52 protein-coding genes and 1 tRNA gene (1 of these 53 running past the window's edge) are annotated in these 57671 nt (G+C 36.3%); 31 read left to right on the top strand and 22 right to left on the bottom strand.

Annotated elements, in window-relative coordinates:
* From bioB to ACB104_RS04795, 6 genes are all read right to left on the bottom strand, one after another.
* Window positions 1-185, bottom strand: the 5' end (the start) of a protein-coding gene (gene bioB / locus ACB104_RS04820; protein WP_370477152.1) for a biotin synthase BioB. Its footprint begins 910 nt before the window's first position; the window shows 185 of its 1095 coding nt (coding positions 1-185); it begins with the start codon at window positions 183-185; its stop codon lies off the left edge, out of view.
* Window positions 186-234: 49 nt separating this feature from the next.
* Window positions 235-1392: a beta-ketoacyl synthase N-terminal-like domain-containing protein gene (locus ACB104_RS04815; protein WP_370478054.1), complete on the bottom strand. Its 1158-nt coding sequence runs from the start codon at window positions 1390-1392 to the stop codon at window positions 235-237.
* A gap of 109 nt (window positions 1393-1501) precedes the next feature.
* Entirely contained in the window at window positions 1502-2767 is a 1266-nt protein-coding gene (gene bioA, locus ACB104_RS04810) for an adenosylmethionine--8-amino-7-oxononanoate transaminase (protein ID WP_370477151.1), read from the bottom strand.
* Window positions 2764-3372 (bottom strand): dethiobiotin synthase, encoded by a 609-nt coding sequence (gene bioD, locus ACB104_RS04805; protein WP_370477150.1) that lies wholly within the window; start codon window positions 3370-3372, stop codon window positions 2764-2766. Before bioD ends, bioA begins: the two co-directional genes overlap by 4 nt.
* Entirely contained in the window at window positions 3369-3749 is a 381-nt protein-coding gene (locus ACB104_RS04800; RefSeq protein ID WP_370477149.1) for a putative signal transducing protein, read from the bottom strand. The genes bioD and ACB104_RS04800 overlap by 4 nt, the downstream gene beginning before the upstream one ends.
* Window positions 3750-4904: an aminotransferase class I/II-fold pyridoxal phosphate-dependent enzyme gene (locus tag ACB104_RS04795; protein ID WP_370477148.1), complete on the bottom strand. Its 1155-nt coding sequence runs from the start codon at window positions 4902-4904 to the stop codon at window positions 3750-3752.
* A gap of 113 nt (window positions 4905-5017) precedes the next feature.
* Here ACB104_RS04795 and ACB104_RS04790 point away from each other — a divergent pair, with 113 nt between their 5' ends.
* Genes ACB104_RS04790 through ACB104_RS04780 form a run of 3 tightly spaced genes read left to right on the top strand, consistent with a single transcriptional unit; the run spans window position 5018 to window position 6240 of the window.
* The gene (locus tag ACB104_RS04790; protein ID WP_370477147.1) at window positions 5018-5545 is read left to right on the top strand and encodes a DUF2975 domain-containing protein; all 528 of its coding nucleotides are present in this window, start codon (window positions 5018-5020) and stop codon (window positions 5543-5545) included.
* Window positions 5546-5548: 3 nt separating this feature from the next.
* Window positions 5549-5755 (top strand): helix-turn-helix domain-containing protein, encoded by a 207-nt coding sequence (locus ACB104_RS04785; protein WP_370477146.1) that lies wholly within the window; start codon window positions 5549-5551, stop codon window positions 5753-5755.
* A gap of 35 nt (window positions 5756-5790) precedes the next feature.
* The gene (locus tag ACB104_RS04780; RefSeq protein WP_370477145.1) at window positions 5791-6240 is read left to right on the top strand and encodes a DUF3157 family protein; all 450 of its coding nucleotides are present in this window, start codon (window positions 5791-5793) and stop codon (window positions 6238-6240) included.
* Window positions 6241-6255: 15 nt separating this feature from the next.
* Here the strand turns inward: ACB104_RS04780 and dinB are convergent, their stop codons facing one another.
* Together dinB and ACB104_RS04770 are read right to left on the bottom strand one after the other, a co-directional pair.
* The gene (gene dinB / locus ACB104_RS04775) at window positions 6256-7473 is read right to left on the bottom strand and encodes a DNA polymerase IV (RefSeq protein WP_370477144.1); all 1218 of its coding nucleotides are present in this window, start codon (window positions 7471-7473) and stop codon (window positions 6256-6258) included.
* 17 nt (window positions 7474-7490) lie between these two features.
* Window positions 7491-10559, bottom strand: a complete 3069-nt coding sequence (locus tag ACB104_RS04770; protein WP_370477143.1) for a DNA polymerase III subunit alpha — start codon at window positions 10557-10559, stop codon at window positions 7491-7493.
* 77 nt (window positions 10560-10636) lie between these two features.
* On the opposite strand from ACB104_RS04770, the gene ACB104_RS04765 reads away from it, so the two are divergent.
* Entirely contained in the window at window positions 10637-11407 is a 771-nt protein-coding gene (locus ACB104_RS04765) for an XRE family transcriptional regulator (protein ID WP_370477142.1), read from the top strand.
* A 53-nt stretch (window positions 11408-11460) separates the two neighbouring features.
* On the opposite strand, the gene ACB104_RS04760 is transcribed toward ACB104_RS04765, so the two are convergent.
* The 6 genes from ACB104_RS04760 to ACB104_RS04735 form a co-directional block, all read right to left on the bottom strand.
* Window positions 11461-11739: a F0F1 ATP synthase subunit delta/epsilon gene (locus tag ACB104_RS04760; protein WP_370477141.1), complete on the bottom strand. Its 279-nt coding sequence runs from the start codon at window positions 11737-11739 to the stop codon at window positions 11461-11463.
* A gap of 42 nt (window positions 11740-11781) precedes the next feature.
* On the bottom strand, window positions 11782-13290 hold the full coding sequence (gene atpD, locus ACB104_RS04755) for a F0F1 ATP synthase subunit beta (protein WP_370477140.1): 1509 nt from the start codon (window positions 13288-13290) through the stop codon (window positions 11782-11784).
* Between the two features lie 166 nt (window positions 13291-13456).
* Window positions 13457-16336, bottom strand: coding sequence for a TonB-dependent receptor (locus ACB104_RS04750; protein ID WP_370477139.1), 2880 nt, complete (start codon window positions 16334-16336; stop codon window positions 13457-13459).
* Between the two features lie 216 nt (window positions 16337-16552).
* Window positions 16553-18406 carry a glutamine--fructose-6-phosphate transaminase (isomerizing) gene (gene glmS, locus ACB104_RS04745; RefSeq protein ID WP_370477138.1) on the bottom strand — a complete coding sequence of 618 codons (1854 nt, stop codon included), beginning with the start codon at window positions 18404-18406 and terminating at the stop codon, window positions 16553-16555.
* A 168-nt stretch (window positions 18407-18574) separates the two neighbouring features.
* Window positions 18575-20173, bottom strand: coding sequence for a BamH family beta-barrel-assembly machinery protein (bamH, locus tag ACB104_RS04740; RefSeq protein WP_370477137.1), 1599 nt, complete (start codon window positions 20171-20173; stop codon window positions 18575-18577).
* A 21-nt stretch (window positions 20174-20194) separates the two neighbouring features.
* Complete coding sequence (locus ACB104_RS04735; protein WP_370477136.1) at window positions 20195-21004, bottom strand: glycogen/starch synthase; 810 nt, start codon at window positions 21002-21004, stop codon at window positions 20195-20197.
* A 198-nt stretch (window positions 21005-21202) separates the two neighbouring features.
* Here ACB104_RS04735 and panC point away from each other — a divergent pair, with 198 nt between their 5' ends.
* From panC to ACB104_RS04690, 9 genes are all read left to right on the top strand, one after another.
* Window positions 21203-22054, top strand: coding sequence for a pantoate--beta-alanine ligase (panC, locus tag ACB104_RS04730; RefSeq protein ID WP_370477135.1), 852 nt, complete (start codon window positions 21203-21205; stop codon window positions 22052-22054).
* Window positions 22055-22067: 13 nt separating this feature from the next.
* Window positions 22068-22418, top strand: coding sequence for an aspartate 1-decarboxylase (gene panD, locus ACB104_RS04725; RefSeq protein ID WP_370477134.1), 351 nt, complete (start codon window positions 22068-22070; stop codon window positions 22416-22418).
* 3 nt (window positions 22419-22421) lie between these two features.
* Window positions 22422-23381: a lysylphosphatidylglycerol synthase transmembrane domain-containing protein gene (locus tag ACB104_RS04720; RefSeq protein WP_370477133.1), complete on the top strand. Its 960-nt coding sequence runs from the start codon at window positions 22422-22424 to the stop codon at window positions 23379-23381.
* Window positions 23382-23453: 72 nt separating this feature from the next.
* Window positions 23454-24605 carry an alpha/beta hydrolase gene (locus tag ACB104_RS04715; protein ID WP_370477132.1) on the top strand — a complete coding sequence of 384 codons (1152 nt, stop codon included), beginning with the start codon at window positions 23454-23456 and terminating at the stop codon, window positions 24603-24605.
* Window positions 24605-25963, top strand: a complete 1359-nt coding sequence (radA, locus tag ACB104_RS04710; RefSeq protein WP_370477131.1) for a DNA repair protein RadA — start codon at window positions 24605-24607, stop codon at window positions 25961-25963. Before ACB104_RS04715 ends, radA begins: the two co-directional genes overlap by 1 nt.
* Before the next feature lie 409 nt (window positions 25964-26372).
* Window positions 26373-29777: an isoleucine--tRNA ligase gene (gene ileS / locus ACB104_RS04705; RefSeq protein WP_370477130.1), complete on the top strand. Its 3405-nt coding sequence runs from the start codon at window positions 26373-26375 to the stop codon at window positions 29775-29777.
* Window positions 29778-29781: 4 nt separating this feature from the next.
* Window positions 29782-30159: a TraR/DksA family transcriptional regulator gene (locus tag ACB104_RS04700; protein ID WP_370477129.1), complete on the top strand. Its 378-nt coding sequence runs from the start codon at window positions 29782-29784 to the stop codon at window positions 30157-30159.
* A gap of 104 nt (window positions 30160-30263) precedes the next feature.
* Complete coding sequence (locus ACB104_RS04695; RefSeq protein ID WP_370477128.1) at window positions 30264-30890, top strand: lipoprotein signal peptidase; 627 nt, start codon at window positions 30264-30266, stop codon at window positions 30888-30890.
* 88 nt (window positions 30891-30978) lie between these two features.
* Window positions 30979-32865, top strand: coding sequence for a hypothetical protein (locus ACB104_RS04690; protein ID WP_370477127.1), 1887 nt, complete (start codon window positions 30979-30981; stop codon window positions 32863-32865).
* Here the strand turns inward: ACB104_RS04690 and ACB104_RS04685 are convergent.
* The 4 genes from ACB104_RS04685 to ACB104_RS04670 are packed head-to-tail and all read right to left on the bottom strand — an operon-like array spanning window position 32862 to window position 35698.
* The gene (locus tag ACB104_RS04685; RefSeq protein ID WP_370477126.1) at window positions 32862-33425 is read right to left on the bottom strand and encodes a 5-formyltetrahydrofolate cyclo-ligase; all 564 of its coding nucleotides are present in this window, start codon (window positions 33423-33425) and stop codon (window positions 32862-32864) included. The two genes, ACB104_RS04690 and ACB104_RS04685, sit on opposite strands and share 4 nt — an antisense overlap.
* A gap of 4 nt (window positions 33426-33429) precedes the next feature.
* Entirely contained in the window at window positions 33430-34404 is a 975-nt protein-coding gene (locus tag ACB104_RS04680) for a succinylglutamate desuccinylase/aspartoacylase family protein (RefSeq protein ID WP_370477125.1), read from the bottom strand.
* Window positions 34405-35280 carry a 30S ribosomal protein S6--L-glutamate ligase gene (gene rimK / locus ACB104_RS04675; RefSeq protein ID WP_370477124.1) on the bottom strand — a complete coding sequence of 292 codons (876 nt, stop codon included), beginning with the start codon at window positions 35278-35280 and terminating at the stop codon, window positions 34405-34407.
* Window positions 35258-35698 carry an ATP-dependent zinc protease family protein gene (locus tag ACB104_RS04670; protein WP_370477123.1) on the bottom strand — a complete coding sequence of 147 codons (441 nt, stop codon included), beginning with the start codon at window positions 35696-35698 and terminating at the stop codon, window positions 35258-35260. The genes rimK and ACB104_RS04670 overlap by 23 nt, the downstream gene beginning before the upstream one ends.
* A gap of 202 nt (window positions 35699-35900) precedes the next feature.
* Here ACB104_RS04670 and uvrC point away from each other — a divergent pair, with 202 nt between their 5' ends.
* The 13 genes from uvrC (at window position 35901) to ACB104_RS04605 (ending at window position 50116) form a co-directional block, all read left to right on the top strand.
* Entirely contained in the window at window positions 35901-37694 is a 1794-nt protein-coding gene (gene uvrC, locus ACB104_RS04665) for an excinuclease ABC subunit UvrC (RefSeq protein WP_370477122.1), read from the top strand.
* Window positions 37695-39935, top strand: a complete 2241-nt coding sequence (locus tag ACB104_RS04660; protein ID WP_370477121.1) for a patatin-like phospholipase family protein — start codon at window positions 37695-37697, stop codon at window positions 39933-39935. It abuts the gene before it with no gap.
* Between the two features lie 226 nt (window positions 39936-40161).
* Window positions 40162-41319, top strand: a complete 1158-nt coding sequence (locus ACB104_RS04655; RefSeq protein ID WP_370477120.1) for a homogentisate 1,2-dioxygenase — start codon at window positions 40162-40164, stop codon at window positions 41317-41319.
* 52 nt (window positions 41320-41371) lie between these two features.
* Window positions 41372-42532: a 4-hydroxyphenylpyruvate dioxygenase gene (hppD, locus tag ACB104_RS04650; protein ID WP_370477119.1), complete on the top strand. Its 1161-nt coding sequence runs from the start codon at window positions 41372-41374 to the stop codon at window positions 42530-42532.
* Between the two features lie 172 nt (window positions 42533-42704).
* Window positions 42705-43394: a hypothetical protein gene (locus ACB104_RS04645; protein ID WP_370477118.1), complete on the top strand. Its 690-nt coding sequence runs from the start codon at window positions 42705-42707 to the stop codon at window positions 43392-43394.
* Window positions 43395-43798: 404 nt separating this feature from the next.
* Window positions 43799-45247: a type III PLP-dependent enzyme domain-containing protein gene (locus ACB104_RS04640; protein WP_370477117.1), complete on the top strand. Its 1449-nt coding sequence runs from the start codon at window positions 43799-43801 to the stop codon at window positions 45245-45247.
* Window positions 45248-45264: 17 nt separating this feature from the next.
* Window positions 45265-46242 (top strand): deoxyhypusine synthase family protein, encoded by a 978-nt coding sequence (locus tag ACB104_RS04635; RefSeq protein ID WP_370477116.1) that lies wholly within the window; start codon window positions 45265-45267, stop codon window positions 46240-46242.
* A complete protein-coding gene (locus ACB104_RS04630) occupies window positions 46242-47777 on the top strand; it encodes a carbon-nitrogen hydrolase family protein (protein WP_370477115.1) in 1536 nt (511 codons plus the stop codon). Before ACB104_RS04635 ends, ACB104_RS04630 begins: the two co-directional genes overlap by 1 nt.
* A gap of 61 nt (window positions 47778-47838) precedes the next feature.
* Complete coding sequence (locus ACB104_RS04625) at window positions 47839-48168, top strand: hypothetical protein (RefSeq protein WP_370477114.1); 330 nt, start codon at window positions 47839-47841, stop codon at window positions 48166-48168.
* Between the two features lie 14 nt (window positions 48169-48182).
* Window positions 48183-48404, top strand: coding sequence for a hypothetical protein (locus ACB104_RS04620; protein ID WP_370477113.1), 222 nt, complete (start codon window positions 48183-48185; stop codon window positions 48402-48404).
* Between the two features lie 9 nt (window positions 48405-48413).
* Entirely contained in the window at window positions 48414-48824 is a 411-nt protein-coding gene (locus ACB104_RS04615; protein WP_370477112.1) for a VOC family protein, read from the top strand.
* Window positions 48824-49609 (top strand): RMD1 family protein, encoded by a 786-nt coding sequence (locus ACB104_RS04610; protein WP_370477111.1) that lies wholly within the window; start codon window positions 48824-48826, stop codon window positions 49607-49609. The genes ACB104_RS04615 and ACB104_RS04610 overlap by 1 nt, the downstream gene beginning before the upstream one ends.
* A 126-nt stretch (window positions 49610-49735) precedes the next feature.
* On the top strand, window positions 49736-50116 hold the full coding sequence (locus ACB104_RS04605; RefSeq protein WP_370477110.1) for a hypothetical protein: 381 nt from the start codon (window positions 49736-49738) through the stop codon (window positions 50114-50116).
* Window positions 50117-50154: 38 nt separating this feature from the next.
* On the opposite strand, the gene ACB104_RS04600 is transcribed toward ACB104_RS04605, so the two are convergent.
* The 3 genes from ACB104_RS04600 to ACB104_RS04590 form a co-directional block, all read right to left on the bottom strand.
* Entirely contained in the window at window positions 50155-51570 is a 1416-nt protein-coding gene (locus ACB104_RS04600; protein WP_370477109.1) for an MptA/MptB family glycosyltransferase, read from the bottom strand.
* Window positions 51571-51718: 148 nt separating this feature from the next.
* Entirely contained in the window at window positions 51719-53209 is a 1491-nt protein-coding gene (locus ACB104_RS04595) for a cellulose synthase family protein (RefSeq protein WP_370477108.1), read from the bottom strand.
* On the bottom strand, window positions 53206-53898 hold the full coding sequence (locus tag ACB104_RS04590; RefSeq protein ID WP_370477107.1) for a glycosyltransferase family 2 protein: 693 nt from the start codon (window positions 53896-53898) through the stop codon (window positions 53206-53208). The genes ACB104_RS04595 and ACB104_RS04590 overlap by 4 nt, the downstream gene beginning before the upstream one ends.
* A gap of 334 nt (window positions 53899-54232) precedes the next feature.
* Between ACB104_RS04590 and trxA the strand changes: the two genes are divergently transcribed.
* The 5 genes from trxA (at window position 54233) to ACB104_RS04565 (ending at window position 56870) form a co-directional block, all read left to right on the top strand.
* Window positions 54233-54550: a thioredoxin gene (gene trxA, locus ACB104_RS04585; RefSeq protein ID WP_370477106.1), complete on the top strand. Its 318-nt coding sequence runs from the start codon at window positions 54233-54235 to the stop codon at window positions 54548-54550.
* Between the two features lie 166 nt (window positions 54551-54716).
* Window positions 54717-55259, top strand: a complete 543-nt coding sequence (locus ACB104_RS04580; RefSeq protein ID WP_370477105.1) for a ClpP family protease — start codon at window positions 54717-54719, stop codon at window positions 55257-55259.
* Complete coding sequence (locus ACB104_RS04575) at window positions 55260-56189, top strand: DUF58 domain-containing protein (protein WP_370477104.1); 930 nt, start codon at window positions 55260-55262, stop codon at window positions 56187-56189.
* A gap of 77 nt (window positions 56190-56266) precedes the next feature.
* Window positions 56267-56343 (top strand) — tRNA-Asp (locus ACB104_RS04570).
* 197 nt (window positions 56344-56540) lie between these two features.
* On the top strand, window positions 56541-56870 hold the full coding sequence (locus ACB104_RS04565) for a hypothetical protein (protein WP_370477103.1): 330 nt from the start codon (window positions 56541-56543) through the stop codon (window positions 56868-56870).
* 64 nt (window positions 56871-56934) lie between these two features.
* Here ACB104_RS04565 and ACB104_RS04560 read toward each other — a convergent pair.
* On the bottom strand, window positions 56935-57671 hold a 737-nt coding region (locus ACB104_RS04560; protein WP_370477102.1), incomplete at its 5' end, for a serine hydrolase domain-containing protein.

Genomic DNA, 57671 nt, shown 5'->3' with positions numbered 1-57671 from the left:
GGGCAGTAGCCACAATCTTCTGGGCAGCCACCAGTTTTTATGGATAGCAACGTGCTAACTTGCACCGTATTAGGGTCGTGGTGCAAACGGTGTGCTGTTGCCGCTTCGTAAAGCAGTTCCATTAAAGGTTTGTTGTAAATATCAAGGATTTCCTCTTTAGTCCAATTGTGTTTGATTGCGCTCATTAATCTGCAGGTTAGTTAAAATCAAAAATACTAATTAAAATATTATTGGTCATGCTTTTGATAATAAAATGCTCACGGCATTACCGCCAAAGCCCACAGCATTTACCATGATTTTTTCGATTTTTTTTGGTGCTTTTTGATGTTTTAAATATGGAATACCAATAAATTCTTGGTATTGAAGCATTAAAACCGCAAGTTCGATACTTAAGGCACCCGATGCCCCAAAAGTATGGCCAATTTTCCATTTATTGGAGGTTAAAGCTGGAACATTGGTTTTAAAAACGGCCTCAATAGCTTTGTGTTCTGAAGTATCGCCTTTAATGGTTCCTGGCGCATGCATAACAATAATATCAACATCGTCTGGGTTCATATTGTCCAATGCCATACGCATCGATTTTTGAAAACACTTAGCATCACTCGAAATGGAAATATTGTGTTCTAAAATTTCCGTTGCAAAACCAAAACCATTGATTAAAGCAAGAGCGTTTCTTTGACTTCCCGATTCAAGGCATGCCATTGATGCCCCCTCACCTAAAACCATGGTGTTTTTGGTTTTATTGAAATCTAGTGCACGACAGGGAAATTTATGATTTTCTTTTGAGTAAATCTTTAAAGCCTGCATTTGCGCAATAGTGAAAGGTGTTATCGGTGCTTCACTGCCCCCAACCAAAAATTTGTTGCAAATACTAGAGTTTATCCATGCAATGCCGTTTAGCATGGCATGCAAGGCTGTAGAACAAGTTATGGAATGACTGATTTCTGGGCCTTCAGTTTGTAAATCGTGTGCCACCCAAGATGAAATATTACCCAGTGTTGTGGTCGGGGAGCTTAGGGTTTCGGCTTTATTGTTTTTTAGAAAGGATTCATGATAGGTTTCAAAAAGCTGCGTTGCGCCACGTGATGAACCAATGTTGATTCCAAAATTATCGGTTGCGGTCCAACCTGACTGCTTTACCGCTTGTCTTGATGCATAGATGGCATATAAAACGGTGTCATCCAGAGACCTGTATTTGTTGTCGGATTGTTTTAAATTTTCAATCTCTTTTTTTGCTTCTTCGAAAATTTCGGCAACCAGAACATTTTTGCCTGAAACCATTTTTTTAGTAATGCAATGGCTTTTATTTTGGTAGGTTTTCCAAATTTCATCTGTTGTTTTTCCAAGTGGAGAAATAGATGCAATGGCTGTTATCGAGATTGGGTTGTTCATGTTTTTTGTCATGCTGAATTTATTTCAGCATCTCATAAATTTTTATGTGAACCTGAAACATCTGCATGTCGCCAGACAGGAGTTCAGATTGAACGTTAAATTTGCAAATTTACACTATTGATAAAGATTCTTCAATAACCCGATAGACTTTTTCCAATTGTTCTTCAGTAATCAAATAGGGTGCCTGAATATAAATGGTGTTTCCTAATGGACGCAAGAACACACCGTTTTCCATAAAGAATTTAAAAAGCTGATCACGAAGGTTCCCATAGCGTTCCATTTCTACATTTAGATCAAGGGCAAAAATAACGCCCGTTTGTCTTGTCTCTTTTACCTTTGGATGTATTTTTATGCGTTTGTTGAAAGCTTCATGCGATTTTATAATTCTAGTTATATTTCTCTGTATGTTTTCAGATTGTAATAATTCAATACTTGCCAGTGCGGCTGTACAAGCCAATGGATTGGCTGAATAGGTGTGCCCGTGGAAGAGCCCTTTTCCAATATCATCACTGTAAAAAGCGGCATAAATTTTTTGGGAGCAGGTTGTAAGCGCCATGGGCAATAATCCGCCAGTTAAGGCTTTGCTTAAGCAAATAATATCGGGTTGGCTTTCTAGATGTAGTGATGCGAAATGTTTTCCTGTTTTACCAAAGCCTGTCATAACCTCGTCTGCCACGGTGATAATATTTTGATCCTTACAAAATTTCAATATCATGTTCAAGCCCTCTACATCATGCATTTTCATGGCTGCAGCCCCTTGTACCAAAGGCTCGTAAACAAAGCCAGCAACTTTGTTTTTTGAAGCCAAACTTTGAAGGTTTTTTAAAATGACATCATGATTTTTTCCATTCGGCACAGGAATCCGTTTTACGGTTAAAAAGAAATCTTCAAAAGGGCCATTGTAAACGGACAATCCTGAAACACTCATTGCCCCAAAGGTGTCACCATGAAATCCGTCTTCAAAAGCAATTAAGGTGTCCTTTTTATCATCACTGTTAAAGTGGTATTGCAGAGCCATTTTAATACCAATTTCAACTGCAGTTGAACCGTTGTCACTAAAGAATATTTTGTTTTGATTATCAGGTAGTATTTTTATTAGTTCTTCACTTAACTTAATGGCTGGCTCATGGGTGAACCCGCTAAAAACCACTTGATCCAGTTGTTGCATCTGCCCCATGACTTTGTTGGTGATATATGGGTTGCAATGCCCATACATGCAGGTGTACCATGAGGCTATCGCATCTATGTATTCGTTCCCGTTTTCATCAGTTAAGATGCATCCATTCGCTTTGGTAATGGCAATAGCATCTGGATGTAATTTATGCTGCGTCAGTGGGTGCCAAAGGTGTTTTTTATCTCTTTCGTTCAAACTCATAAGCGCTCTCTAAACATTTCAGCGTATTCTTTAATCACGTTTTTATCGAAATAAGGTTCTTCTTCAATTCGCCCTATGACGGGTACATTTGTCATTTTTTTGATGATGGACTCTGTTGATTCGTGCTCATTTCCGCTAAAGATAATTGAAACATCAAAACCTTTTTCTTTTAAGGCGTTTGTGGTCAGAAGGGTGTGGTTTATGCTTCCAAGATAATGCCGTGAAACAACTATAACTTTGTAGTCTGGTTTAACGAGATTGAACACTGTTTGTTTGTCATTTAAGGGAACAAGCAGGCCCCCGGCACCTTCAATGACCAAATGATTTTTTGTTTTCGGGGGTTTGATGTTTTTTAACTCAATGTTTACCACATCAATTTTTGCAGCTGCATGCGGACTCATTGGCGTTTGCATAGCATAAGCGTTAGGGTGGAATTTTGATTTGGTGTTCGAAACTAAAGCCTTTACTTTTTTTGTGTCGCAATTGTTCAAGTCGCCCGCTTGAACGGGTTTCCAATAATCTGCTTCTAAGGCCTCGGTTATAATGGCTGAGGCAATAGTTTTGCCAACATCGGTTGAGATTCCTGTGATGAAATAGGTTTTCATTTAAAAATCATTTTACAATTGTTGCACTGGTATTTAAGCTTTTCAAAAAAAGGAAAAAGCATGTAAAAAATATTTGTGTTGCTTGGTGGGGCTGTTAATATTTTTGTTGAATGGCAATTTGGGCAATGAATATCGTTATTATCCTTGTCTTTGCGATACAGTCTTATGTCATTGTAAATTTCTGTGGCTCTTTCAAGGTCACAATTGTGCACAAGAAGCTTAACACCACCTATGGCTTGACTGATTAAAGGGTCGGCATCAATGGTTTTTTCGTCCGCCAACATTGTCCGTATATTTTCCGATTCTAACTTCAATTTTGTTAATTGAGCCTCGGTTGAAAATTCATAAACAGCCAAAATGGTGTAATTATCAATCATCTATTCAAATTTAACAGCAAAGTTAGCTAAGAGTTGCAAGACTTCCGAAATTTCTTTTTTACTATTAAAGGCATGTAAACAAAAGCGCAATCGTTCTTGGCCTTTGGGGACGGTAGGCGATAAAATGGGTTTGACATCAAAACCTTTTTCTTGAATTTTTTTAGCTATGGTTTTTACATATTCATTACCCGAAATAATGCAGCAATGAATAGCAGAATTACTTTCGATAAACAGGTTTTTAAGATTTTTATGGGCTATTTCGACTTTAAAGAATATAATGTTTTCTTGAAGCTTACTGATTTTCTTTGTTTTTGACAATTCTTTGTACGCTGAATACATGGTTGCCAAGCTGTGTGGTGGTAGTGCCGTAGTGTAAATAAAACTACGTGAAAAATTCACCAAAAACTGTTTTAAACTTTCGTCTCCTAAAATAGCGGCACCATGGCATCCCAAGGCTTTTCCAAAAGTTATGATTCGTGCAAAAACATCATGTTCAAGTTTTAACTGTTGAATTAACCCTGCCCTATTATTATCAAAAACACCAACGGAATGGGCTTCATCAACTACCAAATAGGCTTGGTGTTTCTCGCATAGTTCAGAAAGTTTTGTAAGATTGGGGGAATCACCATCCATTGAAAATACTGATTCTGTAACGATATAGATATTGGTTTCCAATGGACTTCGATTGCGCTCAACCTGACATTTTCTCTCCAATTCTTCTAAATCATTATGCTTGAATTTATATGATTTTGCATGGCTCATTGAAATTCCATCGCGAATAGAAGCATGTATCAATTCATCATAAAAAATAATATCACCGCGTTGTGGTACACTTGAAAAAAAACCAATATTGGCATCATAGCCCGAATTAAAAATCAGGGCAGCTTTACTATTGTGAAACCTGCAGAGTTCGGTTTCGACCAAATGATACAAATTATGGTTGCCTGATAGCAATCGTGAACCTGTTGCCCCATTTTGTTTAATGTTGTTCTCAACTAAAAACAGATGTGCGATTTTAAAAATGTTTTCGGACTTTGAAAACCCTAAATAATCATTGGATGAAAAATCTACCAAATTAGAAGGTGTACCAAGCTCTCGAAAGGCGTTATCTACTTTACGGTTGTCTAGTTTTCGCTGAAGTTTTTTTGGAAACATATGGTAAAGGTACAAAGAGCTAACAGGTTTTAAAATATCTTTTTACGATAAAAAATTATTGTTATTCGATAATATTTACATATTTGTTATTGTTATTCGATAATTTTTTAAATATGAAAAAACTCAACCTACTTAAGTTGATTGCAGATATTGTTTATTATGTTAATATAGCCGTTGTTATTATTGTTCCTGTAGTTGCTATTGTTGTCTTGCTCAAGATAAATTCTGCTGGGTTTGAATATGATCGAAAACAATGCACTATACTAGGTGCAGGATTAATTATTTCCTCGTTATTGGAATTCGCTCTGTATTTGGCTTTAGTTTATTGCCTCTTTCTTTTCCGTAAAATCATTTTATTGTTCCAAGAATTGAAGGTTTTTGATAATGTTGTTATTAATTTGTTTCATAGAATTGGCAAGTATTTAATTTTAATTGGGGTCGGGTTCATTTTGGTCTCTTGTATTCCCATCAATTATTATTACACGACTTACCATCCTGGAGGTTTTACCCATCATCATGAATTTGAATACAATTTTCAATTTAGCATTGTTTGGATAGCCATTGGTTTGTTTTTCCAAGTATTAAGTGAAGTTTTTAGCAACGCAAGAAGGCTAAAAGAAGAAAATGATTTAACCAGTTAAGCCATGTCCATTATTGTAAATCTTGATGTTGTACTTGCCAAGCGGGATATGAAAAGTAAAGAGTTGGCTGAAATTATCGGAATTACCGAAGCTAACCTTTCCATATTAAAATCCGGTAAGGCCAAGGCTGTACGGTTTTCAACGCTTGAGGCTATTTTCAAAGCTTTGGATTGCCAACCAGCCGATATTTTGGAGTATGTTGAAGATTAAAGTTGTACTTTTGGGTTATTCAAAAAAATCTTGTTATGAAACTATGTTTTTTCCTTTTGCTTTTCTTTATATCATATACCAGTTTTGCGCAGAATAATTATATTGTTAAAACAGAAGACGGCAGGCGCGTGTTGCTTAAGGCCGATTACACTTGGGAGTATATTGATGCTGAGGTGCCTGTTGCCCAAGTGAAGAAAAATGAAATTCCCGAACCTAGTATTGAAAATGGTTGTAACTTAACGGATGATTTTGAAGAGCCTAAGTTGAACAAAAAAATTCAAGACCAGTTAAAAAGGGGTCGTGCTACCATTGATCATATTAAAGCTAAAGTGGCCAAAGATTATGATTGTACCGTAGAAGATGTGTTGCTTTTATCCGTCTCAGAAAAGAAATCGACTGGCAGTTATACGTTTTGTGCCAATGGCAAAAAGGTGTTTTATAAGCGTACAGGCTATGCTATTTTAGAAAAAGGCAAGTTGTTTTAATCTTTGTACTTAATTTTACTGCCGCCTATTGGCCAATAAAGGAGGCGGTTCCCCTGTAAACGGGTTCCATCTACTGATGCTCTTGGCTTCCATTCCTGCGGCGTTTATAACAGCTCTATCGCCATAGCGTTCACGCATTTTATCAATGGCCTGACTTAAATGTAGTTGTTTTTCGTTGTCTTCAAAAAGATTTATTTGATGCCCGCCTTCAACTAAGTGGCTAAATTTCACACCTATAAGTCGTACTAAAAGTCGGCGGTTATACAGTTTTCTGTATAAATCCAAAACCACGGGAATAATAGTGTGGTCCATAGCGCTATATGGAATACGTTGTTGTTGTGTGTACGTTTGAAAATCGGAATACCGAATTTTAAAAGTAATGCAAGCTGTTAATTTATTACCTCGACGCAATTGGTAGGCTAAATTTTCGGCCATGGCAATGATGATGCCTTTTAGTTTGTCAACATCGGTGGTGTCTTTGTTAAAAGTGCGTTCGGTTGAAATAGATTTACGCTCATGGTATTGAATTACAGGCGTGTTGTCTATGCCATTTGCTTTTTTCCAGATGCTCAATCCATTCTTTCCCAATACGCGGTGCATCAGTTCCATGGGCATATCTTGCACAGTTTTAATGCGTTTTACCCCTAAATCACACAACGCTTTGTAGGTAACATTACCAACCATGGGTATTTTTTTTACTGAAAGTGGTGCCAAAAATGGTTTCTCGGTGCCTGAAATAATGCGTATTTCATTGTTGGGTTTGGCTTCTCCAGTAGCAATCTTAGAAACTGTTTTGTTGATGGATAGCCCAAACGAAATGGGCAACCCGGTTTCTTTTATAATACGTTGGCGTAGTTCTGAAGCCAATTTATGGCAGCCAAAAAACTTATCCATGCCTGTGAGGTCGATGTAGAATTCATCAATGGATGTCTTCTCATATAAAGGCACGGTTTCTTTTATAACTTCAGTAACATTTTGTGAAAATTTAGTATAAATACCAGAATTCCCGCGAAGTATGATGGCTTCTGGGCACAGCATTTTAGCCATGCGCATGGGCATTGCCGAGTGTACGCCAAATTTTCGGGCCTCATAGCTACAAGAGGCCACAACACCTCTATCGGAAGTGCCACCAATAAGTACGGGTTTGCCAATTAATCGACTATCAAGCAGACGTTCGCAGGACACGAAGAATGTGTCTAAATCCATGTGCACTATAGAGCGGTCGTAACCCATAAAGAACAGCGTTAATCTTATTGATTATTATAAATTTGTTGGGCATGCCCCAATGTTTTCGGCAACATGGGCGATAGCTGGTTTGCTTTATGGTCGGCAAAACTTTTTTTATTCTGAAAGGTGTGATTCAAAGAATTTACGGCATAACGCGGGTCTTCAATAACGGCAGCACGTTCCATGCTTGAAACTTCAATAGTCACACAATCAAACTCCACCATTACTTTTCCGGTAACGGTATAAATGCCTTTTCCACGGAATGGATATTTTGCCGCTATTGGCGGAAAGTGTACCGTATCGATAAAATCGCCATCGTAGTCTAAAAACGTGCCGAAGTGCATGCTTTTTCCATTGGATGTTTTGGTGTTTTTTGTAGCTACCAAATAAACTTCAATAGTGATGGTTTTGTTTTGAAAATCGATTAAATTTTTCGCCCGCAAAGGGTTTGATGTGGGTGTTTGCAATAAATGAAACGGGTTGCATAACGGGAAACCCAAAAGCTCCATTTCATCAAAGGCATTCTCTAAATCGGTACTTGAAAGTTTTGGCGTTTTGTAGTTTATTCGTTCGGTTTTAAACAACTTTATAATATGCTCCTCAACTATGGTTTTGCTAATTTTTAAATGTGCTTCCCAAAGCAATTCTCGTTTATTGATTCCCGTAAAACGAAATGCATTGATTTTTATAAGTATAGAGATTTGTTCTACAGAAATAGGAATGCGTTCAATAAAATCATCCAAACTTTTAAAAACCCCATTTTTTTGACGTTCAGCAATAATTTTTTTTATGGTTTTTGTTTCTAAAGCATGCAGTAAAATAAAGCCCAAATAAATGGTTTTGTCTTTAATGATGGCTTCATTAAAGCTTATATTGACACAAGGCGCTTCAATAATGCCGCCATGCATTCTTGCCTCGTGTACATACAGTTCGGTTCGGTAAAAACCACCAAAATTATTAATGGTGGCTACCATATATTCCAACGGAAAATAAGCTTTTAAAAACAAACTTTGATAGCTTTCTACGGCATAAGAAGCTGAGTGCCCTTTTGCAAAAGCATAACCGGCAAAGCTTTCTATCTGGTTCCAAATTTCATTAATCACCGTTTCGGGTTCTCCTTTTTTTCTGCAGTTTTCAAAAAATAAGTCTTTTACGGCTAGAAATTCATCGCGCGAACGGAACTTGCCCGACATACCTCGGCGTAATTTGTCAGCTTCACCTAAAGATAATCCGCCAAAAATATGGGCAACTTTAATAACGTCTTCCTGATACACCATAACACCATAAGTTTCGGGCATGATTTTAAGTAAAACCGGATGGCCATTTTTACAGCGTTCGGGATACCGATAACGTAAAATATACTCGCGCATCATTCCTGATTTTGCAACACCTGGACGTATAATGGAACTGGCCGCAACCAAGCCCAAATAGGTGTCTACTTGCAGCTTTTTAAGCAACATGCGCATGGCGGGCGATTCTACATAAAAACAACCAATGGCTTTGGCGTTTCTGAGCATATATTTTATGCGTTCATCTTGTTTGAAACGTTTGATATTATGAATATCTATAGGTTTTTTTTCGGGATGGTTGTACTTTACAATTTCTACTGCATCTTTAATTTTTCCCAATCCACGCTGACTTAAAATATCAAATTTATAAAGTCCAATATCTTCCGCAACTATCATATCAAATTGTGTTGTGGCATAGCCTTTAGGGGGCAAAAAGGTAGCGGTGTAATAATGAATTGGTTTTTCTGAAATAATAATACCACTAGCATGAATGCCCAGATAGTTTGGAAATCCTTGAATATATTTACTATATATTAATACAAGTTGCGATAATTTATCCAAATCGTTTACGTTGTAATGCCCACGGGTAAGCACATCCATTTCGGTTTTGGGCAAACCGAACACTTTTCCTAATTCGCGTACCGACGCCTTAAACTTAAAAGTATTGTATACGGTTAAAAGCGCTGTGTTTTTAAAGGTTTTAAAAATAAAATTGGTAATATCGTCACGGTCGGTCCATGAAAAATCAATATCAAAATCAGGTGGATTTTTCCGGAATAAATTAATGAACCGTTCAAAATATAAATCGAGTTCTATGGGGTCTACATCAGTAATTCGGAGTAGATAAGCCACAATACTATTCGCGCCACTACCACGGCCAACATAAAAGTAACCTTTGCTTTGGGCGTACGTTATAATTTTCCAATTGATAAGGAAATAAGACACAAAGCCTTTTTCTTTAATGATTTTAAGCTCTTTTTCAATGCGGTTATAAATGATTTCCGTGGGGTTTTCATAGCGATAGGGCAATCCTTCATAAGTTAATTTCTCCAGCAATTGGTAATCAGACGCTTCACTTTCAGTAAATGATTTTTGATTGTTTGGTGTTTTCTGTGAAAAATCAAATGCAATGCTACAATCATTTAAAATAGTTGAGGTGTTATCAAGAAGCTCTGGAAATTCCTGATAGGTTTCATACAATTCATCATGCAGAAGCATTCTATCTGAGGGCTTACCTTCTTCACTTTTTGGAAGCTTGCTCAATAAGGTGTTATTGTCTATGGCGCGCAGCAAACGGTGTGTATTAAAATCTTTTTTTGTCTCAAAGGAAACCGTTTGGAGCACCACTAGCTTGCTTCGGAAGTTATTCCATTTAGAGAATTTGAGCTTGTTTAAATCCTTTGGTTTAATGCCCAGAAATTCATTCTCCCTTAATTCGAAATTTTTGTGATGTTGATAAGGGTAAATAACAAAGGTATGCTCTAATTGGGGTGCTCTTTCAGGGATTTTTAGATTATTGTTGTGTAAATATATAGATAGATAAGCATTTATGTTTTGAAACCCTTCATTGTTTTTTGCCAGTAAAATGAATTGTTGCTGTGCGCCATTTCTAAAATCGATGCCCAACACAGGTTTTATTTTATATTTTTCAGATAGCCTTACAAAATCCAAACAAGCCGATGTGTTGTTTATATCGGTTAAGGCTAATGTTTGCAAACCATTTTTACAGGCAATAGCAAGAAGTTTTTCTGGCTTAATTGTGCCATACCGCAAGCTGTAATATGTGTGACAGTTTAAATACATAGGATTACAAAATTAGCTACTAATTGTAGTTTTTATTGCTTATATTTGTAGCAAATAATGTTAAAGTTTATTTTTGAATGAAGTACATCCAGTCCAACATAAAACATTTACGAAAGCTTAAAAAGTTTTCACAAGAGCGTTTTGCCGAAGAGTTAAAATGGACACGTTCCATGGTTGGTTCTTATGAAGAAGGGCGCTCTGAACCGCCAATAGACCGTTTGATCGAGTTGTCGAACTATTTTAATATTCCCATAGATATTTTAGTGAAAAATGATTTGCGTTTGGCAAAGGACACTTCATTTATAGAAGTGGGAAATAAGCGTGTGTTATTCCCCGTAACCGTTAATGAAGCTAATGAAGATTTAATAGAAATTATACCGGCCAAGGCTTCGGCGGGTTACTTACAAGGTTATGCCGACCCCGAGTATATTGAGCAGCTTCAAAAAATAAAATTACCTTTTTTACCCACAGGAACACATCGAGCCTTTCCAATAAGTGGTGATTCTATGTTACCCGTAAAGGAAGGCTCGTTTGTCGTTGCCAAATTTGTTGATGACATCACTGATGTAAAAGATGGGAGGACTTATATTGTGCTTACCAAAAATGATGGACTGGTATATAAACGGTTGTACAATAAAATTAAAGAGAAAGGCTGTTTGGAGTTGCATTCAGATAATAAAGCATACCAGCCATTTGATGTTAAAATGGAGGATATTATTGAGATTTGGGAATTTACCTGCTGTATTAATACCCAAGAATATGATAAGGATGAACTAAAGTTAAGCAGTATTATGAATATGTTTCAGGAATTGAGGGTAGAGTTGGAATCGATAAAAAATAAGGCATAAAAAAAACGCAAAACTTAAGTTTTGCGTTTTTTTATATTCTAAAAGTAAAGTGCTTAATCAGCTAATACTATTACTTTGTTATCTTTCATTTCTATTGTTCCAGAATTTATATTTAATAAAGTAGTGCTTTTGTCTCCTTTGGTAAATTTATCCTGAACCTCTTCATCCAATTCAATGTTTCCAAAAATCTTTACAACACCTTCTTTTAATAAAGAAACAATAGGCGCGTGATTATTTAACATTTGAAACTCACCGTTTACTCCTGGTACAGCTACAGAATCTACTTCGCCGCTAAATAAGGTTGCTTCTGGTGATACAATTTCTAAGTACATAGTTTAATGCTTTAGGCTTTAAGCTTATAGCTTTAAGCTGTTTTACGCTTCAGCTAACATTTTATCTCCAGCTTCAATAGCTTCTTCAATAGTACCTTTAAGGTTAAACGCTGCTTCTGGAAGGTGGTCTAATTCACCATCCATAATCATGTTAAAACCTTTGATGGTTTCTTTAATGTCAACTAATACACCAGGGATACCTGTAAATTGCTCAGCCACGTGGAAAGGTTGAGAAAGGAAGCGTTGTACACGTCTTGCTCTACCTACGGCCAATTTATCCTCTTCAGATAGCTCTTCCATACCAAGGATAGCGATAATATCTTGTAATTCTTTATAACGTTGCAATAACTCTTTTACGCGTTGTGCACAGTTATAGTGATCTGCACCTAAAATTTCTTTGGTTAAAATACGAGAGGTAGAATCTAATGGATCCACCGCAGGGTAAATACCAAGCTCAGCAATTTTACGGGATAATACTGTTGTAGCATCTAAGTGGGCAAAAGTTGTAGCAGGCGCAGGGTCAGTTAAGTCATCCGCAGGAACATAAACCGCTTGTACAGATGTAATAGATCCTTTTTTAGTTGAAGTAATACGCTCTTGCATGGCACCCATCTCTGTTGCCAATGTTGGTTGGTAACCTACCGCAGAAGGCATACGACCAAGAAGTGCAGATACCTCAGAACCAGCTTGTGTAAAACGGAAGATGTTGTCTACGAAAAATAATACATCTTTTCCTTGTCCGTCGCCAGCACCATCACGGAAATATTCGGCAATAGTCAATCCAGAAAGTGCCACACGAGCACGAGCTCCAGGAGGTTCGTTCATCTGTCCGAATACGAAAGTTGCTTTAGATTCTTTCATTTTAGATTTGTCCACTTTAGATAAATCCCATCCACCAGCTTCCATAGAGTGCATAAAATCTTCACCGTAACGGATAATTCCAGATTCCAACATCTCTCTTAAAAGATCGTTTCCTTCACGAGTTCTTTCACCTACACCAGCAAATACTGATAAACCACCGTGACCTTTTGCAATATTATTAATCAATTCCTGAATCAATACTGTTTTACCTACACCGGCACCACCGAATAAACCAATTTTACCACCTTTAGCGTAAGGCTCAATTAAGTCGATTACTTTAATACCTGTAAATAAAACTTCGGTAGAAGTTGACAAGTCTTCAAATGCAGGTGCCTCACGGTGAATTGGTAAACCAGATTTTCCAGCTTTTGGTAAATCTCCTAAACCATCAATGGCATCGCCAATTACATTAAATAAACGTCCGTAAACATCATCGCCAATCGGCATTTGTATAGGAGCACCAGTAGCGATAACTTCAGTTCCTCTGCTTAAACCATCCGAAGAGTCCATTGCGATAGTACGTACAGTGTCTTCACCAATGTGAGATTGTACTTCTAATACTAAAATAGAACCGTCAGGTCTTTTAATTTCTAATGAATCATAAATTTTTGGAAGTTCTGAACCAGCACCAAACTCAACATCGATAACCGGACCTACTATTTGTGCAACTTTACCTGTAACTTTAGACATTACTTATGTGTTTAATATTATGCGATTTAATTGTTGGAAAACAATCTAAGTTTTCGGCTGCAAAGATATATCTTTTAATTTAAAATAAAAGTTGTTTTTTTAGGTTTTTTAGAATAAAAAAACACCTTCAATTTGAAGGTGTTTTAGTTAAATTTTCTAGAGGTATTTATAGATTGTTAATTATCCAAGAGACATAATACATGGAGCCTATAAATCCTGTTCCAAAGGCTTGTGTGTATTCATCTCCTAATAAATTTGTAGCTCCAGCTTTAAATGTTGATTTAAAGCTAGGGACTTTTAAATTAATTTGAGCATCTAAAACATGATATGCGGGTACTGCACCGTTGCCAAAAGATGATTCCCAGAAGTAATTGTCACTCCATCGCCATGATAAATTAAATCCAAAGTTTTTAAATAAATCGGTATTTCCAAAGGAAGTTTTAACGCGGTGCTCTGGGGTATTAAAGTTTGTTGTTAAATCTGGATTACTGCTTTGGTCGAAGTCTAGCTTAGCATAGGTGTAATTTCCACTTAAATCAAAGTTACCAAACACTTTAGTTGATAATCCTAATGATGCACCATATGAATTCACATTGGCTGGAGAATTAGTATAAGTACTATATATTTGGAAGTCTGCATTAGCAATGGCGATGGCTGAAAGCGGTAATCCTACACCAGGAACAGGAGTGGCGTCTGTAACATCACCATATAATGGAGATACTACTACAGGTTGCGTTAAGAAGTCTTTATAGGAGTTATAGTAAGCGCTAAAATCTATAGTAAAATTATCCAGTTTTCCCCGATATCCTACCTCATAAGAAGTTATTTGTTCGGGTTTAACAATATCAGGATTAGCAACCTCTAAAAGTGTTGGATTACCAGTATCTAACACTTGTAAAAAAGAAGCTAATGTATATGAGTTTTCGTAGGCAGCACGTCCGGTTTGGTTAACATTTGATGGTTGCCCCAACCCTCCTTGCGCGACTAAACTAACTGGGTAATCTCGAGAATATCTATCTAAATTATCTGGAGCAGAGCCTATTAATGTGGCTCTTCCAGAATTTAGTCCAATAAACAAATCTTGGGTTGTCGGGTTTCTAAATCCTGTTTGTACAGAAGCCCTAATATTATGGTTATCATTAACTGTTAAACCAGCAGAAAATCTTGGAGAAAAGAAGCCATCGAAAAACTCTGATTTATCATAACGAATAGATCCTGTGAGTTTTAAATCCATAGTCTCATTGAGCTCCATATTCTTTTGAATTTGGGTGTATAAACCAAATTCTGAATAGTCTATAGGGCCATCAGTATCAGTATAAATGGTTCCAGATGAATTTAAACTATATTTTCTATATGATCCACCAACTTGAACCTCAGCAACATCCCATAAATGACCAAAATTATAATTAGCATCGGCATGGTAATACTTTGATTGGTCTTGAAATTTAGACCCGGTTGATAAGTCTGGATCATTTATGCTTCTGTTGAATGCTGCTTCAAATTCAGGAGTTCCTGGTAAAAAACGTTCAATACCATCATCAGCAAAAGGGTTTGCCAGATTAGTTGGATCAAAATCTATTACTTCATCAGCAACTTGTCTTGCAAAAACATGGGCCGCATCATCATTTCCCATTGGGATATTGGGTATAAGCCCGGCAAATGCCAAGGCATAATTGGCAACATACTCACCATGCCAAACAGTATCATCTTTCCAAGCTCTATTAATATTTCTGCCCGTAAAGGTCATGTCGTAAGAGTCACCTGCCTTATCTGTTACTACGTAACCTCTAAGAAAGAAATTATTATTTCTAAATTCTAATTTATGTTGCTGTTGAAAAAAGCCTTTAATATAATACCTGTTGGCACCTTGATAGATGGTAGTACCGACGCCTACTTTTCCAACATACTGAATCTCAAAATCGTTTGCCCATGGTCTAAAATACAAGCCCCAATCTGCTTTTATACTTTCAGCATTATAATCGGTTAAATCACGTTCGTTATATCCAGTTCTACTTACACTTTGAGAAGGTACCAAGTCAGCTAATGCTTGAGGGAGTAAGCCAGCTTGGACAAGTCCATCTGCAACAAGGGTCATATTGAGGCTCTCATCATCCCCATATATGTTAATGCCATCGTAATTGGGGTTCGTTCTGTCAAACCCCCTGTTGAGTTTGTCTTCTTCACTGGTTGCCATCCAGTCGGTTCCCTGTAGATACCCAAAGTTAACCTTGCCAGCGAACTTATCGCTAAATTTCTGAGCGGCTCTAATCCCAAAATCTTTATAGTCGTTATCTCCCGCAGTTTCTTGTGATGTAATACCTTGTTTGTAATAAGCGCTAATGCCATGATGATCAAATGGGTTTTTACTGCGCATAAATAAAATTCCGTTAAATGCATTTGCACCGTACAATGCAGATGCAGCACCAGGAAGTATTTCCACGCTTTGCACATCTGTTTCAACCATTCCAACTAGATTTCCTATAGGAAAGTTAAGTGCGGGTGTAGAGTTATCCATACCATCAACCAATTGCATAAATCGGTTGTTCGCAAAGGTGGCAAAACCTCTAGTATTAACCGATTTAAATGTTAAACTATTGGTATTTATGTCAACACCTTTTAAGTTTTCTAATCCACCATAGAAATCTGCCGAAGCCGTGCTTTTAATTTCTTGAATACCAAAACGTTCAACAGTAACTGGTGATTCAAATATACGCTCTGGTGTTCTGGAAGCTGAGATAACAACTTCGTCTAATGATGTTCCTTCCTTAAGAACAAAGTTTAAGACTTGGTTGTTTGAAGTTACTTCCTTGGAATCAGTTTCAAAACCAACACTACTGGCCTGAATGTTGAAAGGAGGATTTTGACTGTAAGTTAGAGTAAATTTACCATCAAAATCCGTAACAGTACCTGTTGAGGTTCCTAAGATAATGATGTTTGCGCCAGGTAAGGGTTGACCAGTGTCATCAACAACAGAGCCAGAAATTGTTGTTTGGGAATAAATTGTACCACAAAAAAACAACAATAAAAAGGGTAGAATTGTTTTCATTTAAATTAGTTTAAATTTTATCGTGTTAAGATAAAGATATAATTTTTTATTGCGCTTAAAAAAATAAAAAATTATGCACGCATAGTATGTTTTTTATGAAAATCAGACGTTTTTTTTTGAATATTTTTGAAGCAAACATCTCTTAAAATGAAAATTGGCATGATTAGTACCATCCAATCATGCCAATTTTTAAATGTTTTATAAACGAAAGTTACGTTATTCTACCGTTACAGATTTTGCCAAATTACGCGGTTGGTCAACATTTTTACCCAACATGACAGCTATATGGTAAGACAATAACTGTAAAGGAATTGTGGTAAGTAATGGTGAAAGCGACTCTAAAGTCTCTGGTACTTCAATGACGTGGTCTGCAAGTGCCCTGACTTGAACATCTCCTTCTGTAACGATGCCTATAATTTTTCCTTTTCTTGATTTAATTTCTTGAATATTGCTAACAATCTTTTCGTAGTGGCCTTTTTTCGTTGCAATGACTACGATAGGCATGTTTTCATCAATTAACGCAATAGGACCATGTTTCATTTCGGCTGCTGGATATCCCTCAGCATGGATATATGAAATTTCCTTTAGTTTAAGTGCGCCTTCTAAAGCAACAGGGAAATTATAGCCTCTACCTAAATACAAGAAATTGTGGACATCTTTATATATTTCTGCAACTTCTTTAATATGGGCATCAGACACCAATGCTTTTTCTACTTTTTTCGGAATCATTTCCAATTCCAACAGGTGCTGACGAAAATCTGAGCTGCTAATCGTGCCTTTTGCTCTTGCCAACCTCAGTGCAATAAGTGTTAAAACGGTTATTTGAGTGGTAAATGCCTTTGTTGAAGCAACACCAATTTCTGGGCCAGCATGCGTGTATGCACCTGCGTGAGATTCTCTAGCTATAGATGATCCAACCACATTACAAACACCAAAAACAAACGCTCCTTTAGATTTTGCCAATTTTATGGCGGCCAAAGTATCTGCTGTTTCACCAGACTGTGAAATGGCTATAACAATATCGTTTTCTGTAATTATGGGGTTTCGATATCTGAACTCTGAAGCATACTCCACTTCAACCGGTATTCTAGCTAAATCTTCAAAAATGTATTCGGCCACTAAACCAGCATGCCACGACGTACCACATGCCACAATAATAATACGATTGGTATTGAGGAACTTCTTCATGTTGTCTTCAACTCCAGACATTTTAATGATGGCCTCGTTTCGTCGTAGCCTACCTCTGTAGGTGTCTTGTATGGCTTTAGGTTGTTCATGAATTTCTTTTAACATGAAATGCTCATAACCCCCTTTTTCAATTTGCTCTAAATTGATTTGCAGCTCTTGAACATAGGTATCAACCAAAGAATCATCTTTAATTTTTCGAATTTTAACACCTTTATGGAATCTAATAACAGCCATTTCCTCATCTTCTAAGTAAACAGCATTTTTAGTGTATTCCAAAAATGGAGAAGCATCACTGGCTATGAAAAACTCATCTTCATCTTTACCAATTCCAATGGCTAATGGGCTTCCTAATCTGGCAACTACAACTTCTTCAGGTTTATTTTTATCAAAAACGGCAATTGCGTAGGCTCCAAATACTTGGTTTAAAGCTACTTGTACGGCCTTGCCTAGTTTTACACCATCTTGTTTTTTTACGTCTTCAATTAAATTGATTAAGACTTCTGTGTCGGTATCCGATTTGAACGTGTACCCTCTAGAGATTAATTCCTGTTTTAGCGACTCGTAATTTTCAATAATTCCGTTGTGGATAATTACAAGATCACCCGAATTTGAGACGTGTGGATGGGAATTTATATCATTAGGTACGCCATGGGTTGCCCATCGTGTATGGCCAATACCCACGTTACCGTGTCTTGTTATTTCTTTTTCAGATCGGTTTTCTAAATCGGTAACTTTACCTTTCGTTTTACAAACTTTAAGATCTGTACCGTCAAATAACGCAATACCTGCGCTGTCGTAGCCTCTATACTCTAGCCTTTTAAGGCCTTCTATGATAATGGGATAAGCTTCTCTCTGGCCTAAATATCCTACAATTCCACACATGGTTCTACATTTTTAGCTTTTTGAGGGGATAAATTCAGAACAAATATGTTAAATAAATAATTAAAAAAGTTATTTATTATGTTAATTCCTAGTTCTAACGATGAAACTCATATCATTTAAATGAAAATGAATTTTAATCTATCAAAACTTGAATAAAGGGTCTATTTTTTATTTAGCTTCAGTATAAAATATCTTTAGCTTCAATCTTTTTGGTTCGTTTTGGGATTTATTTCCGTGCAAAATTGTACCTCTTGGACTTACAATTGTAGCTGCTGGAATTGCCATAACACTACCATTTGCATTTAGCAGTTCTGCGTTACTCGTATAATTAACGTTGTTGGACATCACCAAACCAATTTTTGTGTTGGTTGAATCCCTTAGTAAAATGTTTTTAATGTGCTCAGTAACACGAATTTTATATTTGCCCGTAATCGTATCTCGCACTCCTAAGCTGATGAATTTAGAGATAAATGGTGATTGCGGGTTATCTGATTGGTCATATGAATAATCAACCAACGGAATGTTATTTTTTACATCGTAAGCGTAAATTCGGTCGTATTTATGATAAGCATCCCCATTTTCGTCGTTAGGTTTTGTTGGCATGGTTTCATCTTCGTAAATGACCAAATGCGCTTCGTTTATAAGCCTTGTGGGATTTCCATTTCCATCAGTAAATTCATCTAAAAAATCTTGTATTCCATCAGGAAACAAATCTACAACAGCCATTGAGCCTTCCGAGCCCTTTAGGTAGAGGGTTTCGTCACCTTCGGTTGTATTTCCATCTTCCAAGGGAGTACTAAAATCGTTTATCAATGAATTCAATATATTTCCTGAAAAGTTCAACGTATACGTAGATTGCGTTCTGGCATCTGTTTCACCACTGCTGTAATGGATTTTGATATTGGCATTGGTTGAAGCTAAATTCAATAAAATCATATTGCCATCATCATTGACAGCTTCTGCCTTCAAGTAAAGCCCCCTAAAATAGCCTTTAAAATTATTGGCATTACTTAAAACGGCATCATCTTGCTTGTCTAAGATGGTAGATTTCCAAAAAGCCTTCGCGTCAGTGGTCGCTATTCTTGCGTGGAATGCAGGAGCAGAGCGCGTTGTGTCTGTAGCAGTACCGACAAAAGTAACAGCAGGACTAGGTAGAAAGTTATTTTCCTGATAAATCAGTTCGCCTGTATGGTCGTCAAAATTAACGGTAGTTTCGTTTGTTACTATAGAATTAACTGTGTTACTGGCATTAGAGAAATATTTTTGCGTTGCATTAGCACTACTACTAGGGTCAAAATCCCTTAAGAAATAGGTGTTTTGATAAACAGAAAGTTTAATTTCTGCATTAGGATTGCCATATAGTGAATCTAAAGCGTAAATAGAATATCCGTTATCGTCAGTGCCAATTACGGAACTGAAATATGGAATATGAACAACTATAGAGTCTATTACTGGATTAACGCCAAAATCTGGATTAAATGACAAAGGAACCATTTGGCTTACAATGCTGGCCGTAGTTTTTCCAAAGGCAGGGTCGTTAAAAAATCCCAATAGGTTTGAAGCCAAATTATTGATTTGTACGGCTTCCAATTTTTTATTGTACGCAGCTATTATTCGAGTTGAATCAACTTTACGGCTGAAATTGGAATTATCTTCTCCTAAAACATCGCTTTCTATAACGCTGAAGTCTTTATCGCAAGCAATGAAAGATGAGGTAATAAGTAAAAAAGCGAATAGTGACTTAAGGGCTTTATTGGGTCTTTTCATATGTAGTTATAATGAATTAGTTTAGCTTAAAACAGCTTCGTTGAAGAATGTTGTGTAAGCTTCACCAAATTCATCTTTGCTTTTGTATTCTAGAATAGGTTTTTCTGAGGCTTTAATATAGGAATCCAAATCTTCGGGGATGTTTTCAGAACCTATGATGAGCGCATCAGAATAATCCACGGCAATTTTCATTAAATTAATGTATGATGGTACTTCCAGTGCTTTTATAGCTTCCTCATCAATATTATCAAATTTAATTTTATTGGCCATATCTTTGTTTAACGTATTGTCGAAACTTTGATTGTAAATAGATGTTACAATTTTGCTTTCGTTAAAAAGAGGTTCGTCTTTGTAGTATTCTTTTAAATAAAGTGGCAATAAAGAAGCTAACCAACCGTGAACATGAATAATATCTGGCGACCAGTTTAATTTTTTTACAGTTTCAATAACACCTTTTGCAAAGAAAATGGCACGTTCATCATTGTCTGAAAACAAATTACCTTCTTCGTCGGTTAGTGTTGCTTTTCTCTTAAAATACTCGTCATTATCAATAAAATAAACCTGAATGCGCTCTTTAGGAATTGAGGCTACCTTTATGATAAGCGGCATATCCAAATCGTTCACCACCAAATTTATTCCTGATAATCTAATTACTTCGTGTAGTTGGTGTCTTCGTTCATTAATGTTCCCGTACCTGGGCATAAAGATTCTTATTTGCCCGCCTTGTTGATTGACCATACGTGGCGCTTCAAAAGACATTGATGAAATTTCGGTTTCTGGTAAATAAGGCACTACTTCAGATGATACGTACAATATCCTCTTATCTTTCATATGTTATGTTTTGTGTACTAGTGTTCGCTCAATACAAAGCAACAACTGATTCCATTTTAAATTTGAAATTTCAAAATGCCCACAAGAAATAAGGTTCTGCTTCTAAGATTTCGAAATAAAAAACACGCAAAAGTACAAAATTTTATGCTAATTGACTGTAAAATCTTAAGTTTGCACGCGTTAATTTTTTATTAAAAGGTGGAAGTTTACACGGAAAAACAACAATTACTTAAGGTTGTTGAAGATTTAAAAGCAAAAAACCTAAGTATTGGACTGGTGCCAACTATGGGTGCCTTGCATCAAGGGCATTTGCAATTGGTAAAGAGGGCTTTGGGAGAGAACTATAAAGTTGTTGTTAGCATTTTTGTAAACCCAACACAATTTGATAAAAAAGATGATTTGGAAAAATATCCCCGAACATTAGAAAATGACGTTAGCTTATTAAAAACTGTTAGCAAGGCCGATGTTTTGGTTTATGCACCAACAGTTGATGATATTTATGAAGGTCATGCAGTTTCAGAAAAATTTGATTTTGATGGCTTGGAGTTTGAAATGGAAGGCAAATTTCGTCATGGTCATTTTGATGGTGTTGGTACTGTTGTGAAGCGTTTTTTTGAAATTGTAAAACCCCACAAGGCATACTTTGGAGAGAAAGATTTTCAGCAACTCCAAATCATTAGAAAAATGGTTGAAAAGCACCGTATTCCTGTAAAAATAGTGGGCTGTAAAATCCATCGTGAATCTAACGGTCTGGCCATGAGTTCGCGAAATACCCGCTTAAAACCAGAGTATAAAAAAGCAGCGCCTTTTATTTATAAAACCTTAAAAGCTGCTAAAGAAAAATTTGGCACAAAAAGTGCTGGTAAAGTAACGGAGTGGGTTGAAAATCAGTTTTCTAAACATGAATTATTGGAGTTGGAATATTTCATTATTTCGGAAACAGAAACCTTAAAACCAGTTAAACGAAAATCAAACAAAAAAAGATATAGGGCATTTATTGCAGTATATGCAGATGATATTAGGCTAATTGACAATATCGCTTTAAATTAATTATCTTTGCGGCATGCAAATTCAAGTAGTAAAATCTAAGATTCATAGAGTTAAGTGCACTGGTGCTGAACTCAACTATATAGGTAGTATAACCATTGACGAAGATTTAATGGATGCGGCCAACATCATTCAAGGTGAAAAAGTCCAAATTGTGAATAATGATAACGGCGAGCGATTGGAAACCTATTGTATTCCTGGTCCCAGAAATTCTGGTGAAATTACGCTAAATGGAGCAGCTGCCAGAAAAGTGTCAGTGGGCGACACCTTAATTTTAATCACCTATGCCTTTATGGGTATTGAAGAGGCCAAGGTGTTTAAGCCCTCGTTGGTGTTTCCTGACGAAGCCACCAACTTGCTAAAATAGACATTGAACAAAAAGCTTAAAAATAGTGTTAAATTCTTACTCCCATTATTATTGGGAGTTTTTTTGGTCTGGTATTCTTTGAAAGAAGTTCCGTTGCCAAAAATTATCGAGTATTGGCAATCTTCAACAAAAAGTTGGGTGGTTTTAGGTGTTTTTTTAGGGTTGTTCAGTCATTTGTCGCGAGCTTACAGATGGCGTTTTCAGCTTGAGCCAATGGGATATAACATCAAGTTCGGCAACAGTGTTATGGCAGTTTTTGCAACATACCTTATAAATTATACTATTCCAAGGTCTGGTGAAGTGGCGCGGGCTTCAATCTTAACCAACTACGAAGGCGTGCCTTTTGAAAAGGGTTTTGGCACCATTGTGGCCGAACGGATAGCAGATTTAATTGTCATGTTTGGGATTATTGTAGTTACACTATTTTTACAGTTCGACTTTATATACAGCTTCTTTTCAGAAAAGTTTGACCCATTTAAGATAGGTTTGGCCTTAGTGCTAATTTTGGCTTTGGCGGCCGCCTTTTTTTGGTACATTAAAAAGAGCGATTCTAAAATTTCATTAAAAATAAAAGGCTTTTTTAACGGGTTGGTTGAAGGGGCTTTAAGCATCTTTAAAATGAAGAAAAAGTGGCCCTTTATTTTCCATACGCTTTTTATTTGGGGCATGTACGTGCTTATGTTTTACGTTACATCTTTTTCAATTGAAGAAACGAGAGACATTCCTTTTGCTGCCATTTTAATAGGGTTTATCTCAGCTAGTTTTAGTATAGCTGCAACCAGTGGGGGTATTGGGGCGTACCCATTAGCGGTTTATTTGGGCTTTTCTGTATTTGGGATAGCCGAAGAACCAAGTATAGCCTTTGGTTGGATAATGTGGGCATCCCAAACCCTAATGATTATTATTTGCGGAGGCCTGTCACTCATTCTACTTCCCATATACAACAGAAAAAAAGCAGTGTAACTGTAAAAACATTCTTTTTATCTCTCTGTATATTTATTACCTTGCCGTTGATAAAACTCAAATCAATTCAAAATGAAGAAATCTGCCTTGTTCTTTTTGGTAATGATGTTAAGTTCCATTAGCATTATAGCTCAAGTAAAATATGAAAACATTCAATCTTCAAAACTTGGTGAAGAACGTCAAATAAAAATTCAGTTGCCAAGAAACTATGATTCAAATACTGACCTAACATATCCGTTGTTTGTGGTTTTGGACGGTGATTATATGTTTGAAGCCGTAGCTGGAAATGTTGATTATTTTTCCTACTGGGAAGATATGCCCCAAGCCATTGTGGTTGGGGTTAATCAATTTGGAAAGCGATTTGATGATACTCTATATTCTGAACAAAACTCACTGCCTATTGAAACTGGCGCGGCCTTTTTTGAGTTTGTTGGTATGGAATTGGTGCCTTATTTGGAAAGAAATTTCAGGGTGGGAAATTTTAAGGTTGCAGTAGGCCATGGCGAAACGGCAAATTTCATTAACTATTATTTGTTAAAGCCTCAGCCGTTGTTTCAAAGTTATATTGTGATTAGCCCTGAACTGGCACCAAATATGTTGGATTATGTCCCTAGTGTTTTAAGCAAGATTGGCACAAAAACCTTTTATTATTTGGCTAATACCAAAAATAATTCCTCGTCAATTTTGCAAATGACAACGGCGCTAAATGATGATATTTATGCTTTGGACAATGAAAATTTGGTCTATGATTTTGATAGTTTTGAAAAGCCATCCCACTATTCAGTGCCAACACATGCCATTCCCAGCGCTATTGAGGGCATTTTTAAAGTGTTTCGGCCAATTTCAAAAGACGAATATAAAGACGTTATTCTTGAATTGGATACTTCACCGGTGCTTTACCTTCAAGAAAAATACCAAACCATATTGGACCTATTCGGTATTGAAAAAAAGGTATTGATTAATGATTTTAGAGCCATTGCTGCAGCCATTGAAAAAAATGAGTTATTTGAATATTACGAAGAGCTAGGCAAAATGGCCAGAAAGGAATACCCTGAAACCCTTCTTGGAGGCTATTATTTAGGAAGATTTTATGAAGAAACTGGCGAGCCAAAAAAGGCTATGCGTACATACCAATCGGCTTATACACTTGAAGAAATTGCTGGTATAACAAAAGATGAAGTTCTTGAAAGAGCCGATTTAATAAAACAAGATTTTGGTTTTTAATGGCAAAAGTAAAAACAACATTTTTTTGTCAAAATTGCGGTACACAATTTGCCAAATGGCAAGGCCAATGTAATGCGTGTAAAGAATGGAACACCATTGTGGAAGAGGTTATTCAAAAGCCCGAAAAAAGTGATTGGAAATCTTCAACTTCTTCCGTTAAGCGAACTTCGGTTCCATTGAAAATCAATGAGATTGACACCACAAATGAACCCCGATTAGATACTTTTGATTCTGAATTTAACCGAGTTTTGGGTGGGGGCATAGTTCCTGGATCATTAACACTTTTGGGGGGCGAGCCAGGCATAGGAAAAAGTACTTTGTTGCTTCAAATTTCATTGAAATTACCATATAAAACGCTGTACGTTTCCGGCGAGGAAAGCCAAAAACAAATAAAAATGCGCGCTGAACGCATTAATCCGGAAAACAGCAATTGCTACATTTTAACGGAAACCAAAACCCAAAACATTTTCAAACAAATAGAGGCTTTGCAGCCTGATATTGTTATCATCGATTCCATTCAAACCCTTCATAGCGATTATATAGAATCGTCTTCTGGCAGTATTTCACAAATTAAGGAATGTACGGCCGAGCTTATTAAATTCGCCAAGGAAACGGCAACACCCGTACTATTGATAGGCCATATTACGAAAGACGGCAATATCGCAGGCCCAAAAATTTTAGAACATATGGTAGACACGGTCTTACAATTTGAAGGAGACCGTAATCATGTATTTAGAATTTTACGGGCACACAAAAACCGTTTTGGCTCAACCAACGAATTGGGCATTTATGAAATGCAGGGCTCGGGTTTGCGCGAAGTTTCCAATCCATCAGAAATTTTAATCTCCAAAAAAGACGAAGAGCTTTCGGGAAATGCCATTGCAGCTACACTTGAAGGCATGCGCCCACTCATGATTGAGGTTCAAGCTTTGGTGAGTACGGCAGTTTATGGAACGCCACAGCGTAGTGCCACAGGCTTTAATGCCAAACGATTAAACATGCTTTTGGCGGTCTTGGAAAAGCGTGCAGGCTTCCGTTTGGGTGCCAAAGATGTATTCTTGAATATTACAGGTGGCATTACGGTCGATGACCCAGCCATAGATTTGGCCGTGGTAGCCTCAATTTTATCATCAAATGAAGATGTGCCACTTCAAAAAGATTTTTGTTTTGCTGCTGAGGTTGGCTTGTCTGGCGAAATTCGTCCCGTACAACGTGTCGAACAACGCATTTTGGAAGCTGAAAAACTTGGCTTTTCAACCATTTTTGTGTCGAAATACAATAAAATTTCCCTGAAAAATACTTTAATTAAAGTTCAATTGATTTCAAAAATCGAGGATTTGGTAGCCGAATTATCTTAATTCCGTAAAGGCCGAATACCTTAATGCTAATAATCGGTCTTTTGTATTTAAAAAATACATTTTATCTATATTTTGTTAGGATTTGTCGATTTTTGAAACTAATCTTATTAGATATTTAAATCATATACTATTAAAAATCAGATAGTATTATTCCCTCATTTTTATTACAATCCATTTTACTGAAATTTTGGTTAAAGTACGCGAAACAAATTAGATAGCCCAAAACTACTAATTTTAACCTACGAAATTTATAGGGGTCGCTTTTATTATCATTTATTCCACTTTTCTTATGGATTATTTGAGTTAGTCGAAAAAAGCCAAAACAATTGTTTTGGCTTTTTTTATCCATTGTAGGCAACGATTTAAGGATAAATTCTTAAATTCGCGGACTTAAAAGATTTACCATTAAATGAGTGCTAAATTTCCTGAATATAAAGGACTTGACTTACCAAAAGTAGCAGGCGACATTCTAAACTATTGGCAAGAAAATAATGTGTTTGAAAAAAGTGTGTCTACAAAGGAAGGCAATGAAACATTTGTGTTTTTTGAAGGGCCACCTTCAGCGAATGGGCTTCCAGGAATACACCATGTTATGGCACGTGCCATTAAAGATATTTTTTGCAGATTCAAAACCCAAAAAGGCTATCAGGTAAAACGTAAAGCAGGTTGGGACACCCATGGGTTGCCTATTGAGTTGGGCGTTGAAAAAGAATTGGGTATCACCAAAGAAGATATCGGTAAAACCATTTCGGTTGAAGATTATAATGCGGCCTGCCGTAAAGCTGTAATGCGCTATACAGATATTTGGAACGATTTGACTCAAAAAATGGGCTATTGGGTAGATATGGACGACCCATACATTACCTATGAGCCTAAATACATGGAATCGGTTTGGTGGTTGCTGAAGCAGATTTACACTAAGAATTTGTTATATAAAGGTTATACCATTCAGCCTTATTCGCCAAAAGCGGGAACAGGATTGAGCTCACATGAGTTAAACCAACCGGGAACTTATCAAGATGTAACAGATACAACTATTGTTGCTCAGTTTAAAGCTATTGAAGGATTTCTGCCATACTTTTTGCAGAATGAAGGAGACATTTATTTCTTAGCTTGGACAACTACACCTTGGACTTTGCCTAGTAACACCGCGTTAACTGTTGGTCCAAAAATTGTTTATGTGTTGGTTGAAACCTACAACCAATACACGTTTGAGCCTATAAATGTAGTTTTGGCTAAAAAATTGGTGAACTATCAATTCTCTGGAAAGTTTAATAGAGTTGAAGACAAATCAGATTTATTAGCGTACAAAGCTGGTGATAAAAAAATCCCATATTACGTTGTTAAAGAATTTATTGGTAAAGATTTGGTTGGGATAAAATATGAACAATTGTTGCCGTTTGCCTTACCAAATGATAATCCAGAAAATGCTTTTAGGGTTATTTCTGGAGATTTTGTAACCACAGAAGACGGTACAGGAATTGTGCACACCGCGCCTACTTTTGGCGCCGATGATGCCTTGGTGGCTAAACAAGCTACACCAGAAGTGCCACCAATGTTGGTAAAAGATGAGAATGGAAACTTGGTTCCTCTTGTAGATTTTCAGGGACGTTTTCGTCCAGAAATGGGCGAATATGCTGGCAAATATGTAAAGAATGAATATTACAATGACGGTGAAGCACCTGAGCGTTCGGTTGATGTTGAAATTGCAATTCAATTAAAAGAAGAAAACAAAGCCTTTAAGGTTGAAAAATATAAACACAGCTATCCTAACTGTTGGCGTACCGATAAACCAATTTTATATTATCCGTTAGATTCATGGTTTATTAAAGTGACTGACATTAAAGATAGAATGTTCGAGCTTAACGAAACCATCAATTGGAAACCAAAAGCAACAGGAACAGGGCGTTTTGGTAACTGGTTAGCCAATGCTAACGATTGGAATTTGTCGCGCTCACGTTATTGGGGTATTCCGTTGCCAATTTGGAGAACTGAAGATGGTAAAGAGGAAATTTGCATCGGTTCCGTTGAAGAGTTAAAGGCCGAAATGCAACGTTCTGTTGAAGCAGGTTTCATGAAAGCCGATATTTTCAAAGATTTTGAAGTCGGGAACAATTCCGAAGAAAACTATGCTAAAATAGATTTACATAAAAACATTGTGGACGACATTGTTTTGGTGTCCGCTTCAGGTCAAAAAATGTTCCGCGAAAGCGATTTAATTGATGTTTGGTTCGATTCAGGTTCTATGCCTTATGCACAATGGCATTACCCGTTTGAAAACAAAGATTTAATCGATAAAGGAACTACTTTTCCGGCAGATTTTATCGCAGAGGGTGTGGACCAAACTCGTGGTTGGTTTTATACGCTTCATGCTATAGGTACTATGGTTTTCGATTCTGTTGCTTATAAAAACGTGGTGTCCAATGGGCTTGTATTGGATAAAAATGGACAAAAAATGTCTAAACGTTTGGGCAATGCCGTAGATCCTTTTGAAACTTTAGGGAACTATGGTGCCGATGCAACACGTTGGTACATGATAAGCAATGCCAATCCATGGGATAATTTAAAGTTTGATTTAGACGGTGTTGAAGAAGTAAAACGTAAATTTTTCGGAACACTTTACAATACATACTCATTCTTTCAGCTATATGCCAACCTTGATAATTTCAACTATAGCGAGCCCGATATTTCAATAGATGAAAGACCGGAAATAGACCGTTGGATACTTTCAGAATTGAACACTTTAATCAAAAAAGTGGATTCTTTTTATGCCGATTATGAGCCGACAAAAGCGGCAAGAGCAATTTCAGACTTTACTCAAGATTATTTAAGTAACTGGTTTGTACGTTTAAGCAGAAGACGTTACTGGAAAGGCGATTACCAACAAGATAAAATTTCGGCTTATCAAACACTTTATCAGTGTATGGGGACCATCGCAAAATTGGGAGCGCCAATTGCTCCGTTCTTTATGGATAGATTGTATTTAGATTTGAATAGCGTAACCAAAAAGGAAAATTTTGAAAGCGTACATTTAGCAGATTTTCCAGTTTACAACGAAGCTTTTGTAGATAAGCCTTTGGAACGCAAAATGGAAAGTGCCCAAACAATATCGTCATTGGTATTATCGTTAAGAGCTAAAGAGAAGATTAAAGTACGTCAGCCTCTTCAAAAAATAATGATTCCGGTTTCTAGCGCGCAACAAAAGGAAGAAATTGCTGCCGTTTCAAACTTAATCAAACACGAGGTTAACGTCAAGGAAATTGAACTTTTGGAAGACGCCTCAGATATCTTGGTAAAACAAATAAAACCAAACTTTAAAACTCTTGGTCCGCGTTTTGGAAAAGACATGAAAGCAATCGCCAATGCAGTAATTAACTTTTCAGCGGAAGATATTAACAAAATAGAACAAAACAGCATTTTGGATATTGATGTTAATGGAAAAAATATATCTTTAGCCTTAGATGATGTAGAAATTACGTCACAAGATATTGAAGGGTGGTTGGTTGCCAATGAAGGAACTTTAACGGTTGCTTTAGATGTAACAATTACAGATGAATTACGCAGGGAGGGTATTGCGAGAGAATTGATTAACCGCATACAAAATTTACGTAAAGACTCAGGTTTTGAGGTGACAGATAAAATTGATGTAACCCTTCAAAAAGACGAGCAGGTTGTAAATGCCGTTGGAGCAAATATGACTTATATTAAATCGGAAACATTAACGAACGAACTTGAAATTATAGATAAATTGGACAATGGTATAGAAATTGCCTTTGATGATGTAAATACCAAATTGTTTATACAAAAACATTAAGAACATGGGAGATACCGCAAGATATTCAGATAAAGATTTAGCCGAATTCAAAGAGCTAATCAAAGAAAAAATACAAAAAGCACAGCACGATTTAGAACTTATAAAAAGTGCTTACATGAACGACCATAACAATGGTACTGACGATACATCCCCGACCTTTAAAGCATTTGATGAAGGTAGCGAGGTTATGAGTAAAGAATCTAATTCTGCTTTGGCTATACGTCAGGAAAAGTTTATTCGCGATTTAAAAAATGCGTTAATCAGAATAGAAAACAAAACCTATGGTGTGTGCCGCGTAACAGGAAAGCTTATTAATAAAGAACGTTTAAAGCTTGTGCCTCATGCTACGCTGAGCATTGAAGCCAAAAACATGCAGCAATAGGGCAAAAAAAATTAATAAATTTAAAACGTCTCGTTTTAAACGGGGCGTTTTTCATTTAAATGCAATTAGTTATTCCTGATTAAAAGAGAATCTATATTTTAAAAATGTCTCTAAAAAAATCCATCATACTAATCGTCGTTATTTTACTTGTAGACCAAATAAGTAAAATATACATCAAAACTCATTTTACACTACATGAAAGTGTTGATGTTTTTGATTGGTTTAAAATATACTTTATTGAAAATGACGGTATGGCTTGGGGCACAAAAATCAGCGATTTTATTTCGGTTGTGTCGGATAGAACAGCCAAAGTTGCACTAACGTTATTTAGAATTGTGGCGATATTTGGTATCGGGTATTGGCTATACGATGCTACAAAAAAGAAAAGTTCCCGTGTATTAATTTTAGCTATAGCGTTGATATTTTCTGGGGCTTTAGGCAATATTATCGATTCTGTATTTTATGGCATTTTATTTGATGATAGCATAAGTCAAGTTGCTACATTTTTGCCGGAATCCGGTGGTTATGATTCGCTTTTACATGGGCGTGTTGTGGATATGCTGTATTTTCCCTTGTTTGAGGTTGACTTGCCCAAATGGTTTCCGCTTTACGGAGGTAAACGCTTCAACTTTTTTGAGCCTGTTTTTAACGTTGCCGATGTAGCCATAAGCACGGGTTTCATCATGCTTATCGTGTTTAATAAAAAGGCATTTTCAAAAAAAGATAGCTGAAAATAAGTACAGCTTTGTAATTACTACTTCAAAAGTATTTGCTAATTTTAGCTTTGAAAGAAAACCTAGTTTAATCGCTCTCAATTAAATGTTCCTTAAATCCCTTCTCACATCTTTACTTATTGTGTTTAGTATTAAAATTGCTGCTTGCCAAAACACCTACGATATTGATTTTTCTGGCAAAGACAGAAAACGAAAATGCGAAACTTGCATCAAAGCCTTTAAAAATCAACCTGCAGAAGCCAAATTTTCCATAAAAAGAGAAAATGAAAATCTTTATTTTGAAATAAATGATAAAGAATGGTATAATGATTTGTTTCAAAATGTTGGAGACGGTTTGGCCATTGATATTGTTTTAAAAGATAGGTATTCCTGTGAATTAGAAACCGTTAAGAACACCCAAATCAAAGGGCTTTTGCTTGAGCCTGTTTACTCAGAAGCCTTAAAAAAAGGGTTGAAACAAGTAGAAAATAATATTTATAGCACTTGGGTGGGCAAAATACCTGAAGCCTTTCTTGATAGGGAAATGGAATGGAATATTTTGTTTATTGGTAACAAGAATCTATGTCAATACAACGTGCTTTACGACCTTGACACCTATACGTCAGATTTGTTGGACATGGGAATGTATTTAGATTCATTAACCTACGATACGAGGAAAATAAAAACTACTAATAATGAAAACTACATTACCCGGAATAAAACATTGAAATTCATTATCCCCTTTCAAAAGAATAAATCCAAATATTCCCAAGAAGACATAAAACCCATTTATGATTCTTTAAGATTAACAGGTTTCAATATAAAGACCATAAACATTAAGGCATATTCTTCAATTGAAGGAATTACCCACAGAAATTTGGAATTGCAGGAGTTGCGTGCTAAAAATATTGTATCGGCTTTGCAATCATTTCAGAAGCTACCCATTGAAACTAATGTTACGACTTCAGAAAACTGGGTGGAGTTTTTTAATGACATAAAAGGGACGAAATACGAAAACCTATCTTCGTTGTCCAAAAATGAAGTGAAATCAAAAATTGCTGGTTCCCTTTCAAGAGAAATGGAGCCCATTTTTAGAAAGCATAGAAAGGCTATTTTAGAGTTGCAGCTAGAAAGAAAGGACAAGTATAAAAGTGAAGATGTTGAAGCGCTTTTGGAAAAGTTCAATTTAGCAGTGGCAGCAAATAAAATAGATGAAGCTTTAGATTTTCAAAACTCCATTTTTGAAAAGCTTAAATCGGGTGAAATTCCATTGGATTTTTTGCGTGGAATGAGCGTGCCGAAGGACCCCGAATTTATAAAGCTTTTAAATAAAAACTCAGCCATTAAATATGTATTGGATTTTAGGCAAGCTTTAATTGTGTACAATGAGATGTTGGCCCTTGAAAAACTTGCGCCGAACGACAACGAGGTTAAATATAATCTTGTAGCTTTAAAGATTAAACTTTGGAGCCTTAAAGCCATTGATGTAAAAGATTCAGACTTATTAAATGAAATAAATGGCTTAAAAAAATATGGCATTGATAAAGCGCTCATCTCAAGAATGTTGGTCAACTATCACATGGTTACGGCAGATAACCTAATGGTAGATGGAGACTTTGATACAAAGGATGCCTCCGTGGAGTTTGTCAATAGAAACTATAAAAAAACGACTCTATCAGATTACGATTATTTAAGTTTAGCACAATCTTTTAGTTATTATGGGCATTCCAATTTAGCCGTTGAGCTTTTGGAAAGAAAGGCTAGAAGTATTGATATTGACGAAGATTTACTGTTTTATTATTTAAACTTAACCCTCGTTGATAAAGAGCTTACAAAGGACCCAAACTACAGAACTATCATGTTAAATGCCGTTAACATGAACAGTCAACGTTTTTGCAAATTATTCAATTCCATAGATAAAGGAGGGATTACTTTTCAGTTGTTGGACGACCCTTATTTAAGGAAAACATACTGTGAAAACTGCAAAGACTAAAATTGATAAATGGTATTAACCGTTACACAATAATCCAGCTTTATATCACTCTCAAAAACATCGTTGATTTTATCTTCGGCTTCAAAAAAGGACAGTCCTATTTTTAGGGTTTTTGGGTTGCATTTGGCCAAAAACTTGTCGTAAAACCCTTTGCCATACCCAACACGGTTTCCTTGTTTGTCAAAGGCTAAAAGCGGTATAAAAACAACTTCAATTTTATCGTTTGAAATTTCTATGCCATCAACAGGTTCAGGGATATTGTGCTTATTTTTTTCAATTTTCGTGCTATCAGTTAGCAAAAAATGGGTCAATTCCATGGTCTCAAAATTGCTTTTTGAAATCAGGATGTTTTTGTCTTTTCCAGATAAGATATTCAAAATGTAATCGGTGTTGACTTCCTTTTGTTCTTCTATCGAAAGGAAGATTTGATAGAACGAAAAATTCCAAATATGAAGCTTTAGCAGTTGGTTTGAAATGGCAAGGCTTAAATCTTCAACTTTGTTTGAAGTTAAGGCTTTCCGAAGGTTTTTGTATTTAATGCGCAACTCATTTTTGTTCATTTAACTACTTTTTAAGTTTGGTAGTAATATGAAACAAAGCATCACCTTGATAGACAATTGGTGACTCGTTTACATTAATGATGTAACCTGAATTTGAAGCTCTTACAAAATAATTGAACTTGCCATAGGGATCGGTAATATTCCCCAACACATCCTCTTTTTTTACATAAGAACCAATAGTTACAGAAGCCTTAAACATACCCGAATACTTGGCACGTTGCCATTTGCTACTGCTAACAAAGATGCATTCTTTTTTGGGTTTGGTTGATTTGAAGACTGTTTTTAGCATTCCCAAATCTTTCAAAATACGTTTGGAACCGTTAACCCCAGAGTTAGTGACAATATCATCTATATGAAATGATTTTCCACCTTCAAAAAGCAAAAGGGGTTTGCCCATTTTGGCGCAAGTCGTTCTAAAGGATTTTGAGAGGTTTTTTGAGTATAAAACAAAAGGAGCCCCAAAAGCCTTGGCCAGTTCGTTGAGGTCTTTATTGTCTTTTGTAAATCTTAGTTGCGGGGCATTAAACCTTCCGGAGCCCCCCGTGTGAAAATCAATGATTAAATCGGCATGAGGTACCACCTCTTTAACTAGTTTATGCGCCACTCTTCCAGCCAAGGATCCTGAAGGACTTCCAGGAAACACACGGTTTAAATCGCGTCCATCAGGAAATTCGCGTTTTAAATTTATAAACCCAAAAATATTAATGACGGGCATGCAAATAATCGTACCACATTTGGGTTTATTAATGCCTTTGGCAATAAGTTGGCGCACAATTTCAACACCGTTAACTTCATCGCCATGAATACCGGCCGTGAATAAAACAGAAGGGCCGGGTTTTTTTGAGCGCTCAACAATAACGGGAATGTTTACAGGAGAAGAGGTGTGTAAATTGGCCACATCAATATTCAATTCCCTGCTTTCACCAGGTTTTATGGCTTCACCTAGAATATGTATGACGTCTGGCTTTACTTCGGGCATTTATTTTGAGTATTTTTCAATATATCGAATGATGGCTTTCGCGATATTGCGTCCAGTAGCCCCTTCAATACCTTCCAATCCTGGGGTTGAGTTTACTTCTAAAAGCAACGGCCCTCGGGCAGATTGCAACATATCAACCCCACAAACGGGTAACTTTAAGGCCCGCGACGCATTCATGGCCAATTTTAGTTCGTCGTGACTCAATTTTATGATTTCGGCATTTCCGCCACGATGTAAATTGGAGCGGAATTCGCCCTCTTTTCCTTGGCGTTTCATAGCGCCTACTACTTGTCCGTCTACCACCAAAGCACGTAAATCTGCGCCACCGGCTTCCTTTATGAATTCTTGAACAATTACCCTTGCTTGTAAACCATTAAAGGCCTCCAAAACCGATTCGGCCGCATTTTTTGTTTCTGCCAAAACTACACCTAAACCCTGCGTGCCTTCCAATAGTTTAATAATTACTGGCGTACCACCGACGTGTTCTATAACTTCTACAACATCTCTGGAATAGTTGGTAAAAACCGTTTTAGGCATGCCAATTCCTGCTTTGCTTAAGCGTTGCAAACTACGCAGTTTGTCTCTGGAACGTATTATGGCATCTGATGTGCAAATGGTAAAAACGCCCATCATTTCAAACTGCCTTACCACAGCACAACCATAAAAAGTAACTGATGCGCCAATGCGAGGTATTATGGCATCTACATAATCTAGATAACGGTCTTTGTAATAAATTGTGGGTTTTTCTTTTTCAATGATGATGTCGCATTTTAGCGGGTCTATCACTTCTACTTTATGCCCACGTATTTCACCTTCTTCAACCAAACGGTCGGTAGAGTATAAATTTCGGTTTCTAGAAAGTATAACTATGTTCATGCTTGCTTGTTAAAAAAGAGATGTTTTCCAAATCTACATCCACAATAAACTTTCGTTTTAAAAACTGCCTGCCAATCAACACTGGAAATCTCATATCATCTCTCGTGCTTAAAGTTAAGTTAATCTTGTACGTTTTTCCAAAAAATACCACTTCAGATTTTACTTTATACCTGTTTTCCTTGTAACCGTTGCTGCTTTTTACATCTGTACACCAAAAGGTATCAAAAACAATTTCGGTTTTTCCGAAGTTTTGGTGTGTGGCGCTATTAAATATACAGCGCAAAGTGTTGCCTTCTTCAATTATTTCAGAACAATGAATGGCCGAGGTGTATGCCCCTGTATCTATTTTAACGTTAATATTATACAATCCCAAATTTGGAAAGTCTACAACATCAACGCGTCCTATTATTTTTTTCATAAGTCAATCTCATTATTAAGGCATTTTTCTGCTATAAGAAGGTTGTTGAAAATCAATTCTAAGTAGCAGTATTTAAGGCTTTTGAAATGCGCGCGAAGTTAGATAAATAATCCATTTAAAATTTAAAAATTTTCACAAAATTAAAACATTAATTCAGTGGGATAATCAAGTAGGAAAAATTAAAATAATTACCTTTACAAGAATGGATACCCCCGATTTAGAGATACAATTAAAAACCCTGCCCAACCAACCTGGAGTTTATCAATATTATGATAAAGAAGGTGCCATAATTTACGTAGGCAAAGCCAAAAATTTAAAGAAGCGGGTTAGCTCTTATTTTACAAAAACACACGACAGTGGCAAAACCAGAGTGTTGGTAAAAAAAATTGCCAACATCAAGCATATTGTGGTTGATACAGAAACCGATGCATTGTTGCTGGAAAATAACCTCATAAAAAAGTATCAACCACGCTACAATGTGATGCTAAAGGACGATAAATCCTATCCGTGGATTTGTATTAAAAATGAACGGTTCCCAAGGGTGTTTTCTACCCGACGTGTTTTTAAAGATGGCAGTGAATATTTCGGACCTTACACTAGTGTGAAAACGGTGCAAACTTTGCTCGATTTAATAAAAGGTCTTTACAGTTTGCGTACCTGCAATTACGATTTGGCTGAAGAAAAAATCAAGGCAGGAAAATATAAAGTATGTTTAGAGTACCATTTAGGAAATTGTAAAGGTCCGTGTGAGGATTTGGAAACCGAGGAGGAATACAACGAAAATATAAAAGCCATAAAGGAAATTTTAAAAGGAAACTTTAAAGACTCGCTACAACAATTTAAAGCACAAATGCATGAATATGCCGAGCAGATGCAGTTTGAAGACGCTCAAAAAATTAAAGATAAAGTTGATATTTTAGAAAATTACCAAGCTAAATCTACTATTGTAAATCCAAAAATTAGCAATGTAGATGTGTTTTCCATTATAAGTGACGAAAGTTACGGCTACATCAATTTTTTACAGCTATCTTATGGTTCTATAATTAGGGCGCATACGTTGGAAATAAAAAAGAAATTGGATGAAACCGATAAGGAACTTTTAGAGTTGGCCATTACCGAAATCAGGCATCGGTTCAATTCAAATTCCAAAGAAATTTATGTGCCTTTTAAAGTCAATTTAGGTGAAGATGTTAAATTAACTATTCCTAAGTTGGGTGATAAAAAACATATTCTGGATTTATCGCTCCGCAATGCCAAATATTATAGGATGGAGCGGTTTAAGCAGATGAAGATTGTTGACCCCGATAGGCATGCCCACCGTATTATGGCTCAAATGAAAGCCGATTTAAGGCTCTCGGAAGAACCGCGCCATATTGAGTGTTTTGACAACTCCAACATACAGGGCACCAATCCAGTAGCAGCTTGCGTAGTGTTTAAAAATGGCAAACCGAGTAAAAAGGATTATCGGCATTTCAATATAAAAACCGTTGAAGGCCCAGACGATTTTGCATCCATGGAAGAAGTGGTATATCGCCGTTATAAGCGTTTTTTGGATGAAGACCAACCTTTTCCACAGCTCATTATTATTGATGGTGGAAAAGGCCAATTATCGTCGGCATTAAAAAGTTTGGATGCTTTGGGTTTGAGGGGCAAAATTGCTATTGTCGGAATTGCGAAACGTTTGGAAGAATTATTTTATCCAAATGACCCAATTCCCTTATATTTAGATAAGAAAAGTGAAACTTTAAAAATAATTCAGCAATTACGTAATGAAGCGCACCGTTTTGGTATTGAGCACCACCGGAATAAGCGCAGTAAAAGTGCATTAAATACCGAATTGGAAACTATACCCGGTGTGGGCGAAAAAACGGTTGTTGATTTGTTGAAGCATTTTAAATCGGCAAAGCGGGTAGCCAATGCCAAATTGGACGAATTGGAAGCTGTGGTTGGAGTGTCGCGCGCCGAAAAGATTTATAATTATTATCATAACAAATAATTGAAGTTAAAACCCATCATATTAACCCTAATTCTACTCGCTTCATTTTCTGTACAGGCACAAAATGAAACAGAAAATATCAAGCCAAAAATAGGCTTGGTGTTAAGTGGTGGTGGTGCAAAAGGCTTGGCCCATGTTGGCGTTTTAAAGGTTATTGATAGCTTGGGTGTAAAGGTAGATTACATTGCTGGAGCGAGTATGGGTGCTATTATAGGTGCATTGTATGCCTCAGGCTATTCCGGTAAGGAACTCGATTCCATTTTTCAATTAGTTGATTTCGACAACATCATTAACGACGATTTGCCCCGTGCATCAAAAGCTTTTTATGAGCGTGATAATTCAGAAAAATATGCCGTTACACTTCCCTTTAATGATTTTAAAATTAAGTTGCCATCAGCATTATCGCGTGGCAATGTAGCCTATGGTTTAATTTTAAAGCTCTTGCTTCCCGTCAATCATATTAACGATTTTAGTAACCTGCCCATTCCGTTTTTCTGCATTGCTACAAATGTAGAAACAGGGCAACAAGTTATTTTGGACAGCGGAAATCTCACCCAATCAATTATGGCGAGTGGTGCTTTGCCTTCGCTTTTTCAGCCCGTAATAATTGACGATGAAATTTTAATTGACGGAGGTGTGGTGAATAATTACCCTATTGATGAACTGCGGGATAAGGGCATGGACGTTATCATTGGTGTTGATGTTCAGGACGGTTTGGCCAAACGCGAAGAATTAGTTTCTGCACCTGAGGTTTTAATGCAAATAAACAATTTCCGCACCATCAATGCCATGAAGTTAAAATCGAAACAAACCGATGTTTACATAAAACCAAACATTAAAGATTACAATGTGGTTGCTTTTGATAAAGTAGGTAACATCATTGAAGAAGGTAGAGAATCTGCTTTATCTAAATTAAATGTGCTAAGAACTTTGGCTTCTTGCAGCGATGATGAAATGGAAGACGTGTTCCATCCAAAACCAATGGATAGTATTAAAATCAACAACTTTGAATTTAAAGGGAACAAAAACTATACAAGAGCTTACATTTTAGGGAAGCTGAAATTAAAAAGTGATGAAAAAATTAGTTATAAAGATTTTAATGAAGGTATTTATAACGTGGTGGCCACCAATAATTTTGATGCATTTCAATATCAGCTTAAGCAAACTGAAGGAAAGGAAGGTTATGACTTTATGGCCAATGTTAAGGAGTCCCAAGTAAATACATTTTTAAAATTGGGAATTCATTATGACGATTTATATAAAACCAGCGCATTGTTAAACCTCACAAAAAAACGCGTGTTTTTTAAAAATGATGTGGGCTCGTTAGATATTATTCTTGGGGATAATGTGCGGTATAATTTTGAATATTTAATTGACAAGGGTTTTTATTGGAGTATTGGGTTAAGGTCTAGATACAATCAATTTAATAAAGGCATTAGTGCACAGCTACTGTTGGATGATGACCAAATTGCTGCTACAGGTTTGAGAAATCTTGATGTAAAACTAGAGGACCAAACCAATCAATTCTATTTGCAAACACTGTTCAGGAGGGATTTTTCCCTTGGTATGGGTGTGGAACATAAGCGGTTGGAAATAAAATCTGAAACCATTTCAGGAACTAACCCAAATGATAATTTTTTGTTTGAGAACACAGATTATTTAAGTCTTTTTGGCAACTTAAAATTAGATACTTATGATGATAAATATTTTCCTAAACGTGGCGTGTATTTTAATGGCGATTTAAACATTTACCTGTATGCTTCTGGTTTTATTGACGACTTTAAGGATTTTTCAATTGCCAAGGCCGATATGGGCTATGCGTTTAGCGTTTCAGATAAATTGTCCTTTAATTTACAGACCAGCGGCGGTTTTAAATTGGGTGATAAATCTACCAGAACACTCGATTTTGCATTAGGGGGCTACGGTGCCAATTTGATTAACAATTTCGTGCCTTTTTTGGGTTACGATTTTATTACCTTAACAGGAAATAGTTATGTAAAATCTTGGGCCATTGCAGACTATGAAATCTTTAAAAAGCACCACATAACTCTAGAGGGCAATTGGGCAAATGTAGAAGACAATATTTTTGATTCGGGTGAATGGTTTACGTTGCCAGACTACAGAGGTTATGCTTTGGGGTATGCCATTGAAACATTTTTGGGCCCCGTTCAAGCAAAGTATAGTTATTCACCAGAAAGAGGTGAGAGTAAGTGGTTTTTCAATCTTGGTTTTTGGTTCTAGCTTTTTAGGATTCTGAAATTTAAAAACTCCGAAGAAATTACGATATTTGTTACACTATGATTCCTTTTTGGCCAGACTTATTACAATTTCTACATTTCCTTATCAAGAGAAATCCTGAATAAGTAGGCCTTATTGCCATTCCCGTTTTGACGGGAATCTTCTTTAAATTCACTATCTTTAGTAGAATCTATTGATTTTCTTAGAGTTAACTTTTAAATTTAAAAAAATGCCTTTTTATCATAAATTAGGAAATATTCCGCATAAACGCCATACCCAGTTTAGAAAGCCAGATGGTAGTCTATATTACGAGCAGCTTTTTGGCACTATTGGGTTTGATGGCATGTATACAAACAGCTATCATGAGCAGCGCCCCACTCAAGTAAAAGAGATAAGAAAACAATATAGTGTGGCGCCAAAAATTGCCAAGGCTAATAACATACAATCCTATCGTTTTAAGGGGTTTCAGGTTAAACCTGAAAAGGACTTTCTAGATAGTAGAAAAACTGTTTTGATTAATAGTGATTGTGCCATTATTTTGGCAGCGCCGCAAGAATCAACCAAAGATTATTTTTATAAGAATACCGATGCCGACGAATTGATTTTTATTCACAAAGGTTCCGGGAAATTAAGAACGCATTTAGGAAATTTGGATTTTAAGTATGGCGATTATTTATTGGTTCCACGGGGGGTCATTTATAAAATGGATTTTGATTCGGAAGACAACAGGCTGTTTATTGTAGAATCGCGTCGCCCTATTTACACCCCAAAACGTTACCGAAATTGGTTCGGGCAATTAATGGAACATTCACCATTTTGCGAACGGGATATTAGAAGACCACAAGAACTGGAAACCAATAACAAATCTGGTGAGTTTCTGATCAAAGTTAAAAAGCAGGACGACATTATCGAGATGGTTTATGCCTCTCATCCTTTTGACGTGGTTGGGTACGATGGCTATAATTATCCGTATGCTTTTTCCATCCACGATTTTGAACCGATTACTGGGCGTATTCATCAGCCGCCGCCAGTTCATCAAACTTTTGAGACCGATGCCTTTGTAGTGTGTAGTTTTGTACCGCGTTTGTATGACTATCACCCACAATCCATTCCAGCGCCCTATAACCATAGTAATATAGACAGCGATGAGGTGCTGTATTATGTTGATGGTGATTTTATGAGTAGAAATGATATTAAGGCAGGGCATATATCCTTGCACCCAGCCGGCATACCTCACGGGCCACATCCTGGAGCAACGGAACGAAGCATTGGAAAAACTGAAACTGAAGAATTGGCTGTAATGGTTGACACCTTTAAGCCATTAAAAGTAACCGAAGAAGCCCTTAAAATAGCTGACGAAAGTTATTTTAAATCGTGGCTAGAGTAAATATTTGTTATCAATTAAACGACTACACAAATAAACAAATCAATATCTAATCATGAGTAAAGACATAAAATCAGTAAACTACGGTTTAGAAAAAATATTTGAAGGCGCACAAGACTTCTTGCCACTTTTGGGAACAGACTATGTAGAATTCTATGTAGGTAATGCCAAACAATCAGCGCATTTTTATAAAACAGCTTTTGGATTTCAATCCTACGCCTATAAAGGTTTGGAAACAGGCTCCAAAGACTCTGTAAGTTATGTGCTAAAACAAGACAAAATCAAATTGGTTTTAACAACACCACTTAGTAGTAGTTCACCAATTAATGAGCATATTGTAAAACACGGTGATGGCGTAAAGGTAATAGCCCTTTGGGTTGAGAATGCCAGAAACGCTTACCAAGAAACAACAAGTAGGGGTGCCAAATCTTACATGGAACCTCGTGTTGAAAAAGACGAATTTGGTGAGGTCGTTAGGGCGGGAATTTACACTTATGGTGAAACGGTACACATGTTTGTTGAGCGCAAAAATTACAATGGTGCATTTTTGCCAGGATTTCTGGCGTGGACATCAGATTATAATCCAGAGCCGGTAGGATTAAAATATATTGACCACATGGTTGGTAATGTTGGTTGGGGACAAATGAACAAATGGGTGAAATGGTATGAAGATGTTATGGGTTTTGAAAACTTCCTTTCTTTTGATGATAAGCAAATCCATACCGAATACTCCGCATTGATGAGTAAAGTAATGAGTAACGGTAATGGTCGCATAAAATTCCCTATAAACGAACCTGCAGAAGGGAAAAAGAAATCGCAAATTGAGGAATATCTTGATTTTTATGAAGGCTCAGGAGTGCAGCATATAGCGGTTGCAACCGATGATATCATTGGCACAGTAACACAATTACGACAAAGGGGAGTAGAGTTTTTATCTAAACCACCAGAGGAATATTATAAAGCTGTCCCTGGCCGCTTGGAAGAACACAGCCATAAACTTCAAGAGAATATCGAAATTTTAAAAAACTTGGGTATTATGATTGATGCCGATGAAGAGGGCTATTTGTTACAAATTTTCACCAAGCCAGTTGAGGATAGGCCTACGTTATTTTTTGAAATTATCCAACGCATGGGGGCTCGTGGTTTTGGGGCTGGCAATTTTAAAGCGCTTTTCGAATCTATTGAACGCGAACAAGCAAATAGAGGAACTTTGTAGACAAAATTCTGTCTGATAACTTGCTTTTTTGCCAACATAAACTTGTTTTAGATTTAATGAACATCAAATCATTTTAGTGTTTTCAATAAGTAGAATTCTCTTATGTAACAAATATTACATAGAAGAGTAAAGTATAAATCTATATTGCAAAGTACTTAAAGACAATTATTTGATGGAAAATATTAAAAAAGACTTCGAAACAAGGTTCACAGGATGGGCGTTTATTTTGGCTGCGCTATTATTATGGTTTGGTTGGGTTTTATCACCACATCATATAGGTGAATATATTGTGGCTTCAGATTTTACTGAGGTAGGCAAAAATGTATGGTACTGGATTTGGATGTATCGCATTCATATCTTTGGTTGGGTAACAATGGGCATTGCTCTGTTCGCTTTTGTGGCTGCCACGGCAAGAAAACCTTATCGCGTGGTTATTTTACCTGGGGCTGGTATGACAATAATAGGCACTTTTACATTGGCTATTGCTTCAGCTTATTATTATAACCATGGTGCTTGGGGTGTTGGACAAACTGTTGGCATGTCTGCTGAAGAATTGGAAGATTTCATGTATAACCTTTTATTTACTAACCAATATGTAACTTGTTTTATACGCTTTGGGCGCATATTTTCAGGAGTTGGTTTAGTGCTTTTAGGTTTTGCTCTAATCAAGTGGAAAATGGTAAGCACTTGGCTGAGTTGGTTTACAATTTTGCTGGGATTTGCCGCTATGTCCGTTATTTTATTTATTCCAGATAATTTTGAAATCTATAAACCATTGTTCCATGTTAAGGTGGTTTGGTTATTAGCTATGGGTGCCGTTTTGTTGAAACAAGGCATCCATTTAAGCGAATCAAAAAGTTGATTTTTATAGTTTTAAGGTGACAATAGTTTGGTTGTAAAAGTCAGTTTTTTCGATGTAAAAAACTGACTTTTCTTTTGCTTGAAAAAAATTCAAAAAAAAATGTAATTTCTCAGTTGTATTGAAAAAAAAATTACATTTGTTCCACTCTTTTAGCTGAACAATTTGAAACCTGTTTCTATGTTCGGGCTTTTGAAAATTAGGAAGTCATATTCAAAAGCAGCTTACCGCTTAAGCGACCGAATTTTAAAGCTAACTTCCGTTTCTCCAATTTATGCTATTCAGCATGAGTTTGCTTTTGTACCTACCACTTGTAGGGAAATCCAAATTTGATATTATTTATTTTTTATTATCTTAACCTGTAGTTAAACTATCTATTGCATTTTTAACTTTAATTAAAAAATAAATTGAATACTAAATACATTGATTTAATCAATCAAACTTTTGATTTTCCTACCGAAGAATTTAAAGTTGATAAAGGCCAGTTGCATTTCCATGACATAGATTTAATGGAACTCACAAAGCAATACGGAGCGCCGCTTAAATTTACGTATCTGCCACAGATATCAAATAATATTAAAAGGGCAAAAACATGGTTTGCCAATGCCATTAGGGAACATAAATTCAAAGGAAAATACAACTACTGCTATTGTACCAAAAGTTCTCATTTTAAACATGTTTTGGATGAGGCCTTAAAAAATGACATTCATATAGAAACCTCTTCTGCTTTTGATATTGATATAGTTGAAAATTTAAAAGCATCCGGAAAAATAACCGATGAAACTTATGTAATTAGTAACGGTTTTAAACGTGCACAGTACATTACAAATATTGCCCGTTTAATTAATAATGGCCACAAAAATGCCATACCAATTATTGATAATTATGAGGAAATTGATTTGCTTTCCAAAGAAATCAAGGGCAAGTTCAATGTCGGTATCAGAATAGCCTCTGAAGAAGAACCTAAATTTGAGTTTTACACCTCACGTTTGGGCATTGGTTATAAAAACATCGTGCCTTTTTATAAAAGCCAGATTGCCAACAATAAAAAAGTTAAGCTTAAAATGCTTCACTTTTTCATTAATACCGGTATTCGCGACAATGCCTATTATTGGAACGAATTATTAAAGTGTTTGAAGGTTTACACCAATCTGAAAAAGATTTGCCCAACATTGGACAGTTTGAATATAGGTGGGGGATTTCCAATAAAAAACTCTTTGGCTTTTGAGTTTGATTATGAGTATATGATTGATGAAATTATCAATCAAATCAAAATTGCTTGTGATGAAGAGGATGTCGATGTGCCTCATATTTTTACAGAATTTGGAAGTTTTACCGTTGGGGAAAGCGGAGGTGCCATCTACGAAGTTTTGTACCAAAAACAGCAAAATGACCGAGAAAAATGGAATATGATAAACTCTTCGTTTATTACTACCTTGCCCGATACATGGGCTATTAATAAACGCTTTATCCTGTTACCTATTAACCGTTGGCAAGATAGTTACGAGCGTGTATTGTTGGGTGGTTTAACTTGCGATAGCGACGATTATTACAACAGTGAGCAGCACATGAACGCCATTTATCTCCCAAAATATAATATTGATAAACCCTTGTACATAGGCTTTTTTAATACTGGAGCCTACCAAGAAACCATTGGGGGTTTTGGCGGTTTACAACATTGTTTAATCCCATCACCAAAACATATTTTGATTGATAGGGATGCTGATGGAAATATTACAACCAAGTTATTTAGCGAACAGCAAAAAAGCGAAGATTTATTAAAAATATTGGGTTACGAACAGTATAAAGAAACTGTTGAAGGTCATGAAGTCTACAGCAGTTCAGTAAAAAAATAACGACATAAAATTTGATGATGACAACTACAAAAGGTCCTATTTCACAATTTATAGAAAAACATTATTTACATTTTAATGCCGCTGCTTTAGTGGATGCGGCAAAAGGCTATGAATCTCAGCTAGAGTCTGGCGCAAAAATGCTGGTTTCCTTGGCAGGTGCTATGAGTACTGCCGAATTGGGCAAAAGTTTCGCAGAAATGATACGTCAGGATAAAGTGCAAATTGTTTCTTGCACAGGAGCCAATCTTGAAGAAGATATCATGAACTTGGTAGCCCATTCACACTACAAGCGTGTACCTAATTACCGTGATTTAACCCCGCAAGAAGAGTGGGATTTATTGGAAAAAGGACTAAATCGAGTTACAGATACCTGCATTCCAGAACACGAGGCATTCAGGCGCTTACAAAAACATATTTATGAAATTTGGAAGGAAGCTGATGCCAAGGGCGAACGCTATTTGCCGCATGAGTATATGTATAAAATGCTATTGTCAGGCGTTTTGGAGCAGTACTATGAAATTGACTTAAAAGACTCATGGATGTATGCTGCGGCAGAAAAGAATTTGCCAATTGTTTGCCCAGGTTGGGAAGACAGTACTATGGGCAATATTTTTGCAAGCTATGTGCTAAAAGGCGAATTAAAAGCAAGTACCATGAAATCGGGTATTGAGTACATGACCTTTTTGGCCGATTGGTACACTGAAAATTCCAAAAAAGGAATTGGCTTTTTCCAAATTGGCGGTGGTATTGCAGGTGATTTTCCAATATGTGTTGTGCCTATGCTGTATCAGGATATGGAACGGACCGATACGCCATTTTGGAGTTATTTCTGCCAAATAAGTGATTCTACAACAAGTTATGGGTCATATTCAGGAGCCGTGCCAAACGAAAAAATAACCTGGGGTAAATTGGATATTAATACACCAAAGTATATTGTAGAAAGTGACGCAACAATTGTAGCACCTTTAATTTTTGCTTATTTATTGGGTTGGTAATGTCTAAAGTTGAAAACATAGAAAACGTTGAACTTCGATACCTCACCATTGATGATTACGAGGAATTGAAAGCGGCTACTTTGGAGTCGTACGGCGGTGTTCTAAATTCATATTGGAAAAAACATCACATTTCCGATTTAACTTCAATATTTCCAGAAGGGCAGGTTGTAATTCTGGTAGATGGCGATATTGCCGGTTGCGCACTATCCTTAATTGTGGATTATGACAGTATTGATGCCGACCATACCTACCAAGATATCATTGCAGGCGAATCGTTTAAAAACCACAATTCAGATGGCGATGTGCTTTATGGTATTGATGTTTTTATAAAACCTGCTTATAGAGGTCTTCGATTGGGAAGGCGTCTTTATGATTACAGAAAGGAAGTTTGCGAGCAATTGAATTTAAAAAGTATTGTTTTTGGTGGTAGAATGCCCAACTATCATAAACATAAAGAGCTCACTCCAAAACAATATATAGAAAAGGTTAAGCGCAAAGAAATAAACGATCCTGTGCTAAACTTTCAAATTTCTAACGATTTTCACCCAATACGTATTTTAAAAGGCTATTTGGAAGGAGATACGGCATCCAATGAATATGCCGTGCTTATGGAGTGGGATAATATTTACTACACCAAACCAAGTAAAAAGGCCAGCACAGTAAAAACTATTGTAAGGCTCGGATTGATTCAATGGCAAATGCGACCCTATCATAGTTTGAGTGAACTCATGCAACAAGTAGAATATTTTATTGATAGTGTTGCGGCCTATAGGTCTGATTTTGCAGTGTTCCCAGAATTTTTCAATGCCCCTTTAATGGCAGAATTCAACCATTTGCATGAACCAGATGCGATTAGAGAATTGGCAAGATTTACAGAAACCATAATTAATAAACTAAAGGAGTTTTCAATATCCTACAACATTAATATAATTTCTGGAAGTATGCCTGAAGTTGTGGAGGATAAACTATATAATGTTGGCTATTTGTGCCGTAGAGATGGCAGTGTCGAGCGTTATGAAAAAATACATGTTACTCCAGATGAAGCTAAGGTTTGGGGCATGCAAAGAGGCAATAAACTGAAAACTTTTAGTACGGATTGTGGTAAAATAGGTATTCTAATTTGTTATGACTCTGAGTTTCCAGAATTATCTCGTTTGCTCGCCGATGAGGGTATGGATATTTTATTTGTTCCTTTTTTGACGGATACACAAAATGGCTATTCACGAGTGCGTTTGTGCGCTCAGGCTAGAGCTGTAGAAAATGAATGCTACGTTGCCATAGCGGGTAGTGTAGGTAATTTACCCAATGTTAATAACATGGATATACAATATGCACAATCGGCTGTTTTTACACCTTGCGACTTTTCTTTTCCTAGTAGTGGCATTAAAGCAGAAGCAACACCAAACACTGAAATGATTTTGGTTGCAGACGTAGATATAAGTTTATTGCGCGAGCTGCATTCCTTTGGCGCCGTAAAGAACCTAAAAGACAGAAGAAAAGATTTTTATGATGTTATTCGAATTAAACAATCATAAATATTATATTTAGATCAACAAAACTCAAATGTTACCCTAAACGGAATAAAAAAATCAACCCATGAAAAATAGAAATGATAATTTAAAGCGTGTCATTGTAGATTTTAAAAAATTAACCCCAGAGATTTTAGCGCTTTTAGTTGAAAAATACCCTGATGGTTATGATGACGACCAAATCATATCCTTCAGAAATCAGCATAACGAAATTATAGAAGCTGTTGAAGTAACAACTGCCGACACCAAATATTTAGTGAAAGTTAGTACCAAATTGGCAATCACTATGGAGAATTATGATGAGGACGATTACGAAGATTTTGATAACAACGACCCAGATGCTATCCAAGAACCAGACATGGTTGATGAGGATTCAGATGATGACGATAACGACTAATAAATTACAGTACCATGAGAACAGCCGCTTTTAAGCACTACAAAAACGGTTACTTTACATTTTGGTTTGAAAACGGTGAGGAATTGGCCTTTGAAGAAGTGCACCCGCGCGTTTTAAAACAATTCGATTTAAAAAACGATAAAAGCTTAATTGATAAGGATTTTAGAATAACATTTGTTGAAGATGAAGACGGAGACGATGTTATTTACAGAGTTGAAAGTTTAAAACCTCTTTAATCATGCGCTATGCAAACAGCCTTTCACATGTCTTTACCTTGCCAAAGTGTAAGAGAGACCAGTAGTTTTTACACCAATATTGGTGCGTCCTTGGGTAGATCGACCCAAAACTGGATTGATGTAAATTTATATGGGCATCAAGTCACCTTCATTAAATCGGGAAAATTCAGTTTTAATAGCCCTAATTATGTGTTTGAAGGCAAAATGCTTCCTTCATTTCATTTTGGAATTATTTTAGATACCAAAACATGGGGTGAAATCTACAAAAAACTAAGGGAGCAAAAACTGGATTTGGTAAAGGAATCTACATTTCTACAAGGTAAATCGGGAGAACACCAGTCTTTTTTTGTCAAGGATCCAAACGACTATTTAATCGAATTCAAGAGTTTTAAAAACGCCGAGGATACCTTCAAAAAGTAATGTACGTAACCGTTGCTTATCAAGTGGCGAGTACTATCAATATCAAAGAAAGCAAAAATCATTTGCGGTGGCAAATGCTTTTTCAAGATAGTGACGAGCTGTATTACAAGATTTCGGAAAATGCGTTTGTATACCTGTTTCAATATGGGATGGTCAGTTTTTTTAACTTAGAGAAACATGCAATAGATGAAGCTTTACAAAAAATAAGACCGTTTTGTAATAATTATTTTTCTGAAAAACTATCAGAATCTGCAGAAGTGGTTGTCGAGCAAGGGACATTAAAGGTCCAGTTTGATAAGATTGTATTGCCCAGAATGGATCAAGAAATGGTTCGTTTGGTTATGCTGAACACTTCGCAGTCTGTAGCACTAGATAGGTATTCCGAAATTACAGAAGAACTACTTAATGAAACCAACAAACACACCTCTTATCTTGAGGAATACGGAAAGCTGGATATCTCTGGAAACAAACTGAAACGCTTTATTGGGAAGGCACTTAACATTAAAAACAAAATTTCAGAGAATCTGTACATTTTTGATTCGCCAGATATTACTTGGGAAAATGAGCAACTCAATAAACTCAATCAAGATTTAAAATATTCGTTCGATTTAACTGACCGTTACCGATTGATTCACGACAGAATAGAAATCATTAAAGAAAACCTTGAGCTCTTTAAAGACATCATGGATCATAAAGAAAGCAGCCGTTTGGAATGGATTATTATCATCCTAATTGTTATTGAGGTTATTGATATGTTTATTGCAAAACTTTTTAATGTATTTTAAAAAAGATGTTAGATTAATATGTATCTTTAATTAACTGGATTTCAGTAGTTTTTGTGAAAATTCATAGGTAGATCGGGTGCGGTGAATTCGATTTCCAATAGATGATAAACCAAAATATCTACTACGATGAAAACAAAAAAATTAATACTTTTAAGTAGTTTGCTACTCTTGCTTTTCACGCTTTCAGGGTATACAAAAGCAATCACTTATGAAGATTCTTTTAGTGTTTCGGAAGCTCAAAATGGACTTGTTGTGTTCGCTACTTACGATGGACACGAAGATTATGGCTATAATTTTATTACCAAAGGAAAGGATGATGAAGAGCACACCCTGACCTTTCAAAAAGTTGAGGAATCTGTGCTAAAAGCATTTAACTTGAATTCGGATGACCTTGTGGGAGCAAAGTTTAAAATCACCTTTAACAAGGAAATTAAGGTTACAAAAGATGCAGATGGTTATGAGGATGAAGAAGAAATTAATACCATAACCAATCTAGAAAAGGCTTAGTTTCATTCTGAATTAATATTGAAACATGGCTTCAAAATTTAGGCTTCCTTTTTGGAAGCCTTTTTTATAAAAACTTCCCAAATAAATATACCATAAACCAAAGTATACTCCAAAGCGATAACCAACAGGTTTTCAGATTTATCTATGCTATTGACCCCCAGATAGGCTAAGTAACTCAGAATGATAACAAAGCTCCAAAGCAATGGAAATTTATATTTGGTGAACACCGATAAAATTAAAAGTGTTGCAACATACCATGGATGTACTGTGGTGGCCGTAAAGTAATAAAACGATAGCACGAACAACATGGCGGTGATGAGTTGAACTGTGGTTTTGTTACTTCTGAAAAAAGCAATTATTATAACAAAGGTGGCAACAATAAAGGGTATTATTTTTCCAATAATGGCAATTTCATTATAGCCTCTAAAAGCATATCCTCTTTCGCGTGCCAAATAGTACAAACTAGCATTAAACTCAAATTCCTGAAACCATAAAGCCACGGTTTCGGTATAGTTATTTACAAATGCTGAAGAATAAAAAGGCACAAAAAGCAATAATGTTACAGAGCCTACAATGGCATAAAACAGAGTTAACCTTGTCAGGTTGAGCGCAGTCGAAACACAATTGTTTTTGTCACTAGGACGGGGCAACGGTGAAGTAATCTTACTATTTGAAGCAGATTGTTTCCTTCCGTTCGCAATGTCGACGCCTTTTGTAAACCATTGAAAAAACAAGGGTAAAAAAATCAGTGGCACTAATTTTACTGAAATGGAGAGCGCCAAAACTACTGCTGCCCATTGCCATTTTTTGATTAGCAACAGATATAAGCCCCACACCAAAAAGAAAATCATAATGCCTTCAAAATGTAGATTTCCGGTAAGTTCTATTATAATGAATGGATTTAAAATATACCAAAAGATGTTGTGCGATGGGATTTTGAGTTTTTCTAGGAGTTTTTTGCCAAAATAAAGTGTGCCAAAATCGGATGCAATAATTAATAGGCGCATAATTACAACAGAACCCAAAATACTTTTACCTGCAAAAAAAGCAGTAATGGTAAAACATAATTGACTTATGGGCGGGTAATTGGTAAAATGCCCAGCACTTAAAGCACCCATGCCCTCGTATAATTCTTTGGCTTGCATTATTGGAAAATTACCTTGGATAATGAAGGATTCTGGGGTAAACAAATAGGGGTTTATTCCCGCCAAAATGATTCGGCCATCCCAAATAAAACGGTAGAAATCTTGTGAAAGGTTCGGTATGGCTATAATAAAAATGGCCCTGAAACTAAAAGCTAGATACGTTAGAAGTTTTAGGTTACTTTTGAATATCTGCACCAGTTTGTAAAACATGTAGAACAAGGCGGCATAGAGCATTAAAAGCTTCACATAATCTATTCGGGTTAAGTCATATCCGAATGCCCAATAGAACAATCCGCTTGATAAGACCATTAATAGCGGAAGTCTATTAAGTTTTAAAAAGGATTTGTTTAAAAGCATAAGGTAAATATAGCATTAAATGCTATTCTTCCCCTTTAAAGTTTCCGGTCAACTAAACAAAGAATGTAATGCCAAAACGGGTATGGCGTAAGCTGAAGTTTTATACTTTTGAGAGCAACGACTTAAAAAATACATAGCCAAAACCTGCAAAAAGCATGAGGTGAAAAGGGAAAAGTCCGAAATCACCACCTTGGTTTCCTACAATGAAAGCACTGTACATTCCAAAGGCAAAATAAAGCATAAGCAAACCTTCAAAAATAACATGTACCGATACGGTTTTCTTCATGTATTTATTGGTTTTCCAGTTGTCTTTGTATTTGCTAAGGTTGAACTTTGGAGTACGAACAAACTCAGATTTTTTCCCCAAATGACCTTCTAAAACGGCTATGGAATTGTGAAGCGAAAAACCCATGGCAATAGAGAAAAACACAAAAAACATCCCAATATATCTTATAAAGTTTTTAAAGCCGGGGCCATAAATGTTTTTGTACATAAACCAATAGCAAATAAAAAAGATAATGGTGCTCATTACAAAAAAGCTCATGACGTAAAAATATGGGCGTAAATGGGCATATTCGTTTTTAATGTAAAGCATAGGTATGCTCAATACCCCAACAATAAGTACGTTTAAAAACATGGTGCTATTCAAGAGATGTAATAGTCCATGAATCTTAGTTTTAAAAGAAATGTCATGGCTTTTTATAACACGACCAAGCATTTTTCGGAAGTTTTCGGCGCCTCCTTTGTTCCATCTAAATTGTTGCGAACGTGCCGCACTTATAACTACTGGCAGTTCGGCAGGGGTTTCTACGTCCTCTAAATACTTGAACTTCCAATTTTTTAATTGGGCGCGGTAACTTAGGTCTAAATCTTCAGTTAGGGTGTCACCTTCCCAGTTGCCAGCATCAATGATGCAACTCTTTCGCCACAAACCGGCGGTGCCGTTAAAATTTATAAAATGTCCTTTGCTGTTTCTGCCAACCTGCTCTAATGTAAAATGGGCATCGAGGGCGAAGGCTTGAATTTTTGTAAGTAAGGAAAAATTCCTGTTGATGTGCCCCCAGCGGGTTTGTACAACACCTATTTTTTCATCTTTAAAATAAGGTACGGTACGTTTTAGCCAATCTTTTTTGGGAAGGAAATCAGAATCGAAGATGGCCAAGAATTCTCCTTTGGCAATTTTTAAGCCTTCTTTCAATGCTCCTGCTTTAAAACCTGTACGGTCTTTTCGGGTAATGTGTTTTATGTCCAACCCTGTGGCTTGGAGTTTTTCAACATGTTCGCGGGTACTTTCAACGGTTTCATCTGTAGAATCATCCAGAACTTGAATTTCAAGTTTGTCTTTGGGGTAATCAATTTCGGCAATGTTGTCAAGTAAGCGTTCCATAACGTACATTTCATTGTACACAGGAAGCTGAATGGTTACATAAGGAACTTCATCAGGGTTTGATAAATCGAATTTAGGGCAATCGTCTTGCTTCTTTTTGGAAGACAAATAGTTAAACAATAAGTTTAACTGTGCCAAAGCATACATAAATATGAGCAAAAGCGAAATGGTGTAAATAATAATTGTTGCCGTTTCTACTATCATTTTTTAAAACTGTATTTAAAAATCCAACCCAAGATTTTTATGCCTGCAAATATAGCACCTTTTACCGTACCAGATACTTTTGAAACACCAATTCTGTTTCTGTAATGTACGGGCACCTCAATATATGATAATTTTTGTTTCAAAACCTTAAGTTGCATTTCAACTGTCCAGCCATAGGTTTTGTCTTCCATTTTTAGGCCAAGTAACTTTACATATTTAATGGCCCGGAATGGTCCGAGGTCTGTAAATGTTGAACCAAAAAATAATTTCATTAAACTGGTTGCTAGATAGTTGCCTAAAATTTGCGGATAGGTCATCGAGCCTTCTGCTCTTAGTTTTTTCACTCTTGCGCCAACAACAAAATCTATATTTTTTTCAATAATTGGGGCAACTATTTTATCCAGTTCTTCGGGATAATCACTGTAATCGCCATCCAGAAAAACCACAATTTCTGGTTTTTCCTTTTTGTTGGCTATATAGCTCATGCCTTTCAAACAAGCATATCCATAGCCTTTTTTTTCTTCAGTTAAAATGGTTGCGCCTGCTTTTTGTGCGTTAATTTCAGTATCATCTGTAGAATTGTTGTTTACTACAATAACTTCATCAACAGTTTTTGGGATATCATTTACAACTTGAGCTATTGAACTGCCTTCGTTGTAAGCAGGAATGATAACATTGATTTTTGTCATTGCACGTGGCTAGAATTTAAATGCTTTTTAAACCTTGCAAAGATAATCCATTCTTTTGGTTTTTCTTAGATGCTTTTGATTTTGGATTTAGCTAACAAGGAATATTTGTCGCTTTGAGTTTTGGAAACAATTTAAGGAATTTGAGGACTCAATAAAATTAATTTTAGACTGTTATTTTAGATTGAATTAAATTGTTTTGGAGATGTAAGCTATTGTAATAATGTGAATTGATAAAGCTATAAGGAAAACAAATTGACGGTTTGTAAACTTTAGAGTTTTTTTTGACTAATTTTGTGTTTTAAAATAAATAAAGAACTTGTTAAATATAAATATTATGGCAGTAGAGATAACGGATGCAACCTTTGAGGAAACGGTTTTAAAAAGTGATAAACCCGTATTGGTAGATTTTTGGGCAGCTTGGTGCGGACCATGTAGAATGGTAGGTCCAATCATTGAACAAATCAGTGACGAATATGATGGCAAGGCTGTTGTTGGAAAGGTAGATGTTGATGCCAACCAAGAGTTTGCAGCCAAGTACGGTGTACGTAACATCCCAACAGTTTTGGTGTTCCAAAATGGTGAGGTTGTTGGAAGACAAGTAGGGGTTGCTCCTAAAAATGCATACACAGACGCGATTGATTCGCTTTTGTAATAAATTGTTAAGCACCAAAACATTAGATTTCAATTTTAATTGAATATAATTTTAGCTGTTTCATCTGATATTCAAAAAAGTTGATTAATACAGAGGAAAAAGAAAATTGAAAAGGTTTGCCATTATGGCAAACCTTTTTTTATTTTAGATGCAAATAATTAGAACTATGAGCAAAACATTAAAAATTCAGGATATCATTGATAACAAGCTCATTGAAGAGCGCAAAGTTTTTTTGTGGGGGCAAGTAGATGACGAATCTGCAAAGCACGTAATCGATAGGTTACTTTATTTGGATGCTTTGGAAACCAAAGATATTCACCTGTACATCAATAGCCCGGGAGGATATGTAACCTCTGGTTTCGCCATGTATGATTGCATCAAATCTTTAAAGAGTGATGTTTCGACCATATGCACCGGATTGGCGGCATCAATGGGCTCTATACTTCTTTCGGTTGGCACTAAAGGTAAACGGTTTATTCAACCACACGCTCGTGTGATGATACATCAACCTAGCGGAGGTGCTCGTGGTCCGGCAAGTGACATTGAAATTACTGCTCAGGAAATATTGAAAACCAAAGAACTGAGTGCTAAAATATTAGCAGATAACTGTGGGCAAAAGTTTGATAAAGTAATGAAAGACTTTAACAGAGACCATTGGATGGGTGCTGAAGAGTCAGTGGCCTACGGTATCGTCGATAAGGTTATTTAATTGGATTTACAAACGGAATTAAATAAAGCGGAAGGTTTTAAAAACCTCGGACTTCTTGCGAAGCAAGTGGTTGAAGGGTTTATTGCTGGGATGCACAAAAGTCCCTTTCATGGGTTTTCGGCAGAATTTGCTGAACATAAAATTTATAACCAAGGAGAGAGCACGCGCCATATTGATTGGAAATTGTTTGCCAAAACAGACAAGCTTTACACGAAGCGCTATGATGATGAAACGAACTTACGGTGTCATATCATTTTAGACAACAGTAGCTCGATGCACTATCCGAAAATGGATTCCTTTTCCATCGGGCATTTAAACAAAATTGGGTTTTCGGTACTAGCTGCTGCTTCATTAATGCAAATTTTAAAAAGGCAGCGCGATGCAGTGGGCTTAAGTATTTACAGTGATGCTTACGATTACTATGCTCCGGAGAAAGGAAGTGAGCGGCACCACCAAATGCTGTTGAACCATTTAAGCGAAGCCGTTATTTCAAAACCATTAAATAAACAAACCGAAACTTTTAAATATCTACATGAGATAGCTGAAAAAATCCACAGGCGTTCCATGATTTTTTTGTTTACAGATATGTTTCAAACGGCCGAAGATGATGTGAGGCTTTTTGAAGCATTAAGGCATTTAAAATATAACAAGCACGAAGTGATATTGTTTCATGTATTTGATAAAGAAAAGGAGCTGAAATTCGATTTTGACAACAAACCGAAACGCTTTATAGATGTGGAAACGGGAGAGCATATTAATTTATATGCAGATTCCATAAAGGAAAACTACACACAAGCGGTTGAAGATTATTTTGCTGCTTTACGCTTAAAATGTGCGCAATACAAGATAAAATATGTAGAAGCAGATATCAATAAAGATTTTAATAATATCCTCACCACCTATATGATAGAGCGGCAAAAATTCGGATAAAAATATTTTTAAAAAACTTTGAAAAAGATTTGAGATATAAAAAAAGCCATGTATATTTGCATCCGCAATAGCGCAACGGTCTGGTAGTTCAGTTGGTTAGAATGTCGCCCTGTCACGGCGAAGGTCGCGGGTTCGAGTCCCGTCCAGACCGCCAAATTGCTAAAAGCTCTAAGAGATTAGGGCTTTTTTTGGCAAGTAAAAGTAGTTGTGTTGTTCACGCCTAAGGCGTGATGTAGTTTACCAAAGTAACACTTGGTAACCAATGGAAAGCTTTCCTTTTCCGATGTTTCGGAATTGGGATGCTTTTTTGTTTTAGAGAGGTTTCTTTTTTATCTAAAAGTACGACTGTGGATGCAAACAATTAGTTATTATTTTTTTTGTAACTTGAAAAGGTTAGACGCACAGAATGTTATGAGAAATCCACTATTAAACAAACCTGTTTTATTAAATGTAGTTATTCTTATAATATCAGGTTTTATAAGTTTTTTTACTTTACTATTTGGAATTGCCCATATTATTCAAGGAGTTAAGCAGAACATTGAAGGAAAAAGTCCCTATATTCCTAACGGGGAAGTCGTACTTGGAGTGATAATTGTCGCTCTGTTATGCATTATTGGAATTATGTCCTTACTTCTTACCATAGCAGCAATTCTTGCAATTATTAAAAGAATTAAAGCTTGAATTTAAATAAATAATAGCTTACTTGTTATAAAGGCTTTTTATTTTAACGGGAATTTATTTGGCTTTACAAGGAATTAGCAATAGTTCTGTAAAGTGCAATCTCGAGGTCATGAAAGAACCCTGTGGTATCATTCTTGAAATGGTAATTAGACGATAATTTTACTATTACCATATCCTTATCGGGGTCTACATATATAAATTGAGTATAAATACCTTGAGCGTTAAATTCATCTTTTGCTTCAAGAGGAATCCACCATTGGTAGCCATATCCCTCTTTTCTCTTTGCATTATGTCTTATGCCAGGCATTAAATGAGGGGCATCAGGAGTAGTTGAAGCCCTGACCCAGCTGGAATTAATTAATTGTTTTCCTTTCCAATTACCGTTGTCAAGAAATAGCTGTCCAATTTTAGCATAGTCTACAGCTGTACAGTTAAGCCCTCCAATGGCAAATTCCATGCCTTCATTGTCTATTATCCAATAGGCATCTGATTCCGCCCCTATGGGTTCCCACAATTTCTTAGCCATGTATTCAGAAATTGACGTGCCAGTAGCTTTAGTGAGAATCATGCCCAAAACTTGGGTGTCTACACTAACGTATTGGTTATAAGTACCAGGTTTTCTTGATCTTTTCAATCTTTTTGCAAAATCTCTCATAGGCATTCCTAAAGCAAAATAGCGCCCCAATACATTAATGTCAGAATTAAAATCACTGTAATCTTCGTTGAACTCTACACCAGAGGACATTTGTAAAACATTCTTAATTGATACACCTTCATAACCAGTTCCAATAAATTCTGGAA

This window comes from Tamlana flava, from assembly GCF_041287255.1.
GTDB lineage: Bacteria > Bacteroidota > Bacteroidia > Flavobacteriales > Flavobacteriaceae > Tamlana > Tamlana flava.
This window is presented reverse-complemented; position numbering and strand designations above follow the sequence as displayed.

Excerpts from the sequence above, each read along its gene's own strand:
- ACB104_RS04815 (WP_370478054.1), bottom strand. The coding sequence starts at position 1,392 with ATGAACAACCCAATCTCGATAACAGCCATTGCATCTATTTCTCCACTT.
- bioA (WP_370477151.1), bottom strand. The coding sequence starts at position 2,767 with ATGAGTTTGAACGAAAGAGATAAAAAACACCTTTGGCACCCACTGACG.
- bioD (WP_370477150.1), bottom strand. The coding sequence starts at position 3,372 with ATGAAAACCTATTTCATCACAGGAATCTCAACCGATGTTGGCAAAACT.
- ACB104_RS04800 (WP_370477149.1), bottom strand. The coding sequence starts at position 3,749 with ATGATTGATAATTACACCATTTTGGCTGTTTATGAATTTTCAACCGAG.
- ACB104_RS04795 (WP_370477148.1), bottom strand. The coding sequence starts at position 4,904 with ATGTTTCCAAAAAAACTTCAGCGAAAACTAGACAACCGTAAAGTAGAT.
- ACB104_RS04790 (WP_370477147.1), top strand. The coding sequence starts at position 5,018 with ATGAAAAAACTCAACCTACTTAAGTTGATTGCAGATATTGTTTATTAT.
- ACB104_RS04785 (WP_370477146.1), top strand. The coding sequence starts at position 5,549 with ATGTCCATTATTGTAAATCTTGATGTTGTACTTGCCAAGCGGGATATG.
- ACB104_RS04780 (WP_370477145.1), top strand. The coding sequence starts at position 5,791 with ATGAAACTATGTTTTTTCCTTTTGCTTTTCTTTATATCATATACCAGT.
- dinB (WP_370477144.1), bottom strand. The coding sequence starts at position 7,473 with ATGGGTTACGACCGCTCTATAGTGCACATGGATTTAGACACATTCTTC.
- ACB104_RS04770 (WP_370477143.1), bottom strand. The coding sequence starts at position 10,559 with ATGTATTTAAACTGTCACACATATTACAGCTTGCGGTATGGCACAATT.
- ACB104_RS04765 (WP_370477142.1), top strand. The coding sequence starts at position 10,637 with ATGAAGTACATCCAGTCCAACATAAAACATTTACGAAAGCTTAAAAAG.
- ACB104_RS04760 (WP_370477141.1), bottom strand. The coding sequence starts at position 11,739 with ATGTACTTAGAAATTGTATCACCAGAAGCAACCTTATTTAGCGGCGAA.
- atpD (WP_370477140.1), bottom strand. The coding sequence starts at position 13,290 with ATGTCTAAAGTTACAGGTAAAGTTGCACAAATAGTAGGTCCGGTTATC.
- ACB104_RS04750 (WP_370477139.1), bottom strand. The coding sequence starts at position 16,336 with ATGAAAACAATTCTACCCTTTTTATTGTTGTTTTTTTGTGGTACAATT.
- glmS (WP_370477138.1), bottom strand. The coding sequence starts at position 18,406 with ATGTGTGGAATTGTAGGATATTTAGGCCAGAGAGAAGCTTATCCCATT.
- bamH (WP_370477137.1), bottom strand. The coding sequence starts at position 20,173 with ATGAAAAGACCCAATAAAGCCCTTAAGTCACTATTCGCTTTTTTACTT.
- ACB104_RS04735 (WP_370477136.1), bottom strand. The coding sequence starts at position 21,004 with ATGAAAGATAAGAGGATATTGTACGTATCATCTGAAGTAGTGCCTTAT.
- panD (WP_370477134.1), top strand. The coding sequence starts at position 22,068 with ATGCAAATTCAAGTAGTAAAATCTAAGATTCATAGAGTTAAGTGCACT.
- ACB104_RS04715 (WP_370477132.1), top strand. The coding sequence starts at position 23,454 with ATGAAGAAATCTGCCTTGTTCTTTTTGGTAATGATGTTAAGTTCCATT.
- radA (WP_370477131.1), top strand. The coding sequence starts at position 24,605 with ATGGCAAAAGTAAAAACAACATTTTTTTGTCAAAATTGCGGTACACAA.
- ileS (WP_370477130.1), top strand. The coding sequence starts at position 26,373 with ATGAGTGCTAAATTTCCTGAATATAAAGGACTTGACTTACCAAAAGTA.
- ACB104_RS04700 (WP_370477129.1), top strand. The coding sequence starts at position 29,782 with ATGGGAGATACCGCAAGATATTCAGATAAAGATTTAGCCGAATTCAAA.
- ACB104_RS04695 (WP_370477128.1), top strand. The coding sequence starts at position 30,264 with ATGTCTCTAAAAAAATCCATCATACTAATCGTCGTTATTTTACTTGTA.
- ACB104_RS04690 (WP_370477127.1), top strand. The coding sequence starts at position 30,979 with ATGTTCCTTAAATCCCTTCTCACATCTTTACTTATTGTGTTTAGTATT.
- ACB104_RS04685 (WP_370477126.1), bottom strand. The coding sequence starts at position 33,425 with ATGAACAAAAATGAGTTGCGCATTAAATACAAAAACCTTCGGAAAGCC.
- ACB104_RS04680 (WP_370477125.1), bottom strand. The coding sequence starts at position 34,404 with ATGCCCGAAGTAAAGCCAGACGTCATACATATTCTAGGTGAAGCCATA.
- rimK (WP_370477124.1), bottom strand. The coding sequence starts at position 35,280 with ATGAACATAGTTATACTTTCTAGAAACCGAAATTTATACTCTACCGAC.
- ACB104_RS04670 (WP_370477123.1), bottom strand. The coding sequence starts at position 35,698 with ATGAAAAAAATAATAGGACGCGTTGATGTTGTAGACTTTCCAAATTTG.
- uvrC (WP_370477122.1), top strand. The coding sequence starts at position 35,901 with ATGGATACCCCCGATTTAGAGATACAATTAAAAACCCTGCCCAACCAA.
- ACB104_RS04655 (WP_370477120.1), top strand. The coding sequence starts at position 40,162 with ATGCCTTTTTATCATAAATTAGGAAATATTCCGCATAAACGCCATACC.
- hppD (WP_370477119.1), top strand. The coding sequence starts at position 41,372 with ATGAGTAAAGACATAAAATCAGTAAACTACGGTTTAGAAAAAATATTT.
- ACB104_RS04645 (WP_370477118.1), top strand. The coding sequence starts at position 42,705 with ATGGAAAATATTAAAAAAGACTTCGAAACAAGGTTCACAGGATGGGCG.
- ACB104_RS04635 (WP_370477116.1), top strand. The coding sequence starts at position 45,265 with ATGACAACTACAAAAGGTCCTATTTCACAATTTATAGAAAAACATTAT.
- ACB104_RS04630 (WP_370477115.1), top strand. The coding sequence starts at position 46,242 with ATGTCTAAAGTTGAAAACATAGAAAACGTTGAACTTCGATACCTCACC.
- ACB104_RS04625 (WP_370477114.1), top strand. The coding sequence starts at position 47,839 with ATGAAAAATAGAAATGATAATTTAAAGCGTGTCATTGTAGATTTTAAA.
- ACB104_RS04620 (WP_370477113.1), top strand. The coding sequence starts at position 48,183 with ATGAGAACAGCCGCTTTTAAGCACTACAAAAACGGTTACTTTACATTT.
- ACB104_RS04615 (WP_370477112.1), top strand. The coding sequence starts at position 48,414 with ATGCAAACAGCCTTTCACATGTCTTTACCTTGCCAAAGTGTAAGAGAG.
- ACB104_RS04610 (WP_370477111.1), top strand. The coding sequence starts at position 48,824 with ATGTACGTAACCGTTGCTTATCAAGTGGCGAGTACTATCAATATCAAA.
- ACB104_RS04605 (WP_370477110.1), top strand. The coding sequence starts at position 49,736 with ATGAAAACAAAAAAATTAATACTTTTAAGTAGTTTGCTACTCTTGCTT.
- ACB104_RS04600 (WP_370477109.1), bottom strand. The coding sequence starts at position 51,570 with ATGGTCTTATCAAGCGGATTGTTCTATTGGGCATTCGGATATGACTTA.
- ACB104_RS04595 (WP_370477108.1), bottom strand. The coding sequence starts at position 53,209 with ATGATAGTAGAAACGGCAACAATTATTATTTACACCATTTCGCTTTTG.
- ACB104_RS04590 (WP_370477107.1), bottom strand. The coding sequence starts at position 53,898 with ATGACAAAAATCAATGTTATCATTCCTGCTTACAACGAAGGCAGTTCA.
- trxA (WP_370477106.1), top strand. The coding sequence starts at position 54,233 with ATGGCAGTAGAGATAACGGATGCAACCTTTGAGGAAACGGTTTTAAAA.
- ACB104_RS04580 (WP_370477105.1), top strand. The coding sequence starts at position 54,717 with ATGAGCAAAACATTAAAAATTCAGGATATCATTGATAACAAGCTCATT.
- ACB104_RS04565 (WP_370477103.1), top strand. The coding sequence starts at position 56,541 with ATGCAAACAATTAGTTATTATTTTTTTTGTAACTTGAAAAGGTTAGAC.